A 57,671-nucleotide genomic window follows, 5' to 3' on the forward strand; every position below is an offset into this window, starting at 1 on the left:
GCAGCTCACGGCCGTCCAGACGGGTGTCGGCTCGGCGCTGTTCGTCGTGCCCGCCGCGAGCGCCCTGCCGACGCTGACTCGGGTCGATGCCGCGGTCTGGGGCCAGCTCGTGTATCTCGCCCTGTTCTGCAGCGTGTTCGCCTTCCTCGCCCAGACCTGGGCGGTGCAGAAGAGCTCGGCCAGCCGGGCCAGTCTGCTGCTGGGCACCGAACCGGTCTGGGCGGTCGTGGTGGGCGTCTGCCTCGGCGGCGAAGGGTTCACCGTCCTCGCCGCCCTCGGCGCCGCGCTCATGGTCATCGGAACGTACTGGGGACAGCACATCGAACGTACCCACCGCACCACCCACATCGAGGAGTCCCCATGTCGGACAACGGCACCTACGAGCGTCTGATCAGCCTGCTCGACAGCACCGCGACCTCGTACGAACTCATCGACCACGAACCGGAAGGCACCACCGAGACGGTCAGCGCACTGCGCGGGCACCCGGTGTCCGAAGCCGCCAAGTGCCTCGTCCTGATGGTCAAGATCGACCGGCGGGTCACTCGCCACGTGCTCGCGGTCGTCCCCGGGGACCGGCGTGTGGACCTTGACGCCATCCGTACGCTGTTCGCGGCCCGCTACGTCGGATTCTGCGACGCCGCCACGGCGGAGCGCCTGGCCCATGCCGTCCCGGGCACCGTTCTGCCCTTCAGCTTCGACCCCGGACTCGAACTCGTCGCGGATCCGGACGTCGTCGCGCGGCCGTGTCTCTACTTCAACGCCGCCCGCCTTGATCGTTCGCTGGCCATGTCCGGGGCGGACTACGCCAGGCTCGCCGAGCCGCGTGTCGAACGCATCGCCGGTCCGGGCTCGGACTGAACGAGAAGGCCCCGCCTCCGCAATGTCGGAGGCGGGATGGTGTGGAGCGGCGGCCGACGCGCCGCCGGATTGCAGCGCTGCTGAACGGGGGTTCGGCTGACGTACGGTTACGGCGAGTGGTCTGCGGTCGAAGTCGTAGGGGTGGGAAATGGCCGAGTTCCAGGGCGAGTTGATGCGTGCGTTGGCCGGCACTCTGAGGGAGCACTCGGCTCGGCGGGGAGGCAGGACCGCCTACGAGGACGACCGCCGCGCCGTCACCTACCGGGAGTTGGAGGAGCGCACCGGTCGGCTGGCGGGGCATCTGGCGCGGCTCGGGGTGCGGCACGGGGAGCGGGTCGCGATCCATCTGGACAATCGGGTGGAGCTCGTGGAGAGCTGTCTCGGGGTGCTGCGGGCCGGGGCCATCGGCGTGCTGCTGAACCCCGGCGCGCCGGACGAGGAATTGGGGTATTTCCTCGACGACAGCGGCGCGGTCCTGGTGATCACCGAGGAGTCGCTCGCCCCCCGGGTCGCGCGACTGGCGTCCGGGCGGCCCGAGTTACGGGTGGCCGTCGTCGGCACGGGCGACCTGCCCGCCGACGCGCTCGCCTTCGAGGACCTGGCCGGGACGGATCCTGGTGTGGCGCCCCGGGACGACCTCGGTCTCGACGATCCGGCGTGGATTCTCTACACCTCGGGCACGACCGGGGAGAGCAAGGGCGTGGTCTCCACCCAGCGTGCCGCCCTGTGGTCGGTCACGGCGGCCTACGTACCGGCGCACGGGCTGCGGGAGGAGGACCGACTGCTGTGGCCCCTGCCGATGTTCCACGCCTTCGCGCACTCGCTGTGCCTGACGGGAGTGATCGCGGTCGGTGCGAGCGCACGCCTCCTCGCCCCGGGTGCGAGCGTCGCCCAGGCACTGGCCGCCGAGCCGTTCACCCTTCTGGCCGGGGTGCCCGCCACCTATCGCCTGCTGCTGGAGTCGCTGCGGGAGACGGCGGCCCCGGTGTCCTCGTCGCTGCGCCTGTGCGTCACCGGGGGCGCACCCTGTCCCTCTGAGCTGAAGGCGGAGGTCGGCCGTGTCCTGGCCGTTCCCCTGCTCGACGGCTACGGCTCCACGGAGACCTGCGGGAAGATCGCGGTCCAGCGGCTCGACGGACCCCGTGACGACGCCTCCAGCGGGCCTCCGCTGGCGGGGCTCTCGGTGCGGCTGACCGATCCGTCCACCGGTGCCGAGGCCACCGAGGGGGCCGACGGGGAGATCTGGGTCCGGGGTCCCGGACTGATGACGGGCTATCACAACCGTCCGGACGCCACCGCGAAGGCGTTCTCCGACGGCTGGTACCGCACCGGGGACCTGGGCCGGCTCGACGCCAACGGCCATCTCCAGGTCACCGGCCGGGTCAAGGAACTCATCATCCGGGGCGGGGAGAACATCAACCCGTCCGAGGTCGAACACGTACTGCTGGCCCGTCCCGACATCGCCGACGCCGCTGTCGTCGGCCGACGGCACGACGTGCTGGGCGAGGTACCCGTCGCCTTCGTCGTCCCGGGACCGGACGGGTTCGACACGGCGCGGGCGCTCGCCGCCTGCCGGGAGCGGCTGTCCGGGTTCAAGGTGCCGGACGAGATCTACCCGACCCCCGTCATCCCCCGTACGCCCTCCGGCAAGATCCTCCGGACGGCGCTCGCCGAGCAGTTGACGGAGCGGCTCGCCACCGAACGCGCGGCCGCGTCCTCGGCGCTGCGTGAGCGGTTGACGGCCGCGTCCGACGCCGTACTGGACCTGGTACTCGACGAGACCGCCCGCACGCTCGACGTCCCCGCGCAGTCGCTCGATCCCGCACTGCCCTTCACGGCACAGGGACTCACCTCGCTCGGCGGTGTGCTGTTGCGCGACCGGCTGGGCACGGCGACCGGTCTCGAGCTGCCGGCGACGCTGGTGTTCGACCATCCCACACCGGCTGCCGCGGCGGCCTTGGTGCGCGACACGCTGCACGGCGACCGCAGGCCCGCCGCCGCGCGCACGTCCGGCGGCGGACCCCGCGTCGAGCCCAGGGAGCCCATCGCCGTCGTGGCCATGGCGTGCCGCTATCCGGGGGGCGTGGAGTCCCCGGAGGATCTGTGGCGGCTCGTCGCGGACGGCACCGACGCGACCTCGGACTTCCCCACCGACCGTGGCTGGAACACGGCCGACCTGTACGACCCGGACCCCGACCGGCCCGGCACCTCCCTCACCCGCAGGGGTGGCTTCCTGCACCGGGCGGCCGACTTCGACGCGGCCTTCTTCAACATGTCGCCGCGCGAGGCACTGGCCACCGACCCTCAGCAACGGCTGCTGCTGGAGACCGGCTGGGAGCTGCTGGAACGGGCGGGCCTCGACCCGTCCGGGCTGCGCGACAGCGACACCGGTGTCTTCGTCGGCGTGATGCACGCCGACTACGGCCGCCGCCTCCTGCAGCGCGGCGGACACGAACTGGAGGCCCATCTCGCCCTCGGTTCGGCGGGCAGCGTCGCCTCCGGCCGGATCGCCTACACGCTGGGGCTGCGCGGGCCCGCCGTGACGGTGGACACCGCGTGTTCGTCGTCGCTGGTGGCGATGCACACGGCCGTACGGTCCCTGCGCGACGGCGAGTGCTCACTGGCCGTCGCGGGCGGGGTCACGGTCATGGCTTCGCCCGGCCCGTTCATCGCGTTCAGCAGGCTGCGCGGGCTGGCACCGGACGGGCGCTGCAAACCCTTCTCCGCGGCGGCCGACGGCACCGCCTGGGGCGAGGGCGTGGGGCTGGTTCTGCTGGAGCGGCTGTCCGACGCGCGACGCAACGGTCATCCGGTCCTGGCCGTCCTGCGCGGCTCGGCCGTCAACTCCGACGGCGCGTCCAACGGGCTGACCGCCCCCAACGGACCCGCGCAGCAAAGGGTGATCCACGCGGCCCTCGCCGACGCGGGACTGTCCCCGGCGGACGTGGACACGGTGGAGGCGCACGGCACGGGCACCGCGCTCGGCGATCCGATCGAGGCGCAGGCGCTGCTGGCCACGTACGGGCAGGACCGGGCCGCCCAACGGCCGCTGTGGCTGGGCTCGTTGAAGTCGAACGTCGGGCACACCCAGGCGGCGGCCGGGGTGGGCGGTGTCATCAAGACCGTACTGGCGATGCACCACGGACGGCTCCCGCGCACGCTGCACGCCGACGAACCGTCGCCACGGGTGGACTGGTCGTCGGGCGCCGTACGGCTGCTGACCCGGGACGAAGAGTGGCGGCCCGTGCCCGGCCGGCCTCGACGGGCGGCGGTGTCGGCGTTCGGCATCGGCGGGACCAACGCGCACGTGATCCTGGAGGAGGCCGAGGCGGGCACGGTCGCCGCAGTACCCTCCCGGGGCGGCGCGGCGACACCGCCGCTGCTCCTGACCGGCGCGAATGCGGCCGCGCTGCGGGCGCAGGCCGCACGGACCGCGGCCGTACTGCGGGAGCGCCCCGAACTCGCTCTGGTCGATGTGGCGTTCACCCATGCCACCGCCCGGGCCGCGCTCCCCCACCGAGCCGCCGTCGCCGCCGACGACCGCGCGGGGACGCTGAGTGCCCTGGACGCCCTGGCGGCGACGGCCGCGCCGCGCACGGCGGACTCCGCCGTCCGGTCGGCCCTGCTGTTCACCGGTCAGGGAGCCCAACATCCAGGCATGGGACGTGAGTTGTGCGAGGCCTTCCCGGTCTTCGCCGACAGCTTCAACGCCTTGTGCGAGCTCTTCGACGCGTACTTGGAACGGCCGTTGCGCTCGGTGCTCTGGGACACTGCCGAGAGCGCGCTGCTGGATCGTACGGACTTCGCCCAGGCGGCCCTGTTCACCTTCGAGGTGTCCGCCTTCCGGCTGCTGGAGTCCTGGGGCGTACGGCCGGACTTCCTGGCCGGACACTCGATCGGCGAGGCGGCGGCGGCGCACGCGGCGGGCATCCTGTCGAAGCGGGACGCCGTCGAACTGGTCGCGGCCCGGGGTCGGTTGATGCGAGAGCTGCCTGAGGGCGGAGCCATGGTGGCGCTCGACGCCACCGAGGTGGAGGTGACCCGCGAGCTGACCGACGGGACGGCGATCGCTGCCGTGAACGGCCCGCGGGCGGTCGTGGTCTCCGGCATGGAGGAACCCGTCCTCGCGCTCGCCCGGCGCTTCGCCGCGCTCGGACGCCGTACGGTCCGGCTGCGGGTCAGCCATGCCTTCCACTCCCCGCTGATGGACCCGATGCTCGCCGAATTCGGCCGTGTCGTGGGCGGACTGACGTACGGTCGGGCCCGCATCCCGGTGCTGTCGGGGCTGACGGGACGCCTGGCCGCCGGAGACGATGTGCGGTCGGCCGAGTACTGGGTACGGCACGCCCGCGAAGCCGTGCGGTTCGGGGACGCCCTGCACTGGCTGGCGTACGACGGGCGGGTGACCGCGTTCGCCGAGATCGGGCCGGACGCGCACCTCACGACCCAGGCCACGACGGCTCTGGCCGAGAGCGGCAAGGACCCGCTGCTCACGGCCGCCGCCCGACGGGGCGCCCCGGAGCCGCGGACGCTGTTCGACGCGCTCGGTCGACTCCATGTCCACGGCGTGCCGGTGGACTGGCGACGGGTGTACGCGGACAGCGGCGCCCGGCGGGCCGACCTGCCGACCTATCCCTTCCAGCGGCAGCGCTACTGGCTGTCCGAGCCCACCGCCGACGCGGCAGCCGGTGCGGGCCATCCGCTGCTCACCCAGACGGTGACCGTGCCGGGCACGGAGCGTGTGCTGTGCGGTGGCCGGCTGTCCGGCGCGGCCCAGCCGTGGCTGCGCGACCATGTCGTGGGCGGCCACGCCCTGGTGCCCGGGGCCGCGTTCGCCGACCTGGCGCTCCATGCCGGTGACGCGTGCGGTGTCGCTGTACTGGAGGATCTCGCCCTTCTCACCCCGCTGTTCCTCCCCGCCGCCGACGACGAGGGGATCCAGGTCCAGGTGGCCCTGGGAGAGCCGGACGGTGCCGGGCGGCGCACGGCGGACGTGTACGCGCGGCCGGAGGAGTCCGGTGCGCTCGGCGCCTGGACGCACCATGCGACCGGTCGGCTCGGACCCGCGGTTCCGGGTGCGCTGGAGCGCCCGGCCCCGCTCGGCGCGTGGCCGCCGCCCGATGCCACGCCCGTGGATCTCACCGGCGCCTACGAACGGCTGGCCGCCACCGGTCTCGCGTACGGGCCTGCGTTCCAGGGCGTCACGGCCCTGTGGCGGCGAGGCGAGGAGCTGTTCGCCGAAGTCGGCCCGGTGTCGCTCCCGGAGGCCAGGCGTCACGCCCTCCACCCGGCGCTGCTGGACGCCGCCCTGCATGCGGGACTGCTTGCCGAGCCGCCCCACGGACCGGCCCGGCTTCCGTTCGCCTGGCAGGGCCTGACGCTGCACGCGGCCGGGGCCACGGCACTGCGCGTACGCATCAGGAACACCGGCCCGGACACGGTCGGCCTCGACCTCGCCACGCCCTCGGGTGCGCCCGTGGCCCGGCTGGAGTCGATGACGACCCGACCTGTGCCGAAGACGGGTGTCGCCCCGGTCGGAGAGCTGTACAGGCTGCGGTGGACCGGCGTTCCGGCTGTCGGCGAGGGACCTGCCGTCGCGGTGGGGGAACCCGACGACCTGGGGCTGGCCGCCTTCCTGCCGCAGCGGGACACGGCGTCCGGGTCCGCGGACGCTCCGGAGGTGGTCGCGGTGTCCTTGTCCGCCCGCGCCGGCGAGGGGACCGACCCCGCCGCCGCGGCCCACGCGCTGGCCGTACGGGCACTGGATCCGCTGCGTGCGCGGCTCGCCGGTTCCGGGCGGCTGGCCGTGGTCACACGTGGTGCCGCCGACGCGGCGCCGGACCTGCCCGCCGCGACGGTCTGGGGGTTGCTGCGGGCCGCGCAGGCCGAGTACCCCGGTCGGCTCACGCTCGTGGATGTGGACGGCCGGCCCGAGTCGCTACGGCTGCTGCCCGCCGCCCTCGGCACGGGCGAACCCCAACTGGCCATCCGGGACAGCTTGCTGAGTATCCCTCGGCTCGCGACCACGCCCGGGGCGGCGGCGGACGACTCCCTCGGCCGGGGCACCGTCCTGATCACCGGCGGCACCGGCTCCCTGGGCGCGCTGCTGGCCCGGCATCTGGTCGATCGGCACGGCGTACGGCATCTCGTGCTCGTCAGCCGGCGGGGAGAGCGGGCGCCGGGGGCGCAGGCGCTGCGCTCCGCGCTCGAAGGAGCGGGGGCGCGGGTGGACCTGGTGGCGTGTGACATCACCGAGCGGGATCAACTGACGTCCCTCATCAAGGAGTTCGGGCCCGACCTCAGCACCGTGGTGCACACGGCCGGGATCCTGGACGACGGCGTGCTGGAAGCGATGAACCCCGAGCGGCTGGCGGCCGTCCTGCGGCCGAAGGCCGACGCGGCCTGGCAGCTGCACGAGCTCACGAAGGATCTGCCGCTGTCGCAGTTCGTCCTGTTCTCCTCGGCCGCCGGGCTGCTGGGCAATCCCGGCCAGGCCAACTACGCGGCGGCGAACTCCTTCCTGGACGCACTCGCCCGTCACCGCACCGCCCTCGGCCTGCCCGCGCTGTCCCTGGCCTGGGGCCCTTGGGCCGACGACGACGGGATGGCGGCGCGCGCGGGCCGGGTGCACGGCGGGGCGGTGCGGGCGGTCTCCCCGGAACAGGCGCTGGCCCTGTTCGACGCCGCGCTCGGCGACGCGGAGCCGGTCCTCGCACCACTGCCGCTGGACCGCTCGCCGGCAGCGCTGCCCGCCGGGACACCGGTTCCGCCGCCGCTGCGGGGACTGCTGCGCCCTGCCCGGCCGACGGCCTCGTCCGCGGCGGCTGACGGAGTGGTGGGCGGGCGGGAAGAGGGGGTGGTGGAGTCGGAGGGTGTCGCCGGGGCCTGGCGGGAGCGCCTCGCGGCACTGCCGTCGTCCGAGCGGGCGCCCGCGCTGGTGGAACTGGTCCGCGCCGAGGTCGCCACGGTGCTCGGTCATGCCGAGGCCGAGGCCGTCGACCGTGACTTCCCGGAGCTGGGTCTCGACTCGCTGATGAGCGTCCTGCTGCGCAACCGGCTGAGCCTGCTCGCAGGGATCCCGCTGGCGGCCACCGTGGCGTACGACTGGCCGAGCGCGGAGCGGCTCGCGGATCACGTGTACGCCGAGCTGAGCGGCGCCCTGGCCGACGACGCCGCTGCCGCCGGGCCGCTGGAGGGCGCTCGGCGTCATGAGCCGACCCGCCCCGACGTCCCGCCGGTCGAGCGCCGGCGCGCAACCGGCAGGTCACTGCCGACCCTCTACCGGCGGGTCTGCGAGACGGGCGACGTCGTCTCCGCGATGCACCTCCTCGTGAGCGCGTCCCTCGCCGCACCCACCTTCGGCCACGACGAGCATGCCCGGCACGCGCTACCGCCGCTGCGACTGGCCTCGGGGGCGGACGGTCCGGCACTCGTCTGCGTTCCCGGCTTCGCCACCAACCTCGGTCGGCCCTGGTACGCGGGGCTCGCCGCCCCCTTCGACGGCGAGCGGGACGTCTTCGAACTGCGCCACCCCGGCGTCGACACCGGCATCGCCGTGGCACGGGACCTGGAGACGCTGGCCGCACTGCACGCCACGACCGTCCGGCGGCACCTCGGCGATCGCCCCTACGTCGTCGTGGGCCACTCCATGGGCGGTTCGGCCGCCCATGCGCTCACCGCCCGGCTGGCAGCCGACGGCGCGCCCCCGGCCGGACTCGTGCTGGTGGACTCGTACCACGTCACCCCTGAACTGGAAGCCGAGCCCTGGCTGCTGGCGTTGCCCGCCCGGATCCCCGCAGCCGTCGGCGAGCGGTTCGACAGCGCGGTGGACGATCTGACCTTGCTGGCGCTGGGCGCGTACACCCGTATGTTCCGCGGCTGGGACCCTCGACCCACGCGGGTTCCCACCCTGTTGGTGCGCGCCTGCGAGCCGCTGCCGGACATGCCGGAACGGTGGCGGTCGTCCTGGCCGCTCCCCCACGACACGGTGGACGCCCCCGGCAGCCATCTCGGTGTGCTGGAGGAGAACGCCCCGACGACGGCCCGGGCCGTGCGTGAGTGGATCGACGCGCTCGCTCCGGGCCGAGGAAGGGCCACGTGAGCGCCGCGACGGGCTTCGCCGCCCGTCGCGGTCTGCCCGAACGGGCACGTGACCTTGCCTCTGCTCCTCCTGAAGTCCGGCGGACGAAACGCTAGCGTCCCCTGGTGAGTATCAGGACCCCCGAGTCGCCACCCGAGCCCGGGGCCACGCGCACCCGGCGCAGACGCCGCCCCGGACCGTTCACGCTGCTCGTCCTGCCGGGGCTGACCGCCGTGCTAGGGGTCGCCGTGTTCATGACGGCGACGGGCCGGTTGACCACTCTTCTGTCGCCGGACCCGAACACGAACAGCGCGGTGGTCGCGGACGGCGCGGTCGCCGAGCACGTCGAGGATGCCTACGTCCCTTGGCTGCGTGCGGCGGCCAAGACGTGCACGGTTCTGAAGCCGTCCGTCCTCGCGGCCCAGATCGAACAACGCTCCAGCTGGGACACCGACTTCGCCACGCTCTCGGGTGAGACGGGGATCGCCGGGTTCACCGACGCGCAGTGGCGGACCTGGGGCAAGGACGAGGACGGCAACAAACGCTCCTCGCCCCGCGACCCGGTGGACGCCATCGTGGCGCTCGCCCGCGAGGACTGCGCTCTCGCCAAGAAGGTCACCCGTCTCACATCCCGTGGAACGGTCACCGGAGAGCCCCTCGATCTCACCCTCGCCGCCTACACGGTGGGCACGGACGAGGTGACCCGGGCGGGGCACGTCCCCACGAAGGCACGGACCTACGTCACCGAGGTCAAGGCGCTGTTCCCGCGCTACAAGACGTACGACCGGGTGGAGAGCGGGAGTTCCGGCAGCGGGGCGGCGAGTGCGGTGCTGGCACCGCCGCTCACCTCTCTCGTGGTCACCTCACCCTTCGGCACACGCCAGCACCCGCTCACCGGTGTGACCAAGCTGCACACGGGCGTCGACTTCGCGGCGGCCCAGGGGGCTCCGATATCCGCCGCACGGCAGGGGCAGGTCGTGTTCGCGGCGATGACCAAGGCCTACGGCAACCGCATCGTGATCGATCACGGCACCATCGGCGGGAGACGGCTGGAGACGACGTACAACCATCTGTCGGCCCTTCAGGTCACCTCGGGCCAGAGCGTCGACGCCGGAACGGTGATCGGTTTCGTCGGCTCGACCGGCCTGTCGACCGGCCCGCACCTCCACTTCGAGGTACTCGTCGACGGAACGTACACCGACCCGATGCCATGGCTCGCCGCCGGCTCCTGACGGCGCCTTGAGCCGGCCGCTTCCTGCGCGGGCGGTCCCGCGCGGGAAGCGGCCGACCCGTCACGAGGCGGCTTCGCGCTCGTACGGTGTCAGGGGCGGGCCTTCCAGGGGCGGCGTCTTCCGGCCGAGGTAGACCAGCGCGAGCATGTCGGGCATGAGCAGTCGGGCGGGTGGCTTTTCCATACTCATCACGTCCAGCAGGATGCGCAGGGCGTGGGGGTTGCGCGAGCCGGCGTCGACGGCCTTGTCGACGAAGGCGGCGAGGGTCCGTTCGAGCCGGGTGGGCGGCTGGTCGCTGGCGTCCGGGTAGAACACGTCCTGGCCCACGGCCAGACTCCAGGCGTTCTCGACCGGCCGTGCCGCGGCCTTCTGGACGCGCCGGGCGGTACCGGCTGCGCCGAGGCCCTGTTCCCGCAGGACGCCGCGCAGGGCGATCACGCTCTGCGCGGCGGCGCTCAGCCCGTGGCCGTAGACGGGGTTGTAGCCGGCGACGGCGTCGCCGAGCACGGCGAAGCCTTCGGGCCAGCGGGCGGCTTTCTCGTAGTACCTCCGCTTGTTGGCGGTACTACGAGTGGTGATGACGTCGGTCTCGGGTTTGGCGTTCGCGAGCAGTTCACCGATGACGGGGTGCGGCAGGCTCAGGGCGAAGGACATGAACGCGTCGTTGTCACTGCTGGGCTGCCCGCCGCGGGATCCGCAGAGCGTCACGAGCCATCGGCCGCCCTCTATGGGCACGATGACACCGCCCCGGCCGGGGATCCGGCGGGGATCGGCCTGGACGTTGACGATGGGAAAGCCGTCCGCGGCGCTGCCGGGTGCGCGGTAGATCCTGCTGGCGTAGCCGATACCGGCGTCGACCGTACGCTCCTGGACCGCGGGGAGTCCGAGTTCCCGCAGCCAGACCGGGGCACGGCTGGCGCGTCCGCTCGCGTCGATCACCAGGTCGGCCGGGAGGGATGTCTCGGACTGATCCGCGCGTACCCGGACGCCGGTCACCCGGTCCCCGTCGCCCAGCAGAGCGAGCAGTTCGGTCTCCTGGAGGAGGGTGATGCGGTGGTCGCGCAGAACCCTGGTGCGGATCACCGCGTCGAGGAGGTCACGGCTGCACAGGAGGTTGGTGTGGCGGGCGTGGGTGAATCTGCGGAACCACTGCCCCGAGGGGGCCTTGGACACCAGGTCGGCCATGATGCGCGGTGTGTGGGCGCCTTGGTCGACGAGTTGGTCGACGATGCCGGGCAGGAGGTCATCGAGGGCTTTCACGCCGCCGGACCAGAGCACGTGGGCATGACGGGCCTGCGGCAGTCCCTTACGGGGGTGTGGCCCGTCGGGCAGCACGTCGCGTTCGATGATCCGCACGTCTGCGAAGTCGGCGAGCACGGCCGCGGCGAGCATGCCCGTCATGCCCCCTCCGATGACCACCGCGGTACGGCGGGAGGCGGTTCTGGCGGACGACGACATAGGGTGCACTCTTTTCTGTTGCGGGGAGCGGGAGTCTCAGTCACGGCCGACGGCCGTACGGGCGGCGGCCTGCCGTCGTGCTCGGGCGACAATCGGGGACGAGGACAGCGCGCGCGACAGCAGTACCATCCGTTGCGGTCTGGAGATGGACTCCAGGGTTCCCGCTCTCGCCGGTACCTCCGCGCGACCGTCTTGGAGGACCTGTACACGGGCCGCGGCCAGCATGGCCGCCTCGGCCACCACCGTGGCCTGGTGCGGTGACCGGGCTCCGGAGGCGCCCTCGGCGGCGAGCGACGCCACGGCCTCGGTGTACGCGGTCGTGCGCACCTGGTCGTCGAGATAGGGCGCGCAGGCCAGAACGCCGTCCCAGATGGCGATCTCCTGGCGTGCCAGGCGCACGACCGGTGGGTCCCACCAGCGGATGATCCCCTCGGTCGGCGCGCGCAGCGTCTGCAGCTCCGCCCAGAGGGGCTTCAGGAGCCGGTAGCGCTTCCACGCGCGCAGATTGTCGACCGCCGGCGGCCCGATCCGGGGGACGGCGAAGCCGGCGGCGGTGGTGACGCCGGCGAGCATGACGAGCGGTGGGGACACGTCGGTGGAGAGGAAATCCCAGTCCACGCCGTTCCAGCGGGCGGCCATGGCCGTGTACTTGGCGATCTGGTAGCCCGAGTCGAACGTCAGGCCGACGATGAGCAGGATCAGACCGACTCGGGTCACGCCGCGCACCTCTCGCAGCCAGCTCATGCTCATGACGGCGAGAGCGACGGTGGCGGCCGTGTGCGCGACCATGTACAGCATGATCATTTCCCGCATGCAGGGCGTGTTGGCGTAGTACGTGTCCAGGTCCTGGGTCCGTTCCACGGGGACCTCGGCCAGGCCGAACAGGACCCAGATTCCCGCGATGACCAGTGTGTAGACGCCCAGTACGAGCCGGGCGGCGCGCTGTTGCGTCTCAGGGGGGCCGCCCTTCCACCGGATCATGAGGACGAGGTAGCTCGCACTGAGCGCCGTCATGCCGGCGTACACCAGCGGGGCGCTGAAGTTCGCGACGCCTGTCGCGTCATTGACGTACCGGATCGTGGGCGGAGCGGACAGCACACACACGGCGGAGCCGACCAGCAGGATCGCGTTGCTCGGCGCGACCAGGGAATCCCGCCACAGGCCCGTGCCCGCCGACAGCTTCAGTCCCGCGGCGACCAGGAGAAGAACGCCGGGTATGTAGAAGACGATGCCGCTGTCCACTAGGCCTGCCTGCCTTCCGGGGATGTACGTGGGACCGGTCGATCGGACGGCGGAAAGGGCGTCGTGGCCCGCCGTGACGTGTCCGGTGGCGGGACGGACCGGCGCGGAGGCACGCCGTGCGGGCTCATGACGGGGTTCTTTCGTCAGCGGGGGCAGCGGCGGCCGCGCGGGCCGCCGCGACGATGGGGGACGTACGCAGCGCCTGCGCCACACCCGTCAAGGTGGCGCGCGCCATGAGGCCCGCGGAGTGGTCGAGTACGGCGGTTTCGGCGGGCCTGCCGTCGGGGTGGACCCGAACGGCGGCGGCGATCATCGCGGCGAGGCCGATGCGGGAGGCGTCCTCGTCGCCGTGTCCCGCGGACCGAGCCGCTGACTGCGCCCGGGCCCGGATCCGCTCGTCGAGATGCGGGCGAAGAAGGTTCAGCCCGTCCTGAATGCCGGCCTCACGCCGGGTGAGCCGCACGGCGTACGACGAATGCCAGGGGATCGGAGCGGCGAGCGGACTCCCGGGAGAGGCGCCGCCGAGTTCGTGCCACAGCGGGCCGAGGCGCCGCCAGGTCACCACGGTGCGCCGGAGCAGGCCCAGCCGCGGCCCGAACAGCGGCACCGTGAAGCCGACGGTGGCGACGGTGGCGGCCAGGCTCGCCATGCCGGGCGCCAGGCTGGTGCTCAGCACGTCCCAGTCCCCGCCGGACCACCGCGCCGCCACCGCGGTCAGCTTCAGGGTGCTGAAGGACAGGTCCAGCAGCCATCCGGCCACGAGGAGCCACAGTCCGGCCCGCAGCCATCCGCGCACCTCCAGCGCCCAGCGCCGGCACAGCGCCGTGGTGGCCACCGCCGCGGTGATGTGACCGAGCAGGTACAGCGCGATCATCTGCCCGATCCAGGGCGTGGTGGCGTAGTAGGTGTCGAGGTCCGTACGGCGCTCGACGGGGGCGTGCCCGGCCACGAAGAGGACGACGATCAAGGTGATCAGCACGCTGTAGCCGATCTGCCAGCGTCGGGCGAGGCGGCGTACGTGGTCGGCCGGCCCGCCGCGCCAGTGAAGGATCAGCAGCAGGCAGGCGGCGCTGTAGGCGCTGACGATGACGTAGTCCAGCGGGGCGGCGAGGTTCGGGATGCCGCTCGCTCTGTTCACGGCGGCGACGGTGGGCGGGGCGGCGAAGAGGAATCCGGCACCGCCGAGGAAGATCACCCAACAGACCGAACGGACCAGGGGGTCGCGCCAGGTTCGGATCAGATCCGGCAGTTTCACTCCGAGGCCGGCCCACAGGGCCAGCGCGGGTATGTAGTAGCGCGAGGCGTTCACGGCTCAGACCTGGGACCGGCGGTGTCCCAGTGAGGCGCCGATCCGGCCGGCGATCTGGGACCGGTCCGTGGCGAGGCTGTCCGGTTCCCCATCCAGCCAGATCCGCAGCTGCGTCACCGCCCGCAGGGCGAAGGTCTCGGCTTCCTGCTCCGACCGTTCGTGGAACTCGGTCCGCGCGGCCACGGCCCTCACCGTCCGCTGCACATCGGCCCGGTCGCTCAGCACGCGTGCGGCGACGGGGATCCCGGCGGCGTGGTGGCCGCAGTCTCCCTTGATCATGTGCCAGATCTCGTGGCAGAGGATGGCCAGTTGGTGGACGGGCGCCGCCCGCTTGTCGACGAGGACGATGTCGTGGTCCGGCATGTCGAGCCACAGTCCCGTGGCGGTGCGGTGCGGGAACTCCTCTTTGAGGAGGACGACCTCACGCCCCCTGATGTCGGCGACCACGGCGATGAGCGCGTCGAACAGCGCGTCAGGAGCGGCGGGTACGGGCAGGCTCACTCCGTCGGCCAACTGGCCGATCAGGTTCCGCATCTCCTTGGCTCTGCCTGTGCGCACCGCTCTCCCCCGCGAACTACCTCAGCATGGGGCACCGTCGCACGACGCCCGCCGATCCCACCCTGCCTGCACCCCTCGGCCGAAGGTACGCCCAACTCGGCCTGTCAATATGCCAAACAAGGTGCCTTGTCGGCCACGCCAGGGTCTGCGGTGTGCAGCAAGCTGCGGGGGATCAAATACCGATCAAACGGGATACACGCGCATCCGGGACTGGCGCGTCCGATGCGTTCCGGACGCGCTCCGGCCCGCGCGCAGGACGCCTGCCGGTGGTCGCGCCCGGCGGACGGCGCGGCGTGGGCTTCCCGCCCCGGGCGGCGACGTGCCTGCGTACGACCGGGTGCCCCCACGATCAGTGCCCTTCGGTGTGCGCACTGTCCGATTCCGAACCGCGTACCCGCTGCGCGTTTCTGCGCTGCAGGATGGTGTCGATCCAGTCAGTGACCAACTGAAGCTCTTCTTCGGCCAATTGAGGGGCGCGCGCGGCCAACTGCCTCAGTCCGTGTGTACTGCGCAGCCGAGCCATCGGATCGGCCGCCTCTCCCTCCAGGCCGCGCAGGACGGACTGGAGAGCGTGGTCGAGCGAGGCCTGCGGTTCGGCGGAGAGCCAGCCGTTGGGCTGGCCGAAGAAGAACGTCTCGATGCCGGCCTGGGTGGACGCCAACGGGCCACCGGAGCGGGCCGGGCGCCGCTCCCCCGTCTGCTGCGAGGGCACCTGGCCCGAGGACACCTGCTGCGAGAGCACCTGCTGCGAAGTCACCTGCGGCGAAGGTGTCTTCCGGCGGCTGTTGACGAGGTTCGACAGGGATGCCCGGGAGGCCCCGTAGGAGGCGGCGATCTCGTCGTAGGAGTGACGGGTCCCGTCGGGGCGCAGGCGCGTCTCGCGCAGGTGGACGATGCGGCGGACGATCCGGTCGGTGATGTCCTCGGCGGGTGGTTCCTCGCCGTCCAGGAGCATCCGGACGACGTCTCGCGGGACGCCGCTTTCGCTCGAGAGCTGTTCCACGTCGAGCACGTCGTCGCGGCTTCGCCCGTCCCCGATGAGGGAGCCGATCCGGCTGAGGGTCTCGGCGAGCGCTCGGCGCGTTTCTCTCACCGGCGGGTCTCCTGGTGTCGGACGGGGGGAACTGCACGTTGACTTCCGGGACTTTATCCGTTGCCGGGCCCGGCCAGCCAGAGCGGAAGATACTCCAATAGCCGTACTCGGCTAGAGCAGTTGACATGAATGGCCGGGGATTGCAGGATCACGACACGACGTGCGGACCGGTCGTCACGCCGCGGGGATGGGGGAGCCCGCGTGTGCTCCGACGCGGGTCCCACGGAGTGTTCCGGGCTGCGGCGGTACACCATCACGGGGTGTGCGGTCGCAGCCCGGGCCGATTCCCGACGACGTCGGCCGCGTCGCGCGCAGGAGCCGCAGCTCACGGAAGAGCCGCGTCGCACGGAGGCGGCAGCGAACGGAGGCGGCAGCGCGTGGAGGCGGCATCGGCGGGCGTTGCCCGGACAGCAAGCGCTCTCTAGACTCCCGTGCGATGAACGCGGAAACCGCTCTCGATGACGCCTACTTCGACTTCTGCCCCTGGGACTTCGCAGGCCGTGCCTCCGCCGGGCAGCGGGACGCGCAGGACGCGCACCAGCGACGGCTGGCGGAATCAGGCGCGCGTCTCGGGCCGCGTTGTTACGTCTCTCCGGCCGCCGGGGTCTTCACCGACACACTCCGCCTGGGCAGCGACTCCTACATCGCCGGGCACGCCTACGTCACCGGTGAGGTGACCGCGGGCGACGACTGCACGGTCAACCCGTACGCCACGGTCCGGGGCCGGGTCACCCTCGGTGACGGGGTCCGGATCGGCGCGCACAGTTCGCTGCTCGGCTTCAACCACGGCTTCGCCCCAGACCTGCCGGTGCACCGGCAACCCCTCACCAGCAAGGGCATCACCGTCGGCGACGACGTGTGGATCGGCTCGCACGTGGTCGTACTGGACGGGGTGGCGATCGGCGACCACTGCGTCGTGGGCGCGGGCGCGGTCGTCACCAAGGATCTCGCGCCGTGGACGGTCGCGGCGGGCAACCCGGCCCGCCCCCTGCGCGATCGCCGCGCCCAAGGCGGACCACGACGGGGTCGAGCGGCCTCGGGCGAGCTGCCGGGGGGACTCTCGGACGACCTGTCGGTCGACCGCCCGGGGCACCTGTCGGGCGACCTGGGGGACGCCGTCGCCCGGTTCGCGGAACGGGCCCGGGCGCAGGCCGCAGATCTCGTCGCCCGGTGCTGGGACCCTGACACCGGTCGCTACGCCGACCGGCCGGGCGCTCCCGCGACCGTTCGAGCGCACTGCGACGCCGTCGAGATCGCCGACCTGCTGCTGGGCTCCCCTCCGGAGCAGTTGGCCGCCGACGAACACGCCGCGCGGCTGCGCGCTCTTCAGGATCCGGGCAGTGGGCTGGTGCCCGAGTTCGCTCCGGACGGCGGTGGGGGCGTGCTTCCCGCCCCGGCCGCCGACGGCTGGATCGATGACGGCACCGCCGAGTACCACGTGCTGGCCGTGGGCTACGCCCTGGACCTGCTGGGCTCCCGCCTCGCCCAACCAGTGCACGTGGTGCGGCGCATGACAGCTGGTCAGCTGCTCGCGCGACTGGAGTCACTGCCGTGGCGGACGCGGACCTGGTCCGCCGGTGCGTGGGTGGACTGCTGGGCGACCGGCGCCCATCGCAATCTGGAGCTCGGCGTCGAGGACGGGGAGCCGGGGACGCTGGAGGCGCTGTTCGGCTGGCTCACCACACGGGTGGACCCGTGGACGGGGATGTGGGGCACCGCCGGGTCGCCCGCCGCGGGCCGGTTGCAGCTGGTCAACGGCTACTACCGGCTCACCCGGGGCACCTACGCCCAGTTCGGGCTCGATGTGCCCTACGCGGAGCGGGTCGTGGACACCGTACTGGCCCATGGCCGCGATCAGCGCTGGTTCGCGGCCGGCCGCGAGAACGCCTGCAACGTGCTGGACGTGGCCCATCCCCTGTGGCTCGCGGGACGGCGCGGCGGGCATCGGGCGGCCGAGGTGCGGGCGTGGGCCGAGGAACAGCTGACGCGGGCGCTGGGGCGGTGGCGGGACGGCGCCGGATTCGGTTTCGGTCCGGCGGGCGAGGGCGGTGGGGGTCCGGGCCGCGAGCCGGGGCTCCAGGGCACCGAGATGTGGCTCGCGATCGTATGGCTGCTCGCGGATCTGGTGGGCGTGGCGGACCGGCTCGCGTACCGGCCGCGCGGCGTCCATCGCCCGGAGCCTGCCCGGTCGCCGGGGTTCGCGACGCCGGGGTAGCCCGCGTGGAACGCCGCGTCCCGCGGGAGCGTGCGCGTACGGTTGAGCCGCGCGGTGCGCCACCCCCTGGCATGCTGCACCCATGCCGACGCCCATACAGCCGTCCTCGTCCACCGAAGCCTCCGCCACCTCGGTCAACGGCCTGCGCCTACAGGCACGTTCGGTGGGACAGCGCATCCACGGCGCTGGGGACGTCCTGCACGACGTGTCCCTCGACGTCGCGCCCGGGCGGCTCACCGTGATCGCCGGGAGCAGCGGGGCGGGCAAGACGATCCTCTTGCAGACGCTCGCCGGGCTGCGCGCACCGACGGAGGGGACGGTCCTGCACGACGGGACGCGACCCGGCCCGCCGGGGCCCGAGTTCGGGTTCGTGCCGCAGGAGGACATCATCCACCGCGAGCTGCCGCTGCGCCGGACGCTGGTGTACGCGGCGGGTCTGCGCATGCCGCCGGGCACGACGCCCGAGTCCGTCGCGGCGGGCGTGGACCGGGTCCTGGAGGCGCTCGGCCTCTCCTCCCGGGCGGCGACGCCCGTGCGCGCGCTGAGCGGCGGGGAGCGCAAACGGGCCAGTATCGCCGCCGAGTTGCTCACCCGCCCCCGTGTGCTCTTCCTCGACGAGCCCACCTCCGGGCTCGACCCGGTGACCGGTGCCGCCCTGCTGCGGACCCTGCGCGCGCTGGCCGAGGACGGCACCACCGTCGTCCTCACCACTCACACGCTCGCCGATCTGCTCCGCGGCGACCAGGTGGTGTTCCTCTCCCCCGACGGCGAGGTCGCGTACGCCGGTGAACCGGGTTCGCTGCGCGGGGCGTTCGGGGTGGGCACGGTCGAGGAGGTGTACGAGGCGGTGGCCCAGGGCGTACGCGTCGAGCGCGCCGCGCCGCCGGACGACGTACCCCAAGCCGACACACCGTCGCCTCCGGTTCCCGTCCGGCGTGTCGGTGCCCTGCGTCAATGGGCGCTGCTCACCCGTCGCGGCACCGCGCTCCTCCTGCACAACCGGCTCTCCGTCGCCGTCCTCGCCGGTTCGCCGGTGATGATCGTGGCGATGTTCGCGGTGCTGTTCCGGGCGGGCGCTTTCGATCGCGTGGCGCCCGACCCCGGATCGACCGCGATGATCATGTTCTGGATCGCGTTCGGCGCGTTCTTCTTCGGCCTGACGTACGGGCTGCTGCAGATCTGCACGGAACTGCCCGTGCTGCGCCGGGAATGGCTGGCCGGGCTGCGGATCGGTCCCTACGTCGCGTCGAAGCTGACCACCATGCTGCCGGTGCTCGCGGTCGCCGACGTACTGCTGCTGGTGGTGCTGCGGGCGCTGGACCGGCTGCCCGCGGCGGGATGGGGCACGTACGGTTCGCTGTTCGTGTCGAGCGTGCTGGCCTCGGCGGCGGCCCTCGCGCTGGGCCTGCTGGCCTCGGCCGCGGTGACGGAGCCGGGCCAGGCGACGCTGATGCTGCCGCTGCTGTGCTTCCCGCAGGTGCTGTTCTCGGGGGCGTTCGTGCCGGTGCCGCGGATGACCGGTGCCGGGGAGGCGATCAGCTGGGCGATGACCAACCGGTGGGCGTTCGAGGCACTGGGCAGCGGCGTCGGCCTGGAGTCGCTGTGGCGCACGGGCGCGTCGCCCCTGGGACCGCCGCTGCTGGACTCGTACGGGGACTCGTTCGGTCATCCGGCGAGCCGCGGCTGGTTGATCCTCGCGGGGTTCGCGGTGCTGTTCCTCGCGGCGACGTGGGCGGTCCTGGTGCGCAAGTGCCGGGAGGGCGCGGTACGGAGCCGGGCGGGCCGCTGAGCGCCGGGCCCGGCGGCCACGGGCGGCTTCGGTGAACCGGCGGCGGCGTCCGCGGGGCGCGTCCGGATACCCGGACGCGCCGCCCCCGTACGCCGGGCTGCCCGTCGCCTCGACCGCCCCGCCCTCGGCGCAGCCCCTTCGCAGGCCCAGGACGACCGTCACCCCCGCCAGACCCTCAGCACCCCACCCGGGCCGCCAGCCCCGTCACCCCCGGTACCCGGTCGCGGTAGGTCTGGGTCACGAACGTCAGGAACGTCTCGATGTCCCTGGGCTGGGACGACACGCCCAGGGAGATGCGGACGGCACCCGCCGAAGGCAGCTCAAGCAGGTCCAAGTACTCCTCCATCGAACCGAGTTGCCTGCCCGCTGCCGAGCGCAGCCGGCGCAGCGGCAGTGCGAACGCCGCCTCGCCGGCACCCGGGTTGCAGAAGCAGCCGGTCCGCAGGGAGATGCCGCGTGCGGCGCTGTCCCGGGTGACGACGCGTTCGTCGACGATCCGGCCGTCCGCACCCAACAGGTTGAGCGCGACCGTGCCGCCACGGGCCGCCCCGGCGTCCAGGGGGCCGTACACGCGGGCCATCGGGGAACCGTCGCTGTGGCGCAACGCGCTCAGGCCGGTGAGCAGTTGGCCGGTGAGGGTAGAGACGTGGGCGTGCACCCGGTCCATGCCGAGGCGGTCGATCCACTCCAGCCCGGCGGTGACGTCCGGGACGGACAGGAAGTTCACCGTGCCGTCCTCGAAGGCCGCCTCGTCGTCCGCGAGGACGTGCCACTGGGCCTGCGCGCTGACCGCGTAGATCGTGCCACCCGAGAACCAGGGTCGGCGCAGCTTGGCGAGGGCCTCCCGGCGGGCGATCAGGCTGCCGATGCCGGTGGGGTGGCCGAAGACCTTGTACCAGCTGACCACGGTGAAGTCCGGGTGGAACCGGCCGAGGTCGAGCGGGTTCGTCGGCACGAAGGCGGCCGCGTCCAGCAGGACGTCGTAGCCCTGCTCCCTCGCCCGCGCGATCCACTCCAGCGGATGCTGGACGCCGGTGAAGTTGCTCTGGGCCGGGTAGGCCAGCAGCCCCCGCGGCCCCCCGCCACCACGCCGTCCCAGGCGGCTCAGGTGACGCCCGGGACCGCGTCCGCGCGCGGTGAGCGCGTCCCACAGCCGTTCCTCGTCGATCCGCAGTCCGGGCCCGCTCACGGGGACGTACGCCGTCGCGGCGCCCCTGGCCCGCGCGTACTCGCGCAGACCGTTGACCGAGTTGTGGTTGTCCAGCGACATCACCAGCCTGCTGCCGCGCGCGAACGGATACGCCTCGCCGACCAGGCGCAGCGCGCCCGTGGCGTTGGGCGTGAAGATCACGGCGTACTCGGCGGGGTCCGCGCCGAAGTGCCGGAGCACCGCACGGCGGGCCTCCGCGAGCAGCACTCCCGAAGCGCGGGAGGCCGGGCTCTCGGAGTGCGGGTTGCCGAATAACCCGCCGGTGATCCGTTCGGCACTCCCCGTGACGAGCGAGCGTGGCGGAAGCCCGGCGCCCGTGTGGTCGAGGTAGGTGTGGCCCCCCTCGTCGAGGTAGCCGAAGTCGCGCGCCCGCAGCCCGGCGAAGCCGTCCGCGTCCCCTTCGCCGGCGGCCGTGCCTCCGTAGGGCTTTTCGGTCGCGCGTATGTGGCCGTTACCCGGTGCTGTGTCCATGAGTTCCCTCCGCGCGGCCGGTCCTTCCCCATACCCCGGACCGACCCTCCATGAAGCTTCGCCAAAGGTATCCGTACGGACCGGCCCCTCCCCTGTGCCACGGCATCGAACAGTGATTGGGTGGGCGCGGCCAAACCGTTCGAACCGCAGGAGAACCCCGCAGTCATGAGCAACGCTTACACGTACGAGTACAAGGTCGTCACCTTCCGGGAGTCGCTCATCGGCGACGCGCTGGACAGCGACAAGCTGGAGAAGGTTCTGAACAAGCACGCCGGGGACGGCTGGGCGCTCAAGGCGATCACGTCCGCCGATGTCAAGGGCCGCATAGGCCCCGGCGCGGTGGAGGGGCTGCTCCTGACCTTCGAGCGACCCCTAGGATAGATCCGCTTATGCCCGTTTATGTCGTTGTATGGTGCGTAGGACGCCGAGGCGGGGGATGCTGGAGCTGATGAGACAGCGTATTCGCGGGTACTCCTGAGCCGTCGGAGGCCTTCCGGTGCGGAAGGCCTCCCTGGGCTGGGCGGGTGCCGGTCGCGTGCCGTACGCCACCGATATCCCGGAGTACTCGTCTCCAGCCGCTGTCTGCCAGTGAGGTCAGGACGGTACAGCGATGAAGAGCGACGGAACACTCGCCCGTGCGGTTGTCTCCAGCCACTCGGTGTTCGGAGCGCCCTGCTGGGTCAGCCTGGCCACACGCGATCTGCGGGCCGCGCAGGACTTTTACCACGCCGTGCTGGGCTGGGAGTGGCACACGGGCAGGCTGGGCAAGGACTACCGGTTCGCCCGGGCCAACGGGGTGCCGGTCGCCGGGGTCTCGGCGATGTCCGGCATCGGAGAGAGAATGGCCACGTGGACCCCGTATTTCGCGGTGGCGAGTGCGGACGAGACCGTGTCGCGCAGTCAGGAGCGCGGGGGTACGACCGCGGTGGGGCCGATCTCGTTCCCGCCGGGCCGGGCGGCTCTGCTGGCCGACCGGGACGGAGCGGTGTTCGGCATCTGGGAGGGCGAGCTGGTGGCCGGCTGGGAGGAGTGGCGCCGGGCGGCACCGGTCTTCGTACGGCTGCACACCCGTGACGCCTTCGACGCCGCCATCTTCTACGCGGAGGTCCTGGAGTGGGCGTCCTCGGCCCCCGGGTCCTGCGAGGTGCGCTACGAGGACAACGAGGTCGTGCTGCGCAGCCGGGGCGACGTCGTGGCCCGTATCCACTCCGGCGCGGTCGAGGCGGCGCCCGACCCGACGATCCGGCCGCACTGGCAGATCCACTTCACCGTCGACGACGTCGAGGCCGCCGCCCGCGCCGCCCGCGCCCACGGCGGCACGGCCCACCAGCAGGGCCTCGGCTCGACCGAGGCCATCCTGACCGACCCCGACGGAGCGCACTTCACCGTCACCTGCAAGAGCGCCGCGTAGCTCATCGGGCCCCGGCTGCCAGCGCGTCCCCCAGCGCCGTGCGCTCGTAGAGGACGTACTGCCCCTGTCGGTGCGACACCAGCAGCCCGGCCTCGCGCAGCACCGAGAGGTGGGACGAGACGGACGAGAGGGCCAGACCGTGGCGGTTCGCCAGGGTCGTGGTCGAGGCGGGACCGTCGAGGCCGACGAGGACGGCGGCGCGGTGGGGTCCGAGCAGCCGGGCCAGCGCGGCGGGCGCCTCGTCGGGAGCGGCACCGGTCGGCGGGCCGCCCGTGCCCCGGGCCGGATAGATCACCGTCGGCTGCCAGGGCCGGGCGAAGCCGCTCACCGCGTCCGGCCGCACGAAGACACTGGGCATCAGCAGCACACCCCGCCCGTCGGCCCCCTGCGCCTCCTTCAGGTCGGCGTACATGCGCAGGGTGAGGGTGTCGTCCGCCCACCCGATCTCCGGGTGCAGGTCGCCGAAGAGCGCCTCGAGGCCGCCGTCCGCCAACTGCCGTGAGCGGTAGGCGATATCGGACTCCAGGAGCGCCTGGTGGCGGGGCCAGTCCGGCGCGAGGAGCGCGTGCCAGGCCCGCTCGGTGAGGTCGGCGAGGCGCCGCACGGTGCCCGCCGGGTCCTCCAACGCCGCCCGCCCGTACGGCGATGCGGCGGCGCCGGGTGTGCAGGCGAGCGAACGCGCCAGTTCCGTACGGGCCATGGCGGGGTCGGTGGCGCGCATCAGGGCCAGCTCCTCCTCGAAGGAGGCGTTCGGCGTCCGTGGCGGCGGTCCGAGGAAGTCCGGGGTGTAACCGCCCTTGCGGGGGATGAACAGCCACAGCTCCGCCAGGTCCAGGCCCGCCACGATGCCGCGCACGCGCCGCAGCCAGTCCCGGTGGAAGGCGTGCCGGTCCGGGCGCCGCAGCATGCGCAGCGCCTCGTGCGTCTGGCAGAGCGGGGACACCGCGAACCGGCAGCGCGTCAGATCGCCGGTGCCGAGGTGCAGGGTCAGCGGCAAAACAGTCTCCGACGGGTCTTCGGCCGAGCTCACGGGGTCGGGAGGGGCGATTCGGCTCCAGCCGAAAGAGTAGTGGGCCGGGCGGCGGCACCGCAGGCTGGCCCGTGGCCGCCTCCGGCCGCCCGCCCCCCTTCAGCACCCCCTCAACACCCCTTCGCAGAAAGGCTCGTGGATGGCGAGCGTTCGTCTCAAGGCCTGGCGCAGGGCCGCCGTCGTCGCCGCGCTCATGCTGGCCGCGTTCACCTTCAACACCACGGAGAATCTGCCCGTCGGACTGCTCCCGCTCATCGCGGAGGACCTGCGTGTGTCGCTCTCCTCCGTCGGGCTGCTGGTCACCGGGTACGGCCTGACCGTGGCCGTCGTCTCGCTGCCCGTCGCCCACCTGACCCGGTCGATCCCTCGCCGCCAGCTGCTGTCGGGCCTGCTGGGACTGCTCGTGGCGGCCAGCTGGATGTCGGCGCTGAGCGGTGTCTCGTACGGCTTCCTGCTCGCGGCGCGGATCGCGACCGCGCTGGCCCAGGCACTGTTCTGGGCGGTCATGGGTCCGGTCGCCGTGGGGTTGTTCCCGCCCGAGCGGCGCGGGCGGGTGATCGGGCTGCTGTCCGTCGGGGGCTCGCTCGCCACGGTGCTCGGGGTTCCGGCGGGTACCTGGCTGGGCGGGCACAGCGGCTGGCGTGCACCCTTCGTGGTGCTCGGCGCGTTCGGCCTCGTCACGCTCGTCGCCGTCGCCGTCCTGCTGCCGACCTCGCGCCCGGACGCGGGGCACGCGGCGTACGGGGCGACTCCCGACGTCCGCCGGTTCGCCGTGGTGCTGGCGACCACCGCGCTGTCGGCCACCGGCGCCTTCGCTGGATTCACGTACGTCGTCGCCTTCCTCGACGAGGTGAGCGGTTTTCCCAGGGATTCCGTGAGCGCCGTGCTGCTGGCGTTCGGGGCGGCGGGCATCGCGGGCGTCACGGCGGCAGGACCGCTCCTCGACCGCTTCCCGCGCGCGACCCTGACGGTCCCGGTGGCGACCCAGGCGGTGGCGCTGCTCGGGCTGTACGTGGACGGCGGGCGCAGCGAGGTGGCGGCCGTCGCCCTGATGATGCTGCTGGGCGCGTCGGTGGGGCCCGTCGTCATGGCCACGCAGAGCCAGGTCCTCCACGTCGCACCCGGGCGCACGGAACTCGCCCTGGCGGCGAACTCGGCCGCCTTCAACGCGGGCGTCGCGGCGGGTGCGCTGAGCGGCGGCGCCCTGCTCCACGCCGCCGGGGTGCGTGGCACGTTCCTGTTCGGCGGAGTGCTCACACTCGGCGCCCTGGCCGTACTGACCTGGCCCGCGACCGGCTCGTCGCGGGCCAGGGCCTGTCCGGCGGATCAGGTCGGAGGAAAGTGACGGCGTCTTCCAACCCCGCGTCTACGGCGTAAGCTCGCGTCTCCGGCATGATCCGCCGGACAAGCCCTGGGCCGGGCGGTCAGGGCAGTGGTTCGGCGGTGGGCACCATCGGCGACTGGTAGCCGCCGCTGGCCAGCATCCGCACTTCCCCCGCTGTGCTGATCTCGGCGCGGAGTATGCCGGTGGGGTCGCAGTACACCGGGTTCCCGCCCGGTCCAAGGGTGTCGGTCCGTTCGACGACCACCTCGTCGGTGATGACGCCGACGCCTGATTCCTGATGGGTGAAGATCAACCGGTAGCGGTCCGGAGTGTGCATGACGACCTCCCGTACCCGAGACAAGCCAGAGTTACATAGGCGGGCAAATCGACCCCCCTCCATGATGCGGCCAGATCAGCCCGACAGCAGCACTCGCCGAGCGGCCCGTGCCACGGGCCCCGACCGGCCTCTGTCACACCGTGCGCCGCCTCTCGCCTCGGGGCGCCCGGCAGTGTAGACATAGGCACATGGTCCGGCTCTTGGGTCGATCCCGGGCTCGGTCGACCCCTCGCCCAGGCGGTCCGCGCGCGGGGCGCAGACCCGCGTGGGGACCGCGGTCGGCGCTGGGCGGGCGCAGCGTCGCGGGCCAGGTGTTCGTGCTGCAAGTGGTGATCGTGCTGCTGCTGATCGTCTCGGCGGTGGTGGCGCTGGTGCTGCAGGTACGGCACGACAGCACGCAGGAGGCCCGCAATCGTTCGCTGGCCGTCGCCGAGACGTTCGCCCACGCGCCCGGCATCCGTGAGGCGCTGAGCAGCTCCCACCCCACGCTCGTGCTGCAGCCGCAGGCCGAGGCCGCCCGCAAGCAGTCCCACGTGGACTTCATCGTCGTGATGAACACCGACGGGATCCGCTACACCCACCCCAAACCGGACCGGATCGGCAAGAAGTTCGTCGGGAACACCGCCCCCGTGCTGGCCGGCCACTCCATCACCGAGGAGATCAACGGGACCATCGGGCCGCTGGTGCAGGCCACGGTTCCCGTCAAGGCACCCGACGGCAAGGTCGTGGGCATGGTGTCGGCCGGTATCACGACCGCCAACGTGGGCGGTGTCGCGGACCGGCAGCTGCCCCTCCTGCTGGGCGCCGCGGCCGCCGCCCTCGCCCTCGCCCTCGGGGGTACGGCGCTGGTGAGCCGACGCCTGCTGCGCCAGACACACGGCCTGGGCCCGTACGAGATGACCCGCATGTACGAGCACCACGACGCGGTGCTGCACGCCGTCCGCGAGGGCGTGATCATCGCCGGCGGCGAGGGACGGCTGCTGCTCGCCAACGACGAGGCACAGCGCCTCCTCGACCTGCCCCCCGACGCCGAGGGGCGGCATGTCCTGGAACTGGGCCTCGAGGCGGACACCGCCGAGCTGCTGTCCTCGGGACGGATCGCCACGGACGAGGTGCACCTGGTCGGGGACCGGCTGCTGGCCATCAACCAGCGGCCCACGGACCTCCAGGGCGGCCCGCCCGGCAGTGTCGCCACCCTGCGCGACTCGACCGAGCTGCGCGCGCTGTCCGGCCGGGCCGAGGTGGCGCGCGAGCGCCTCAAGCTCCTGTACGACATCGGGGTGGGCGTCGGCACCAGTCTGGACGTGACCCGCACCGCCGAGACGCTGGCCGAGGTGGCCGTTCCGCGGTTCGCGGACTTCGCGACCGTGGACCTGGCGGACGCCGTACTGAACGGGGAGGAGCCCGACGGGGTCACCGAGTTGCGCCGCACCGCGTGCAGCGGTATTCGCGAGGACGCCCCGCTCTACCCGGTGGGCGAGAAGATCCGCTTCATCGCCTCCACCCCCCAGGCCCGGAGCCTGCGCACGGGCGAGGCCGTCGTCGAGCCCGACCTGGAAGAGGCCCCCGGCTGGCTCGCCCAGGACCTGGAACGCACGACGCAGGTGGTGGAGTACGGCATCCACTCGCTCATCACCGTGCCCCTGCGAGTGGGCCCACTGGTGATGGGCGTCGTCAACTTCTGGCGCTCCCGCAAGCCCGAGCCCTTCGACGAGGAGGAGCTGGCCCTCGCCGAGGAACTGGTCGCCCGTGCCGCCGTCTCCATCGACAACGCACGCCGCTACACGCGCGAGCACACCATGGCCGTGACGCTGCAGCGCAGTCTGCTGCCGCGCAATCTGCCCGAGCAGAGCGCCCTGGACATCGCCTACCGCTATCTTCCGGCGCAGGCGGGGGTGGGCGGCGACTGGTTCGACGTCCTGCCGCTGTCCGGCGCCCGGGTCGCCGTCGTCGTGGGGGATGTCGTCGGCCACGGACTGCACGCGGCGGCCACGATGGGACGCCTGCGGACCGCCGTCCACAACTTCTCCGCCCTTGACCTGCCGCCCGACGAGATCATCGGGCTCCTCGACGAGCTGGTCTGCCGCATCGACCAGGACGAGGCGTCGGCGGACCCCAGCGCCGCGATCACCGGCGCCACCTGCCTGTACGCCGTCTACGACCCGGCCTCCCAGCTCTGCACGGTCGCCCGGGCCGGCCATCCGCCCCCGGCGCTGATCCGTCCCGACGGCAGCGTGGAGTTCCCCGACGTGCCCGCCGGCCCCCCGCTGGGGCTCGGGGGACTGCCGTTCGAGACGGCCGAGCTCAAGCTGGCGGAGGGCAGCCGCCTGGTGCTCTACACGGACGGACTCGTCGAGGACAGGGAACGGGACATCGACGAGGGGCTCGAGCTGCTGCGCGCCGCCCTCACGGGGGCCGACCGGTCACCGGACGACACCTGCCAGGCGGTTCTGGACGCCCTGCTCCCTGACCGCCCGTGCGACGACATCGCCCTGATCGTCGCGGGCACCCGCGCGCTCGGCGCCGAGCACATCGCCGAATGGCAGGTGCCGTCCGAACCGGCGGCGGTGGGCGAGGTACGCGCCTCGGTCACCCGGCAGCTGGCGGAGTGGGGCCTCGACGACATGGCGTTCACCACCGAGCTGATCCTCAGCGAACTGGTCACGAACGCCATCCGCTACGGCAGTGGCACCATCCAGGTCCGCGTGCTGCGTGACCGCAGCCTGATCTGCGAGGTCTCGGACAACAGCAGCACCTCACCCCGCCTGCGGTACGCGGCCACCATGGACGAGGGCGGACGCGGCCTGTTCCTCGTCGCCCAGCTCGCCGAACGCTGGGGCACCCGCTACACCCCGGCGGGCAAGGTCATCTGGGCCGAACAACCACTGCCCTGAGCGGCTCACGGAAGGGCGCACGGTCTCGATCCGGTCCCCCGGCGCGACGAATTCCGCGGTTGCCGGTCCAATGGAGGTGACGGGATACACCGGTACGACATGTGCCGTCGCGTCCATGGGGCCCTGCGGCGGTGCGATGGAGGTCCGCGATGCCCACTGCTCTCCGGCTGCTGCCCGCCCTCTCCCCCGACCACAGGGAACGGCTGATGTCCCTGGCCCGGGAGGTCTCCTTCCCGGCGGACGGAAAGATCTTCGAGGCAGGGGGAATCGCGGACCGCTTCTGGGTGGTCCGCTCCGGAACGGTCTCCCTGTACCAGCGGGTCGTCGGCGAGCGCCGCATCTCCGTGGCGACGCTGGGGCCCGGCGATCTGCTCGGCTGGTCGTGGCTGTTCCCGCCGCACCACTGGGACTTCGGCGCCGAGGCGTTCAGTCCTGTACGCGCGTACGAGTTCGATGCCGCGGAGGTGCGCGCGCTGTGCGAGCGGGATCCGGTTCTGGAACTGTCGCTGACCCGGACCATCGCCGCGATCCTCGCGCACCGGCTGGAGACGACCCGGGCGGCCTTGATCGAGCACTACGCGCGCCACGGCGGTGGCGGCGTGCGCTGAGGTGAGCGGTGGGGGCCGGGCTGCGATAGGAATCTCACGTGAACCAGACTCCTGACCGCAACGAGACGTCCTTCGAGCTCCTGCCCGGTGCCACCCACTCCCCCGTCATCCTGCACGTCCCGCACTCCTCGCGGCACATTCCGGCGCCGGTGCGCGCCGGTATCGCGCTCGACGACGCCGCGCTGGAGCGGGAGTTGGACCACATCACGGACGCGCACACCGCGGATCTGGCCGCGACCGCGGCACGAGCGGCCGAGGTCACACCATGGCGGTTCGTGAACCGGCTGTCCCGGCTCGTGGTCGATCCCGAACGCTTTCCCGACGAACGGGAGGAGATGCTGTCCGTCGGAATGGGCGCGGTCTACACCCGGACGACCCGGCGCACACCGCTGCGGCCCGCCGACGCCGACCCGCGGCCACTGATCGAGCGCTACTTCCACCCGTACGCGGCGGCCATGACCGCGGCGGTGGCCGACCGGCTCGCCGTCACCGGGCGGGCGGTGATCGTCGACGTCCACTCCTATCCGACGGCCCGGCTGCCGTACGAGCTGCACGGCGACGGTCCGCGACCGCAGGTCTGTCTGGGAACCGACTCCTTCCACACACCGCCCGAGCTGGTCGCCCTCGCCGAGAAGGCGTTCGCGGGCCTGAGCGGCGTCGGGATCGACAGCCCGTTCTCCGGCGCGTACGTCCCGCTGCGCTTCTACGAGCGGGAGCCGCGGGTCACCGCCCTGATGGTGGAGATCCGGCGGGACACGTACATGACCGAGCCTGGAGGCCCCACGGGCCCGGGGTTCCCACGACTCGCCTCCGCGCTGACGGCTCTCGTCGATGCCATGGTCAGCGGGTGAAGCGATAACAGGTCTGGCTGAAACTCTTGCCCCTGCCGAAGCCGAAGACGGTGTGGGGCACCACCTCGAAGACCAGGGCGAGGCCCGCGTCCCCGGCTTCCTCCGTCGACGGCGGCGCCGCAGCCGCCGTGGCGGAGTCGAAGGCCCCGTTGCGCACCTCGAAGTGCCACTGCGGGCCGTACTTCGCCTCCCACGCCGCCGCCAGCTCGGCCAGCCGCTTCTCGTCGGTGATCCGGACCGCGTCGCCCTCGACCACCAGGTCGGGGCCCTCGCCGTAGGCGTTGGTGCCGGTGGTGAGCACGACGTGCGGGTTGGCGGCGAGGTTCAGCCCCTTGCGCTCCCGCGCGCCGGTGGCGAAGTGGAGCGCCCCGTTCAGCCACACCGACATCAGTGGGGTCACGTGGGGCCGGCCGTCCGGGCGCACCGTCGCCAGCCAGAAGATCTCGGCCTTCTCCAGGCGGGAGACGGCCTCGGCCCAGGGTGCGGCGGTGGCCCCGGGGGAGCTGTAGCGCGCGTCCAGATCGGTCTGCGGTTCCTGCGTCTGTGCCCGTGTCGGCATGGCGGAGTCCTCTCGGTCCTCGGTTCCTCCCCCATGGTTCCCGTGAAGCGCTGACTCCGCGCGCGGATCCCTCTAGGGTCGGATCCAGGGACGGGATAAGCAATCGCTTAGCCACAAGCCCCGAGGAGGGTACGGGATCATGCCGGTCGTCGACGCGTGGATGCAGCACCCCACACTGCGCCACTCCAACCACGAGATGTTCGAGTCGCTGCGCCGCTGGACCGGCATGAGGCTGCTGGACGAGCCGCTTCCGGTGAAGGTCACGGTGGCGGCGCTCGCGGCTGCCGACGTGGAGATCGGGCTGTCCGCGGCCTGGTACGGGCCGCAGGGGCCCCTGATCGGCAACGACGAGGTCGCCGCGTTCGTCGCCCGGTCCGAGGGGCGGCTGCGCGGGGTCGCGGGCGTGGACCTGACCCGGCCCGTCGCGGCCGTGCGGGAGCTGCGGCGGGCCGTCCGGGAGCTGGGCTTCGTGGCCCTCAGGATCGTGCCGTGGCTGTGGCAGCTGCCGCCCACCGACCGGCTCTACTACCCGCTGTACACCGCCTGCGTCGAGCTCGGCATCCCGTTCTGCACCCAGGTCGGGCACACCGGACCGCTGCGCCCCTCCGAGACGGGCCGGCCGATCCCGTACATCGACCAGGTCGCGCTGGACTTCCCCGAGCTGACCATCGTCTGCGGGCACATCGGCTACCCGTGGACCACGGAAATGATCTCGGTGGCCGACAAACACGCCAACGTCCACATCGACACCAGCGCCTACACCGCCCGCCGCTACCCGACCGAACTGGTCGACTATCTGCGCGGACGGGGACGGCGCAAGGTCCTCTTCGGCTCCAACTACCCCATGATCACGCCGAGTCAGGCGCTGGAACACCTTCCTGACCTGCGCCTCGACGAGGAGACCACCGAGCTGTTCCTGTCGGGCAACGCCCGCCGCGTCTTCCGCCTCGGGGATCATTCGTAGATGCTGGGGCCAGGTACACGTTCGACCCCGAGGTGAGGGCAGCCCGTCGATGGCTTTGCAGATCAGCGCCACCAACCCGGAGCACCCCGCGCTCCTGCTCGAACTGCCCTGGCAACTGCCACTGGAAGAGTGGCCGGAGCACTACCTGGTCCCGCTCCCCCGCGGCATCTCGCGGCACGTGGTGCGCTACGCGCGCGCCGGGACCGAAGTCGTGGCGGTCAAGGAGCTGGCCGAGCGGCCCGCCCTGCGCGAGTACGAAATGCTGCGCAGCCTGGACCGGCTCTCCATCCCCGCCGTGGACCCGCTCGCCGTGGTCACCGGGCGCACCGACGGCGAGGGCGGCCCCCTGGAGCCCGTCCTCATCACTCGGCACCTGGGTGGCTCGATGCCGTACCGGTCGATGTTCGAGACGACCATGCGGCCCGCCACCATGCACCGCCTGATGGACGCGCTGGCGGTGCTGCTGGTGCGGCTGCATCTGGCGGGGTTCGCGTGGGGCGACTGCTCGCTGTCGAACACGCTGTTCCGGCGCGATGCCGGAGCGTACGCGGCGTATCTCGTGGACGCCGAGACCGGGGAGCTGCACCCGCAACTGAGCAGTGGGCAACGGGAGTACGACCTCGATCTCGCCCGCGTCAACATCAGTGGGGAGCTGCTGGACCTGGAGGCGGCGGGGGCCCTGCACCCCTCCGTCGACCCGATCGAGTTCGGCCTGGAGATCTGCGCGCGCTACCAGAGCCTGTGGGACGAGCTGACCCGCACGTCCGTCTACCCTGCGGGCAAGCACCACTACATCGACCGGCGGATCCGCCGCCTGAACGACCTCGGTTTCGACGTCGCCGAGATGCAGATCGCGCACTCCTCGAACGGGGACACGGTGACCTTCGTGCCGAAGGTCGTCGACGCGGGCCACCACCAGCGCCAGCTGCTGCGGCTGACCGGCCTCGACGCCGAGGAGAACCAGGCGCGCCGGCTCCTGAACGACCTGGAGAGCTGGATGGCCACCCAGGACGACTACGCGCCCGGCGATCCCCTGGCTGCCCGCCCGGAGGTCCTCGCCCACCGCTGGGTGCGGGACGTGTTCCGGCCGACCGTCCGGGCGGTGCCGCTGGACCTGCGCGGCACCATGGACCCGGCCGAGATCTACCACGAGCTCCTCGAACACCGCTGGTATCTGTCCGAGCAGGCCCAGCACGACATCGGCCTGGACACCGCCGTGGAGGACTACGTCACCAACATCCTCCCCAAGATGCGGGAGTCCCTGCTGCCACCGGCCGAGGCCCCCACAGAGCCCGCGTGAAGCGGTTCCAGAGCGAAGGCGAGCGTTCGTACATACGATTGAGTCCGACACTGTCCTGCTCGGGGTGGGAGACGTATGGCACAGGCCGCCGCTACAGCGCGGACCGTCATTCTGACCGTGGATGACGATCCCGGGGTGTCGCGCGCCGTGGCGCGCGACCTCAGGCGCCGCTACGGCGAGTCGCACCGGATCGTGCGCGCGGAGTCCGGGGAGACCGCGCTGGACGCGCTCAAGGAGCTGAAGCTGCGGGGCGACCAGGTGGCGGTGATCCTCGCCGACTACCGGATGCCGCAGATGAACGGCATCGAGTTCCTGGAACAGGCGCTCGACGTGTACCCCGGCGCACGCAGGGTGCTGCTGACCGCGTACGCGGACACGAACGCGGCGATCGACGCGATCAACGTGATCGATCTGGACCACTATCTGCTCAAGCCGTGGGATCCGCCGGAGGAGAAGCTCTATCCGGTCCTGGACGATCTGCTGGACGCCTGGCGGGCCAGCGACTACCGGCCCGTGGCGACCTGCAAGGTGGTCGGGCACCGGTGGTCGGCGCGCTCCTCGGACGTACGGGAGTTCCTGGCCCGCAACCAGGTGCCCTACCGCTGGTACTCGTCCGACACGCCGGAGGGACAGCGACTGCTGTCCGCGGCCGGTCAGGACGGGGAGCGGCTGCCACTGGTGATCACGCCGGACGGTACGCCGCTGGTCGAGCCCGATGACCCGGATCTCGCGGCGCGGGTCGGCCTGGCCACGACGCCGACATCGGAGTTCTACGACCTCGTCGTCATCGGCGGCGGTCCGGCCGGCCTCGGAGCCGCCGTGTACGGCGCGTCCGAGGGGCTGCGGACCGTGCTCGTGGAGCGCTCGGCTACCGGCGGGCAGGCCGGGCAGAGCTCGCGCATCGAGAACTACCTCGGCTTCCCGGACGGGGTGTCCGGTGGCCAGCTCACGGACCGGGCGCGGCGGCAGGCGGCGAAGTTCGGCGCCGAGATCCTCACCGCGCGCGAGGTGACCGGCCTCGAGGTCACCGGAGCGTCCCGCACCATCCGCTTCTCGGACGGCTCGGCGATCTCCGCTCACGCGGTGATCCTGGCGACCGGTGTCTCGTACCGGGAGTTGCAGGCTCCCGGCCTGGCCGATCTCACCGGGTGCGGCGTCTTCTACGGTTCGGCGCTGACCGAGGCGGCCGCCTGCCAGGGCCACGACGTGTACATCGTGGGCGGGGCGAACTCGGCCGGGCAGGCCGCCATGTACCTGTCGCGCGGCGCGAAGTCGGTCACCCTCCTCGTACGGGGAACCTCGTTGTCGGCCTCGATGTCGCACTATCTGATCCAGCAGATCGAGGAGGCACCCAACATCACGGTGCGCACCTGCACGGTCGTCGACGCGGCGCACGGCACGGACCATCTGGAGCAGCTCACCCTGCGGGACGTGACGAGCGGGCACACCGAACTCGTCGACGCGCAGTGGATGTTCGTGTTCATCGGCGCGGCCCCGCTCACCGACTGGCTGGAGGGTACGGTGCTGCGGGACGGGCGCGGATTCATCCCGGCGGGTCCCGACATGACCATCGACGGGCAGCCGCCCAAGGGCTGGGAACTGGACCGGCCGCCGTACCACCTGGAGACCAACATTCCCGGCGTGTTCGTGGCCGGGGACGCGCGTGCCGAGTCCGCGAAGCGGGTCGCTTCCGCGGTCGGAGAGGGAGCCATGGCCGTCATGCTCGTCCACCGTTACCTGGAGCAGTCATGAGCGGGCGGCCGATGCCGTGCGACATGGGGGAACTGAGCACGCTGTTCCTGTTCGAGAAGCTGGACGCGGACCAGCTGGGGCGGCTGTGCCGGGAAGGCCGGGTGGAGGAGTTCGATCCCGGTCCCGTCTACATCGAGGGCGATCCGGCCACCTGCTTCTTCGTGCTCCTCGAAGGCACCCTGGTGATGTCGCGCCGGGTCGGGGGCGACGACGTGGAGACCACCCGCAGCTCCCAGCGCGGGGTGTACGCGGGAGCCACCCAGGCCTATGTGAGCAAGCCGGATCAGGCGCTCTACAAGGGCTCCCTCCGCGTCACCGTGCCCTCCCGGTTCTTCGTCCTGCCCGCCGAGACCTTCTCCTCGATCATGCAGGACTGGTTCCCCATGGCCGTGCACCTGCTGGAAGGGCTGTTCTACGGCAGCCAGAACATCCAGCGGGCCGTCGGGCAGCGCGAGCGACTGCTGGCGCTCGGTTCGCTGTCGGCCGGGCTGACGCACGAGCTCAACAATCCGGCCGCGGCGGCGGTCCGGGCCACCTCCGCGCTGCGGGAGCGGGTCGCGAAGATGCGGCAGAAGCTCGGCGTGATCGCCGCGGGCCCCTACAAGCGCCACACTCTGGAAATCCTGGTCGAGATCCAGGAGCGCACCGCCGAGCGGGTCGCCAAGGCCACGCCGCTGAGCCCGTTGGAGGCCTCCGACCGGGAGGACGCGCTCGCCGACTGGCTGGACGACCATGACATCGCGGGCGGCTGGCAGCTCGCGCCGACGTTCGTGCAGGCGGGGCTGGACACGGACTGGCTGGACCAGGTCGCGGCGGCCGTGGACGAGGAGACGCTCCAGGGCGCGGTCCACTGGCTGAACTACACCGTGGAGACCGAGCTCCTCATGAACGAGATCGAGGACTCCACGACCCGTATCACGCACCTCGTGGACGCGGCCAAGCAGTACTCGCAGCTCGACCGCGCGCCGTATCAGGTCGTCGACGTCCACGAACTGCTGGACAGCACGCTGATGATGCTCTCCGGGAAGATCGGCTCCGGCGTCAAGGTCGTCAAGGAGTTCGACCGTACGCTGCCGAAGATCCCCGCGTATCCGGGCGAGTTGAACCAGGTGTGGACGAACCTCATCGACAACGCCGTCTCGGCGATGGACGGCGAGGGGACCCTGACCGTGCGCACCGCACTCGACCACGACGACCTGCTCGTCGAATTCCGCGACACCGGTCCCGGGGTACCGCCCGAGATCCGCGACCGCATCTTCGACCCGTTCTTCACCACCAAGCCGGTCGGTGAGGGGACGGGGCTCGGTCTGGACATCTCGTTTCGGATCGTTGTCAACAAGCACCACGGGAGCATTCACGTGCAGTCCGTCCCGGGCGACACCTGTTTCCAGGTGCGCCTTCCCCTGACCGCCGCGGACACCGAAACACCCGAGGAGTCTTCATGAGCCTGCCCGCCGGAATCGATCCGAGTGTCCCGCCGAGCGGTCCGGGGTGCGGGGACTGCGACGCCGCCGGCGGCTGGTGGTTCCACCTGCGCCGTTGTGCGCAGTGCGGCCACATCGGCTGCTGCGACGACTCGCCGGCCAAGCACGCCACGGCGCACGCGAAGAGCACCGGCCATCCCATCATCCGCAGTTTCGAACCCGGCGAGGCCTGGTTCTGGAACTTCGACACGTCCGAGCTGTACGAGTCCGGCCCCGACCTCGCTCCCCCGCTGAGCCACCCCGAGGACCAGCCGACACCGGGTCCCGCGGGACGGGTGCCGGCGAACTGGGCGAGCTCGCTGGGCTGACCTGCCGGCGCGTTCCGTCAGCCGCGTGCCTTCAGCGGACGTCAGCGCACTGAGTGGCCGTACATCTCGCCCAAGGGTTCGGCGAGGAGTTCGACGCGGGCGCCGTCGGGGTCGCGGAAGTAGAGCGAAGTGCCGCTCTCCTCCTCGTAGTCGACCCCGGCGGCGTCGAGTCGTTCGCGCAGCCGCTGCCAAGTGGTGGGGTCGACGGAGATGGCCAGGTGGTGCAGTCCACCGAGCACCTCGGCGTAGGGGCCGAGGTCGAGGCCGGGGAAGTCGAAAAAGGCCAGCAGGTTGCCGTTGCCGACATCGAAGAAGAAGTGGGTGGAGCCCTTGTAGTCGCGGTTCTCGATCACCTCGGTGAGCGGGAACTCCAGGATGCCCTGGTAGAAGCGGACGGTCCGCTCGACGTCGGCGGAGAGCAGCGCCACGTGGTGCACTCCGCGTGCGGAACTCGCCGGCCGGTCCGAGGCCAGATGCGTGTCGCGGATGCGCGTACGCTCCGCCTCGATCGCCGCGAGGTCCAGGGGCTCCAGCGCAGTCATGGGAAGCTCCGTCCGCCATTCAACCACTTTGTCCTCACTCTAGACCTCACGCCCGCACGTGTGCCACCGGTCGTGGCCGCCACGGTGCCCTCGATCGGTCGCCCCCGGGGCGCCGAAGCCCCGCTGGCCATCACCGCCACCGCGGCGGAGAGCACGTGGGCGCACACGCGGCATCAAGGCGACCATCCCGGTCCGGGCCGACCGAGTCCGCAACCGGCTCAAGCGGCACCGCGCGCTCGCCACGAGGCACGACAGACTCGCCGTCCGTTACGAGGCGACCGCGCTGGCCACTGCCTTCAACGACTGGCTGTGACCAGCACTTTCGCAACAGACCCTGACGATCTCGCGCTAGGAACCGCGGCGAAGCACAGGCTCGTCTTCGTCGACCGGCTGCCGACCACGCGGGTGAGTCCGCGCCATGGCACCACTCACGACGTGCCGACCTGCTGGTTCGGTGTGGACCGCTCCACCTTCACGCGCACAATCGGCGAGGTGCGGCCCCTGCCGGCGCAACGGGGCTGCAGCGTCTCGCCGAAATTCCGCGTGGCAGTCGTTGGTGTTCCCGCCCGTGAGCACGAAGGCGAGCGCCGGCGGCGCCGACAACACCGGCACCACCTGTTCCGTCACGGGGACCGGTGGCACGGGAACCCGGGTCGTCACCACTCTCCCGCACACCGCCACACCGACGACCTTCACCGTCAACGTCGGCGGTACCGGCGGCAAAGGCTGCAACGGCACCGGGACGCCGGGGGCCGGCGGGTTCAACGGCGGCGCCCCAGGTGGGAGTTTTCCGCTCAGTGGCTTTCATTTTGAAGGTCCGGGTGGGGGCGGTGCCTCCAGCATCAGCACGGGCGGCTCCTTGCTGGTGGTCGCCGGTGGCAGCGGTGCCGCGGGAAGTGCCACCGGCTCTGGAGCTTCGCCGGGGCAGGGCGGGGGCGGTGGCAGCACCACCACCAGCACCGGCGGGGCCGCCGGCACCTGACGGCGGCCCTCTTCGGGGGCGGGAGACACGGAGATCGACTGCAACTGGCAAAACCCCGTGGTCAACCGCCGGGCGCCCTCCAGCGGCACGCGCGTCGACGTCGTCAACTCCCCATGAGGCTGCGCTGAACTGCAGAGCCTGAGCCGTTCCCGGCAAGATCCCGAAGACTGTCGTACGGGGCTCTGGCGCCAGGCGACTCGTGGGCGCCTGCTGACGGACCCTCTCAGTCCACGCGGTGGCCGGCAGAACGGATTCCGACCGGCAACGGGCCACTGTGCGCGGCCGGCCGCAGTGAGGTGAGGCGCGCCATCTCCTCCTCCGAGAGCCGCAGCGTGCCGGCCGCCATGTTCTGCGCGAGGTGGTCCGGATCACCGGTGCCCGGGATCGCCAGCACATGCGGCCCCTGCTGCAAGGTCCAGGCCAGCCGGACCTGCGCGACGGACACACCATGCGCGCGGGCGACGGCACGCACCGCCTCGCTGTCACGGGCGGCCGGACCCGCCTCCCGCCCGGAACCGGCGATCGCGAAGAACGCGACGAAAGCGAGGCCGAGTTCACCGCAGAGCCGCAGGAGAGCCCGATCTTCGCTCAACTCACCGATGCCATAAGGATTCTGCACGCAGACGACAGGGGCGATGGCCCGGGCCTCGGCCAGTTGCTCGGACGTGACGTTGGAGATACCCAGGTGGCGGATCAGCCCGGCATCGCGCAGTTCGGCCAACGCGCCGAAGTGTTCGCCGATCGAGCCCGCCCGCCGACTCGGCGGCACGCGTAGGTTCACCACGTCCAGGTGATCGCGGCCGAGTTGGCGCAGGTTCTCCTCGACCTGGCCGCGCAACTGCGCCGGTGTGGCCCACCACCACGCGCCCGAGGCATCACGGCCCGGCCAGACCTTGGTGGTGATGACCAGATCCTCCGGGTACGGCGCCAGCGCCCGGTTGATCAGTTCGTTCGCGGAGCGCGTCGCCGAGAAGTAGAACGCGGCGGTGTCGATGTGGTTCACGCCGAGCTCGATCGCCCGCCGGAGCACGCCGATCGACCGTTCGCGGTCGCGCGGCTCGCCTCCATCGAAGGGCGCGGTACCGGTCAGGCGCATCGCCCCGAACCCGACGCGGTTGACGGTCAGGTCACCGAGTTGCCAAGTACCTGTGGCTGTCGCGGTGTTCGTCCGTGGGCCCATGACATGGATCTCCTCTTGCGGGATGGGAACTGGCAGCCGTAGGGCGGCGCGGCGCTTTCAGGTCGCTCGGTGGGTGAGTACCTTCGAAGCGGGCCCGCCGGTGCCGGGGCAGGCTGAACCCGGGCATGAAAAAAGCCTCCCCGGCGGATCGAAGTCCGCGCCGAGAAGGCTCACGTGATGACCGACATTCTAGCAGCGCGGACAGGGCATCCACCAACAGGGCGTCGGCGCCCTCCAAACTCCCCCAGGAGGGCGGCGCCGCTCGCCGGCGACCAGTCAGGACGCCGCGTTCATCACGTCGAATGCGCTCTGCCGGCAGACTGCGTCCGTGGAGTCGATCGGCCCGGCCCAGTGCGGTCCGTACACGTCGAGGGCATTGCGGTCGTCGGCGTAGCCGGAGTCGGCCTGCCGCGCGAGGTACGCGGTGCAGGAACGGTCGGACAACTGGGCGTTGAAGGCACTCAGACCGCGGACGTAGGCACCCTTGAAGATCAGCCCGTCGGCCCCGCAGCCGTTCGTCTCACACGGCTCGCGCAGGATTCCACCGGAGTTCAGCGATGCGGAGGTGGTCGAGACGTCACCGAACCTGCGGCCGATGGTCAGCAGGGCCGAATCCCCGGTCGCGCGCTAACTCGGCCAGTCCGCCGAGGAGTACGGAGAAGCGAAGCAACCACAACCTTTCGGTCGACTCGCGCACTCTTCCCCATCGGGCGGGAGAGCGCGACGAGTTGACCAGCGGATCGAGCTTGCCGTCTCAGTGGTGGATCAGGAGCTCCCGCAGCATGCGGAAGATGTTCGCGGTAGCCGAAGCTGCGGCCAGAACCACACCCCACCTCGGCTTGGAGTCATGTTGCTCCCTCTGCCGCGAGATACTGTCAGGGGACACCATGCATCACCTCTCTTGTGGTGATCTTCGGTGCCCGTCGGGGCCGATTAGGAGCTGTCCAGGCTGCTCGCTCCGACGGGCTTCTTTGTGTGGTTCAGAGAAGCACGAGATCGGCGGTTCGCAAATTCGATCGGGGCTTTCCAGGCACCGATGTACCTATCAAAAGCGCGACTCGTGACAGGAGTTAATCCCTACGCGCGGTACGCGCGTGCAGTGAGCCCGTGAGCACGGAAGGATCCCATGAGGCGTGCACCTTCACCCGTGTTCGGTCAGCTCTCCGCATGGACTCGCGCGAAGACGTCCAGCAGCTGCTCCTCCGGGTGCGGCATGACCCGGCGCAGGTGATTCTTGTCCGGCGACTCGCATCAGTACGCGGTATCCACGCCCGTGAGCTGCACGTTAGGGATTCCCTTGGCGCTCGCACGCTCCAGCGAGGCGGCAGCCTCCGGCGTGGCGCTCTCTGCGTCCAGGACCCAGAACTCCAAGCTGCTGTGTACAAGTGACTCGAACGCGCCTCAGGGCTCGAGTAGTTCCTGCAGCCGCGGAGCACCGGCTCCGGAAGGGGCGCAGTTCACGCGCGCCGACCGCTGATCTGAGCGTCCTTGGTATCCGTCCAGGGTCGCGTCTTGGCCATCGAGGGTGTCTTTCGATTGCGGCCCGTCTCGTACGGCGCTACGACAGTCAGCTCACCATGGCGGCGGACGAGGGAGTGTACGGGGTCAGGGAACCGTTGAATCGATTCCAGCCAGTTTCGGGGGTGAGGGAAGTTCGCCGCATTAGACAGTCCGGTAGGGGCTCCGGAACGAAGCCTTCTCACTAAGAACTCCTGGCAAAATGAACTGCTTGTGCCTTGTAGTGACGAGCTGTCAGTTCATGTGGAGAAACGTGCCGACACCTTCCATGGCGCCGCGTCGACAGCTTCGATCCGCATCCGGTTACGGGCGTGATCAGCTGCCATCCATCGGACTGACCGCGGTGTCACCCCCGTCTGCCCGATGGGCACTCAGCAACGCGACCACGCTTCTCGGGGTAGGAAGTGAGGGAGGTCGTCCAGTGCCTCACGGGGCACGAACACCGGTCGCGTGAGCAGGTGATCGCCTGCGCGCTGCACATCCAGAATGACGCCCAGCGATTCCGACCCAGGAACTCCAGCGTCCAGATACGAGAGCTCCGAATGCGGCTCGCGGGCCTCGGCACGGCCGATCATCCATTGCTCCAGAACGGAGGGGACCCGGCCGACCAGGGCTTCCCCCTCCACGAAGACTTGGGGTCCTCGCAGCGCATCGACCACGACGCCGGCCAGACGTTCCTCCCGGTAGTAGAGCTTCAAACCGAATTCTCGGTACTCGCCCTCCTCGACGGCGTCGACGGTCTCGCCCGCACGACGGCGAAACTTGTGACGCTGAGCTTCCCTGGTGGCACCACTCAGTACCTGCGACGTCTCGTCGGGACCCATACCGAACGCCAGCAGCCCCACACTCACGAACGGATCCAGAGTCCATTGCTGCCGTTCGTCATCCGCCAGCACATGCCACCACTCGAACATGACCACGGAGACTACGGCAGCGTCACGGACCCAGGGCCACCGGCCGCAGGGCCCGCCGGACAGGTCCTAGTCAACGGCGGTCTTCAGGCGACGTCAGCAGATGATGGCGCAGCCGAGAGTGAGGAAGGCTTCGTGGAGGTCTTCGCGGATCTCCCAGCGGGTGCGCAGGCGGCGGAACCAGTGCAGGAGCGCGAAGGCGGCTTCGACGACCCAGCGGCGCACGCCCAGGCCGGAGCCGTGCTCGGTCCCACGGCGAGCGATGACCGGGCGGATGCCCACCTCTCGCAGCTCGCGGCGGTAGACGTCGTAGTCGTAGCCGCGGTCGGCGTACAGCACCTTGGGGCGCCGCCGGGGACGCCCGCGCTTGCCCCGGACCGGAGGCACGGCATGGACCAGGGGCATGAGCTGGGTGACATCGTGGCGGTTGCCGCCGGTCAGCGAGGCGGCGAGCGGGATGCCGTGCGCCTCCACGATCACGTGGTGCTTGCTGCTCGTCCGTCCCCGGTCCACCGGTGACGGCCCCGTCTTCGCGCCGCCCTTCATCGCCCGCAGGTGCGAACCGTCGACCGCAGCCCGGGAGAAATCCAGCAGGCCGGCCGCCCGTAACTCGGCCAGCAGGAGTTCGTGCAACGCCTGCCACACCCCGGCCTCCTGCCAGTCCCGCAGCCTGCGCCAGCACGTACTCCCCGAGCCGTACCCCAGCTCCTGCGGCAGGAACTCCCACGGGATGCCCGTGTACAGCACAAACAGGATCCCGTTGAGCACCCGCCGGTCATGCAGCCGCTTACGCCCCGGATACCGCTGCCTGCGTTCGACCACCGGCAACAGCGGAGCGATCCGCTCCCACAGCCCGTCCTCGACCTCCCACGGCCGACACTGCCCCACACCCCACCCCGATCCATCGGATGCAGGCACAACTCCGACTGACAGTCTGTCATTCCAAGGCAACAGCCGGTCATTTTGCTAGGACTCCTAATAGGGCCATCTCTGAAGCTCCTGCCCGGAGGGCGTGCGATAGGTTGCCCGCCATGACTGAGCTTGGACCCGTCTCCTGGCCACCTGCTCCGATAAAGACCGAGCGGCTCGTGCTCCGTGAACCCGAGGCCCGGGACCGAGCGGCGGTCATCGAGCTGCTGGCCTCGCCAGAGGTGGGCACCTACCTCGGTGGTCCCCGCCCGCGTGACGAGCTCGAGCGGGCGGTGCCCGGGACGCCCAGCCGACGGCCCGGCCGTTTCACAGTCGATCTTGACGGAGCGATGATCGGCCAGATCACGCTCTACAGAGAAACGGGGCACCTTCGTCAGGCTGCTGGGAAGGCCGAGCTCGGCTATCTGTTCCTGCCGGAGGCGTGGGGTTGCGGGTACGCCGCCGAGGCGTGCGCAGCAGCACTCCAATGGTTCGCCGACGTGCTACCCGGCGAATCAGTGGTGCTCGCCACCCAGACCGCCAACGTCCGCTCGATGCGCCTCGCGGCAAAGCTGGGGTTCACCGAGGTGGAACGGTTTGAGGCCTACGGCGCCGAGCAGTGGTTCGGCATGTGGTCCCCGGTGGCGCCGTCCGATTGAGCTCGTGCTCGACAGCGCGGATCCATGAGGCCACCGATCGGTCGCAGGCCTCGGCGCGCCTGCTGCGCCCGGCGCCACTGCCCCGCGGTCCACGCCAGGACCACCGTCAGCAGATAGACCGCCAGCCCCGCGACGCCGCCCGCCCCGAACGCCAGCGGCGCCGGCAGGCACATCGCCACGAGCGCCCGCACCGAGACCCGCCGCGGTCTGGTGGCCGACAGCACGCAGAGGGCGAACTGCGCCGCGAGCAGCGCCCCCGTCAAGGTCACTGCGGGCAGCAGCGCCCACACCGCGAGCCCCGTCACCGCGTTCACAGCCAGTACGGCGACCGGGGCGCGCGCCTGCCACCTCAGGGCGCAGGTCTGCGTGAGGACCAGAGCCAGGGCCAGGGGCAGTAGTCGGCCGTGTTCCGCGCCGGCGACGAGCACCGAGGTGCCGAGGACGGAGAGCACCAGGCCGGCCGTCCCCCACCACAGCGCTCGGGCCGCCCGGGGCGACAGTTCGCCCCGTGCTTCCTGGGCGAACGAGTCGTCCTGCTGTCTGCTGCTGCGGGCCACGTTCCGACCCTACTCAGGAGGAACGCATGGGCGGTGGTGACCACGGCGACGTGGCGGTGCCGGCACACCCACTGCGCTCATCAGGTTCGTACGTCTCACTTCTGGAACTACTTGAGTAATCACCGTCGTCGTCGGGCAACTGTGGGTCTGTGCCGTACGCGAGCAGGGTCTCTGTCGCCGCTGTGTTCCGGCGATACCTCCGTCTGCAGGTGACCATCTCCCCCTGGATCGAGTGCGTGGGAGAGCACAGTCCGCCCGAAGCACCTTTCATTGGGGTCCGTCCGCTCCAGACGCGAGAAGATTGGTGAGCGCCTCGTAGTCGCTGCCCTCCATGGCGCGATGTGCAGGTGTTCAGGACGCGTACGAAGCCGGGTGCCGTCGCAGCGATGAGTCTGCCGGTGCCCGCAGGTCTACCTGCCGACCGAGACAACCAACTCATCGGGAGCAAGGCATGGGCCTCATCCACATCGAGCTGTTCGCAACCCTCGACCTCGTCGGGCAGGCGCCCGGCGGCCCCGATGAGGACCCGGTGGGGTTCCCGTTCGGCGGCTGGCAGGCGCCCCTGATGGACGAGGTCACCGCAGCGCAGATCGGTGCCGCGTACGAGGGCACGGACGCCCTCCTGCTCGGCCGGCGGACGTATGACATCTTCGCCGCCTACTGGCCGTACCAGGAGGGCGGCGAGGACAACGAGATCGCCACGCTCTTCAACAGCGTCCCGAAGTACGTGGCCTCCCGCGGCAAGCCCAATCTCTCGTGGGCCGGGTCCACTCAGCTCGGCCCGGATCTGGCCGGCGCGGTGCGCGAGATCCGTGACCGGCACGAGCACGTGAAGGTGGTCGGGAGCCTGAACCTGGTGCAGACCCTCCTGCGCGAGCAGCTCTTCGACCGGCTCGACCTCTGGGTGCACCCGATCGTGCTCGGCGTCGGGAAGAAGGTGTTCGACGGTGGCGCGGTGCCCACGAACATCACACTCCTCGAACCGCCGGTAGCCGGCCCGACGGGCACCGTGTACCTGCGCTACGGACTCGCCGGCGGCACCCCCGCGACAGGGGACATGAGCGCACCCGATCGCGGTACCGGGCGCGACGACTGAAGCCGCCCCGCGCCAGGTGGGTCCGTGTCGTCGGCGGTGTATCCGTCAGGTCGCCGCCGTCACGCAATGGTCTGGCGGGCCCCGAGGCCCTCAAGGAAGTCCCGTTATCGGGTCGCGGGCGGGCCGCTCGGGAAGTCGCGCCGGGGCACCGTCCCCGCCCATCCGTGCGCCTTCCAGTTGGTCCACGGCGTGATACTCCGGCTCGGCCGGTCCGGCGCGAATGACCCGAACCGCTGCCATCGCTGCGACTCCCACGGCTACGCCAACCCCGCTCATCTGCGGCAGGGCACCACCGCCGAGAACCGCGCAGAATGGGCAAGCCGGCACCGCACCCCACGGGGCCCGCTCGCAGACCTCCGCGGGCCGGCGGGACGCACCCGCGCAATCGCCGCAACCATCCGAGCCGGGCTCGCCGTCGGGGAGGGCCTCAGCGCGATCGCGGACCGGATTCGCACAGCAGAAGCCGCGGGACTTCCCCTCGCCCTATGGTGACAGCGCGGGCAACAGCCAACGCCAGGTGCACCGTTCGGCCTCTGGGCCGGCTGTCAGGCACCGCTTCCTCCACCCGATAAGGAACCACGCCATGACCACCCCGCACGCCTTCCCCTTGGAGCCCACCCCGATCCATGTGCCGGACGAGGTCCTCGATGACCTGCGCGCCCGTCTCACACTGACCCGTCCGCCGCTGGACGAGGGGAATGGGGACTGGTCCTACGGCGTCCCGGACAGTTATCTCCGTGAGCTGGTCGCCTACTGGCGGGACGCCTACGACTGGCGCAAGGCCGAGGCCGCCATCAACGCCTACGCGCACTACCAGGTGAGCGTCGCCGGTGTCCCCGTGCACTTCATGCGCAAGCCTGGCCACGGCCCCCGCCCGATCCCGTTGATCCTCACCCACGGCTGGCCGTGGACGTTCTGGCACTGGGCGAAGGTGATCGACCCGCTCGCCGACCCGGCCGCGTTCGGCGGTGACCCCGCCGACGCCTTCGACGTCATCGTGCCGTCCCTGCCCGGCTTCGGTTTCCCCGGCCCGCTCACCGGCTTTCCGGACGTCAACTTCTGGAAGGTCTCCGACCTCTGGCACACCCTGATGACCGAGACCCTGGGGTACGAGAAGTACGCCGCCGGGGGCTGCGACATCGGCGGGATCGTCACCAGCCAGCTCGGCCACAAGTACGCCGACGAGCTGTACGGCATCCACATCGGCTCCGGGCTGCCACTCGACTTCTTCACCGGCCCCCGCGCCTGGGACTTCGCCCGGAACCGGCCCCTCACTGACGACCAGCCCGCCGACGTCCGCGCCCGCATCATCGAGCTGGACCACCGCTCGGCGTCCCACCTCGCCGTGCACATGCTCGACGGCGCCACCCTGGCCCACGGGCTGAGCGACTCACCCACCGGACTGCTGGCCTGGCTGCTGGAACGCTGGAACGCCTGGAGCGACAACGGCGGTGACCTCGAATCCGTCTTCACCAAGGACGACCTGCTCACCCACGCCACGATCTACTGGGTGAACAACTCCATCGCCACGTCGATGCGTTACTACGCCAACGCCAACCGCTACCCCTGGGCCCCCGCCCACGACCGCACCCCGGTCGTGCAGGCCCCGGTCGGGCTCACCTTCGTCACCTACGAGAACCCGCCCGGGATCCACACCGCCACCGAGCGCGTCGAGGCGTTCAAGACCAGCCCGCAGGGCGACTGGTTCAACCACGTCAACGTCAACGCCCACGACCACGGCGGCCACTTCATCCCCTGGGAGAACCCCGCCGCCTGGGTGAACGACCTGCGCCGCACCTTCCACGGCCGCAGGCCCTGAACGACCTGCGGGATCGTCCTGGCCCGGACGTCAAGAGGGGGTTTCGCAGACCCCTGGGGCAGCTCCGCGCGGCCCTGCTTCGAGCAGGGCATCACGGTGACAAGAAAAGCAACTACGGCTGCCATGAGATGTGTTGGGGCTCGCGATCACCATTTGTTCAGTCGGTCAGCAGATCCAAGCTACAACGCAGGACATGGAGGACCCGCCCACCATCGCTGCCGCTGCCGCTGCCGCTGCCGCTCCAAGAATGTCCTGACCCGTCCGAGAGCGTCCGTACCGGCTGGCCAGTCGCCGGCTGATGTGGATGGTAGATGTCGAGACCAGTCCGCCTGGCCCGGACGATTTCGCAGGTTCCTGTTCACAGCACGAACCTGGCATGTGAGCGCGGACATTCATGACGGGGCGCAGCCGATTGCCGGACGGGCGGGATCCTGCTTCTGGGTGGCTGATCATCGCCCTCCCGTCACTGTGACTCCCGCGGCAGGGTCAGGGAACCGAAAGCGGCACGTGAGAGGGTTCCGCGGGCGCACGGATGTGGGACGCACTGATCGTCGCTGACGGTGCCCTGCTGACAGCTCTGGGCTGGACCGCCCTGGCCTGAGGCTCCCCCGCGACGTTTCTCCGCCTCGACATCATCTGCGCCTGGGCCTAGAACTCCTATCGGAACGAATTCAAGCGCCGCCGGCAGGTGGAGCGCCTCCAAGGATGAGGAACGCTTCGTAGGTGTCGTCGAGCATCTCCCAGCGGATCCGCACACGGCGGAACCAGCACAAGTGGGCGAACGCCCGCTCCACACCCCGAGGTTGAACAGCCAGGGCAGGGGACCCATACTCGGTACGACGGCGGGCGATGAGCGGCTTCCGGGTCTCAGACGAGGCAACGGTACTGGTCCCAGTGGTAACCGTGGTCGCCCAGCACCGTGTCCGGACTAGAAGCATGGCCGTGCCAAAACGGAGTGCCGGAGCGCCGTCGCGCTGTGATACTGCTCCGATGATCAACGTGCCTACCGCCGCAATGAACTCGCTGAACGGGCTTGCCTTCGGTGACGCCTTTGGTGACCTTTGGTTCGGCATCCTGCGCCGGGACGGTCCGGCAGTCCTTGAGGCGCGCACGCTACCCCGGGAGCCGCTGTGGCGATGGAGTGACGACACCGCCCAGGCGCTGGTTCTCGTCCGCGAACTCGCCGAGGGCGGCGGCACCGTCGACCAGGACCGCCTCGCCCTGCGCTTCGCGGCCGCCTACACCGACGACACGCACCGCGGCTACGGAGCCTCGATGCACGACGTGCTCCGTCGGATCGGCGCGGGCGAGCCCTGGCGGGAGGTGGTCGCCGGACAGTTCGGCGGCCAGGGTTCCTGGGGCAACGGGGCAGCCATGCGCGCCGCCCCGCTCGGCGCCTGGCACGCCGCCGACCTCGACGTGGTCGCCGAGGAGGCCGCCCGCCAGGGCGAGGTCTCGCACCACCACCCGGAGGCGGTCGCCGCGGCGGTGGCGGTCGCCCTCGCCGCGGCGCTGGCAACGCGCAGCCGGGGCGGGAACACTCCGGCACGGCCGGACTTCCTTCAGGCAGTCGCCGAGCGACTCCCCGACAGCGACGTCCGGTCAGGAGTGCGGGGCGCGGCCCGGATGCCGGAGCGCACCTCGGTTCGGCACGCCGCGGAGGTCCTGGGCTCCGGCTACAGAATGTCCGGGCCCGACACCGTCCCCTACGCTCTGTGGTGCGCGGCGGGGCACCTCGACGACCTGCACGAGGGCCTGTGGTTCACGGTCGCCGGGCGCGGTGATATCGACACCACCTGCGCTATCGCGGGCGGGGTGATCGCCGCTCGCACGGGAGTTGCCGCTCTCCCCGCTGCCTGGCACGCAGCCCGGGAACCGCTGCCTCCAGTCGTGTCGGAGTAGTCAATTCCCATACGCCGCATTCGCCTTTTGATCGTACGCAACTCTGCCGTCCGCCACTGGTGAGGGAGCCGCCGAGCGCCTGCCGGCCGGGCCCGCTCCGCGCGGTCTGCGCGCTGTCACAGGACATCCGAACCGCAGCGCCGATCAGGTGTAACGCGCATGGGATCGTGCCGAGGCCTGCCCGCGCAACGGTGCCATCGCGAGCTGCGCGGCGGCATCGCGCGCCACTGGGTGCCCCGCACGGCTTCGTCGGTCGATCTTCAGGTGCGGTGGCGATCGAGCTCAGACAATTTCGAGAACTCGCGCGTCTCGGATGTCGAGAACGTCCGGCCGACTCCGTCCCAGGGATACGAGCGGCCACGGACATGTCGCTCGACGACGCCGCCGAAGGAGCGATCACCATGCAACCGGCCGAGATCACCGAGATCCTGAACCGACCGATCAGCCAGGAGCTGCTGGCCCGCGACCTGACCCGCCTGGCCTACGTCGCCAAGGACGGCACACCGCGCAGTATCCCGATCGCGTTCACCTGGAACGGCTCGGATATCGTCCTGTGCACCACGAAGAACGCCCCGAAACTGCCCGCGCTGCGACAGAACCCGGTGGTCGCCCTGACCATCGACACCGAGGTCCACCCGCCGAAGATCCTGCTCATCCGCGGGCGGGCCGAGCTTGACGTCGTCGACGGCATCCCGGACGAGTACCTCCAGATGAACGGCAGTTACGAGATGACACCCGAGCAGCGCATCGAGTGGGAGGCCGAGGTCCACTCGCTCTACGACGGCATGGTCCGGATCGTCGTCACCCCGACCTGGGCGAAACTCATCGACTTCGAAACCACCCTGCCCACCGCGGTCGAAGAGCTGATCCGGCAACGGGCCGAACGTCAGCACGCTTGAGATCAATGCGACCAGAATCGGCCTTACCACTCCAAGGAAAGCCGTACCGGGCGGAGATATCACGCCTGGGGCACGAGCAGCGTACGCGCGGGCGAGAGCGGACCGCACCACGCTTCTGAGGCTCCCGCCGGGCCGGCCTCTCCGCCCCGCAACGGCCGTGTCCGTGCCGACGTCCGGACTGCCGCCAACCTTCACCTCCAGCGCAACGCGAGCTCGTTGACGCCTCGCCGCGCCAGGGCGGCGGGACTCCCATCACCAGCCAGCCCCGTTCCTGACGCCTTGGCCGTCTCAGTCCGTTGGTGACAGGCCCCTCTGCTTCATCCAGCGGGCGAGTTCCTCGTCCACGCTCGGACAGCCCCTCTCCTTCGCGTCGGCGATCCGCTGTTCGGCCTGCTTGCGTGCCCTCGGCACGCCGTACGACGCGCAGGGGTAGCCGTACAGCCGATACCGGGTCTCGAACCACTCCCGGCGCGTCGGATCGGCGATTTCCGTGGCCACCGTGTCCAGGTCGTCGAGCAGACCCAAGACCTCTTCGTGGACCGAGAGGTACATCTCTCGGAGGCTCATGCTGCTGTCGTCGCGCCCACTCCGCCCTTGAGGGGTGCCGTTGCCGGACCAGCGGATCGTCAAGTCCATCCCGATGAACCAGGCCGGCGGGGTCTTGTCCCTCTTTCTCCGATCGCAGTCGTGACAGACCGGCACGAGGTTCGTCAGTTCATCCGCTCCTCCGTCGGCGAACGGAATCACGTGGTCCATGGTCTGTGAGCGGTCGCCGCAGTACATGCACTCGCCATTGTTGGCCGCGAGTACGGCGAGCCATTCCCAGATCATGAACCGCCGACGGCGCCTCACCCTGACGTCGTGGGGACCGCCACGTCCACGTCCGTGCATCCGGCGACCCAGGAGGCCACGAGGTCCTGGCCGTACTTCAAGTCGCTGATCGCGGAAAGTACAAGGGCGCCCTCGCTGTCCACAAGGCGCCATGCTCCTCGTCGAGACCCGGTGGCAGTGCGCCTCTTCCGAGGCCGACCGGCACCGATTCCGGGCACTCGGATCCTCTCCGGCACCGGCTTGAACCGGGAGCAGTCCGCACGTCCGGCCGTTGCCCCGACATGACGAACAGAGAGAGCGAGCGTCAGGGCCCCCTTTGAGACGGGATGCCGGCGGCGGAACGAAAGCGCGCGCCGACGACAGCCTGTGGCGTTCGTAGACGGCCCTTAAGAATCCCGCCCTCCAGGCCCTCGCCGAGCCGTCTGTGTCCGACCGACGACTCCGGCGCATCGACCACCACCGGTACGCCGACCATCGGCCCAGCCGGAGCCCGACTGCCGATCGACCCAGCGGCCGGCCAACCGCTACCCGTGAAGGTCCGCACGGGGACGTTGTGGAGCTCGACGACAACGGACACATGGACGTCCTCGACACGTCAGCCCAACTCGCCCAACTTCGTGCCCTCGTCGACCACATCCTCACGGCCACGAGCTGAAGGTCCTGGGTGCGAGAGAGAGCAGCACCACACAATTAGTTTCAAGTGAAACAGTATCGAATGTACATATGACTGTAATGTGACCTCGTGACCATCCACGCTCCTCACAGGACCACCCACTCCGCCACCTCGCGTGCGACCGACCGCCCCGGGGACACCTCACCTTTCGCTCTCGCCCTGCTGCTGCGGCGGGCGCACTGGCGTGCGGCCACGGCGATGACGGAGGCGCTCCGCCCGCTCGGTATCGAGTTGCGGCATTTCGCGGTGCTGATCGTGCTGGTCGACCGCGGGCCCACGATGCAGCGCGACCTGACGGCGGCAACAGGGTCGGACAAGGCGGGAATCATGCGGGTCGTGGACGATCTGGAACGCATGGGGCTGGCCGTACGCAAGAACGTTCCGGGAGACCGGCGGGTGCGGGCGGTGGAGATCACACCTCAGGGCGTCGAGCTTTTCGACGCGGCTCATGTGGCGGCGGAGCCGCTGGCCGAGCGCCTGGTTGCCGAGCTGGGACCCGGTGAGCCCGAGCAGTTGACGGGGCTGCTGACCCGGTTCGCCCATCCCGCGGAGGGCGAGGCGTAAGCGCGCACCCGCGCGGCGGTCGCCCGAGGCGTGGACGGTTTCCGCGCCGCATCACCTTCACAGCGAACCCGACCTGAGGGCTGCGACCGCCGTCGCCACACACCGGCCCGGCTGCGCGCATCACGGTCGGGAGCTTCATCGCCCCGACACTGCCGAACGGGCCGCATGCACCCAGGCCGACACATCGACCCGCAGCAAGCCTGCGCCAGGACGCCCACCCCACGGATCGGCGCGAAGACCACTCCCGCAGGGGACCAGCAGACGACGGCGACGCTCGCGACCCGCCCCGCACAAGTCCCCCTCTCCATGTGCACCGCCCCACCCTCGCCTAGATAATATTAAATGATACTGTCGCGACCGTGACAGTGACAGATGCGTCGGACAGAGAGGGGATGCAGGCGATCATGAACGTCTATGAAGCGGTCGCGAGTCGACGAGCTGTGCGGGGATTCACCGACCAGCAGGTCCCGCGGGAGGTGCTGGAGCGCGTGCTGTCCGCCGCGGCCTGGGCGCCGTCCGCATCGAACCTCCAACCGTGGCACGCCTACGTGCTGACCGGCCGGCCACTGGCTGAGCTCAAAAAGCGCGCCGGCGAGCGCATAGCCGCAGGCGACCCCTGGGACGAGCCGGAGTACGAGCAGTACCCGCCGGAGTTAAAAAGCCCCTACCAGGAGCGCCGATCCGCCTTCGGTGAACAGCGCTACGGCGCACTCGGTATTCCGCGTGAGGACCTGGAAGCGCGCCAGAGGGCCGCTGCCGCGAACTGGGACTGCTTCGGGGCACCCGCCGCCCTGTTCTGCTACATCGACCGCTGCATGGGCCGACCCCAGTGGTCCGACGTCGGTATGTACCTGCAGTCCGTCATGCTGCTGCTCCGCGCCGAAGGGCTGCACAGCTGCACGCAGATGGCATGGGCGAAGTATCACAAGACCGTCGCGGAGGTCCTGTCGCCCTCGGATGAACTCCTCCTCTTCTGCGGCATGTCGATCGGGCACGAGGACGGGACGTTAGGCGAACCCCGTATCGGCCGGGCGCCGCTCGACAACACGGTCACGTTCGTCGACGGTCGCTGACACCTTCGGCGTCTGGGGTCGGCGAGCAAGTACTCTCGCCCGTCTGGGCCATCAGGCTTACGGCGCTTGATCAGCCACGCGCCGATGCAAGCACGAAGAGCCCGAGCAGAGGCGACTTCGGAACGACATCGGCGATCGCGAGGGTGCGGAGCGCTGATCGCCAGGCTGTGTCCGCCACTGCTTCAATATCCGGTTCGGCTTCATCAAGCCCCCGGCCGGTATGGACGTGTGCTTGGTCGTCGCCAAGAGCCGGGCCACATGGTGCGCCCGTACGAGGAAGGCTGCGGCGTCCCGTGTCTCGTGGCGGTGGAGCAGGCGCTTTTCTGTGCGAAGGGCATCGGCGACACGCAGGCAGGCGTCATCAAGCTGAAGCTGATCGTGGAACTCACGTACGAGTGTGGCCCCGAAGAGATGCGCTGGTACACCTCCGAGTGGGGCGACTGCGTCACCGACGCCACCAAGGCCGAGATGAAGAAGGTCCTCACCCAAATCCCTGACGGTTCGTTCGCGAAGAACTGGGTGGAGAAGTACCGCGGCGGCCTGAAAGAGCACAACACCTACCGAGCAGCAGAACTCCGAGCACCTGCTGGAGACCATCCGCAGGCAGCTCCGCAGGCCGACGAGCTGCTCAGATCATCACTCCCCAACTTCGTGAAGAGCTGTTCCACGGCCTTCGCCCGGGCCATGCGCGGCCCTTCTGCCCCAGTCATGTCACAGGAACGAGCCGATCCCGGTCTATGGAACAGATGCGATTCGAGCAGTCGTGACTTTCAGTGACCACAGTTCCGGTACCACCCGAACGAGCCATTCAGCGCCTTACGCCCAGCAACACCTCGGTCTTCAAAAGAGCGCCTGACATCGCAGGCCGGAGCCATCCGCAACTGCGCGGTAGCCGCGTGGTCCCGCCGCTAGCCAGCCGTAACCGGAGCAACGGAGTACGCATCATCATGGATCTCGAACTGTCCACCCCGCGAGGGGACCTTGAAGAGGCTGTCTCTGTCTTTGTGCAGCACCGGGCACGTCTGTTCGGCATCGCCTACCGTGTGCTGGGCAGCGTGGCCGAGGCCGAGGACGTGGTCCAGGAGGTGTGGCTGCGCTGGCAGAAGACAGACCGCTCCGTGGTGGTCAGCCCGGTCGCCTTCCTCTCGAGCGCCACGACCCGTTTGGCGATCAACGTCACGCAATCGGCGCGTGTGCGCCGGGAGACCTACATCGGGCCCTGGCTGCCCGAGCCCATCGACACCAGCTCGGATCCGGAGGTGGGTGCACAGCGCGCAGAAGCCCTCGAACTGGCCCTGCTGCTGGTGCTGGAGAAGCTGAGTCCAACGGAACGCGCCGCGTACGTGCTGCGTGAAGCGTTCGATTACACCTACCCCGAAATCGCTGAAATCCTTCAGCTCAGCGTCGTCAACGTACGGAAGATCGTCAGCCGTGCTCGCAAGCATCTGTCGGACGAACAGCGGGAGAGCGTGGACACGGCGGAGCACCGGCGCCTTTTGAACGCCTTCCTCTCAGCGGCTCAAACGGGGGATGTGGCTTCACTGGAGACCCTTCTCACCGCCGATGCCGTCAGTCTGTCCGACGGAAACGGTCTCCAGGGCTGCGCTCGTATACCTGTGCTGGGCCGTGCACGTATCGCCAAAATGGCGACCTATCCGCAGCTGTGGCGGGAGGCGAAGCTCAGGTTGGTCGACGCCAACGGCTTTACGGGCGTGACGGTCTACCGGGATGGCCGACCCATGGCGTTCATGACGATAGCCGCCTCGAAGGAGGGCATCCACAAGGTGATGTGGGTGTTCAACCCGAGCAAGATCGCCGCGTTCCTCGGCTCGCGTTCCCGCGTCGCGGCGCCGGCAGGCCGGTGAACAAGTACATCCGGGTCACGCAGAGGTGCTGATACAGGCGGCCTTCCCGACGGATCCGTTACGAGATACGCGCCGACCTTCATCCCGGCCTGCTCCAACTCGCCTGCAGCATCATCTGCTTGAGGCGACTCCGAACCTCATTCTGAAATGATCAGTTAGTGTGATGCGCCAGAAATCCTGAGGGTTGCTCGGTTCCGATTGGGCTGTTGGGTGGGGCGATCCTGGTGAGGTAGCCGGCAAGGGATGTGAGGATCTCGCCGAGCAGCAGCCGATCCGTGTGAAGTGGACGTGGCAGCGGGGGTGCCGGGCGAGCCACTGCTGGATCTCAGAGGTCTTGTGGGTGACACAGTTGTCGCACACCAAGTGCACGTCGAGGTCGGCGGGCACGGCTTTGTCTGTGGCGGTCAGGAACTTCTTGAACTCGACCGCTCGATGGCAGCGGTGGAGTTCACCGATGAGTGTCTTTGCCCGATGCGGATTCCAGGGTCGCGACGATGACGTCTTCGACCTGGTCGAGCAGGATCGAGGGTGGGCGACCTGACCGGTTCGCGGTTCGTCGTGCAGGCCGTCCAGGCGATCGGCCCCAAAACGGGCCCGCCAACGGTCCACCATCGACTGGTCTACACCCAGATCGGCTGCGACTTGCTCGTTCGTCATGCCCTCGGCGCACGGCAGCACCATCTTCGCCCGCAACGCGAGGCGCAAGGTGGTCTTCGCCCGCCTCGACCAGCGCGCCAACTCGGCCCGCTCGCCCTCCGTCAGGGCCAGCTTGGACTTCGGCCGCCCGGCCGATGGCGCCCTCGTCCTCAAGCCCGGCCAGCCGCTCAGCAGCGAACTTCCCGCGCCACTTGCGGGACCGTGTTCACGCCGGCACCAACAGCGTGCGCGGCACCCGCATTCGACATCCCGTCAGCGCACGCCAGGATGATCCGGGCCCGCTCAGCCGTGCGCCGGTCCGGCAGCCCTGCCTGGTCCACAAGTTCGACCCGCTCCTCGTCGGACAGAACGATCTCCACAGCAGCAGAGCCTCAATGCACCATGAAAGGGCCGCACAGCAGCGCCCAGAAGCGATCAGGCCCAGCCATCACCCTGCTGTGACGGGCTCCGGTGCGAGTCGGCGTCGCCGGGGGTGGGGGGCTGGTTCCAGGAGCGTAGCTTGTCGGGATTGAGGACAACCCAGACCTGCGCGACATGGTGGTCGGCGACATCGAGGCTGATGACGGCGGCGACCTGCTGGTCATAGCGGGTGATGAGGCCGGTGCGGCCGTTTATGGAGTGGGTGCTCAGGGTGGTGCGGGGGTGGCGGGCCAGGAGTTTCAGCAGACTGTGGGCGACCTGACGGCTGCCGCGTACGGGCCTGCTCAGTGCGCGGACCTTGCCGCCGCCGTCGAAGAACGCCGTGGCGTCCGGGCACAGCAGCGACTCGAGCAGTTCGGCATCCTCGTTCACGCAGGCCTGACGGACGGCGAGGGCGAGGAGATCGTGCTCGTCCGGTGGGGTGGCGCGTGAGCGTTGCCTCCGAAGACTGTGGAGGGCCCGGTCGGCGAGCTCGACGCGCTCAGATTCTGAGTGTCCCACGATGTCGACCACCGTATCGGAGGCTATGCCGAAGACGTCATTGAGCACGAACGCCGCCCGCTCGGCCGGCGACAGAGAGTCCAGCGCGCTCAGCAGGACCCGGCTGACCTCCTCCGCCAGGCTCGTCTGCGCGTCCTCGGCGTCTCCCGTCTTCGTACGGTGCTCCCCTCTCTGGTCCCTCTGGCCGGTCGCATCCTGGTGGGGGCGAGCGAGCAGGCCCAGACAGATCCCGCCCGCGGTCTTCGCGAGCCAGTATCGGGGAGCTGTGATCCGCTCGCGCTCCGCGTCGGACAGCCCGTACCACCGACGGTAGGTCTCGCCGACGACACTCTCCGCCTCACGGGAGCTGCCCAGCATCCAGCTGGTGACTTCCAGCAGGTGCCGACGCTCATCAAGCAACTCCGCGACCGGCACCGCGTCAGCATGGTCCATACAGCATCCTCCCTCTCACAGGGCGCAGCACAACACGGCCGCACACAATTATCCCTTCAACCTTCAGAGGGCGTCAGAGATTTCTGCGTGCCGATGGCAAAGTGCCACCATGCAGCCCATGCAGCCCATGCGCCCGGTAAAGGGACTCCAACAGCCGATGACGAAGTCCTCGCACACGACGCGCCTCCTCCATTCCTGGGCTCAATCATTTGACCGGGTATGCACGCGTCTTGTGACATCGACTTTCCCGCACGCTCCCACATACTGACCGACCCGCACGGCACCCCGCCAGTAGCCTGAAACCAGGCAACTCGACTCCGCCCGACTCGGGACAGTCCGCCGGACTCCACGAAACGTGGGCATCTCGGACCACGGCCCAGGCGTGATCGATCATCGTCAATGGCATACCGACACGGGCGGTCAGCTCCCTGCGTTCCAGCCCAGGTGAAGAACTGCTACGTCGTCCGCCAGGCCCCCGAAGGGCGCCGCCCTGGACACAGCACCGTGGACCAAGGCGTCGATGAACTCCTGCCCCGGCAGGTGTCCGTGCTGCATCGCCAGCCTCAGCAGGCCTTCCTCGCCAAGTCGTGTGGAGGGGCCAGTCCTTCCTTCGAACAGTCCATCTGTAAAGAGAACGACGCTGTCACGCGGGGAAAGCGAGACACCGGTCTGAGTCCAATCCTCGCATCCCGGAAGCAGGCCCAGGGCAATTCCGGCCCGAGGCTCGACCCAGCGGATTTCCCCGCCGCTGCGTAGCAGAAGCCCCGGATGCCCGGCGCTCACCACGTTCAAAGACAATCCTCCCGGAGGGAAAACGAGCGACACAACAGTGCTGTAGGCGTCGTCGTCCGCTCTCTCATCGATCAAAATCTTCTCCAGGATGCGCAGTTGCTCGAACTGGGTTTTGCCGCAGAGAACAGCAGTCCGCCAAGCCACGCGCAGGTGAACCGCCAGAGCAGCCTCAGCCGCTCCATGCCCGGAGACATCTCCCAAGATCACGTGTACGGTCGAGTCCTCGGTTTGCACAATGTCGTAGAAGTCACCACACAACAGTGCGTGAGCCCGCCCTGGAATGTAACGCGAAGCGGCCGAGAAGTTGTCTTCACTCAGCGCCGGCGCCGGAAGCAGACCTCGTTGCAGAGATGCATTTTCCTGGGCGATCAGCGCGTTGAAATCCATCGCAGATCTGAGTGTCTCCAGGTGTTCTCGCCACACGGTATGCCGGGACGCAGGGGCGAATCTAACAGTTGCAGCCGTATAAGGCATTAGCACGGTACCCCACCTTCGATTCATGTGTGTTGCCACCTATCAACATCAGACAGGAGAGGAACTGGATCTGTGACA

At 70.4% G+C, this 57,671-nt stretch carries 44 protein-coding genes and 4 pseudogenes (1 of these 48 cut by a window edge); 27 read left to right on the plus strand and 21 right to left on the minus strand.

Features of this window, described 5'->3' with window-relative positions; all coding sequences use genetic code 11:
* The 4 genes from ACZ69M_RS27080 to ACZ69M_RS27095 all read left to right on the plus strand — a co-directional run.
* Window positions 1-391, plus strand: the 3' portion of a protein-coding gene (locus ACZ69M_RS27080) for a DMT family transporter (RefSeq protein ID WP_470053719.1). It extends 536 nt beyond the left edge of the window; only the last 391 of its 927 coding nucleotides appear in the window; the start codon falls outside the window, past its left edge; the stop codon is at window positions 389-391.
* Entirely contained in the window at window positions 361-858 is a 498-nt protein-coding gene (locus tag ACZ69M_RS27085; protein ID WP_470053721.1) for a YbaK/EbsC family protein, read from the plus strand. Before ACZ69M_RS27080 ends, ACZ69M_RS27085 begins: the two co-directional genes overlap by 31 nt.
* A 148-nt stretch (window positions 859-1,006) precedes the next feature.
* Window positions 1,007-8,959 (plus strand): SDR family NAD(P)-dependent oxidoreductase, encoded by a 7,953-nt coding sequence (locus ACZ69M_RS27090; protein ID WP_470053722.1) that lies wholly within the window; start codon window positions 1,007-1,009, stop codon window positions 8,957-8,959.
* Between the two features lie 104 nt (window positions 8,960-9,063).
* Window positions 9,064-10,170 (plus strand): M23 family metallopeptidase, encoded by a 1,107-nt coding sequence (locus ACZ69M_RS27095; protein WP_470053724.1) that lies wholly within the window; start codon window positions 9,064-9,066, stop codon window positions 10,168-10,170.
* A gap of 60 nt (window positions 10,171-10,230) precedes the next feature.
* On the opposite strand, the gene ACZ69M_RS27100 is transcribed toward ACZ69M_RS27095, so the two are convergent.
* The 5 genes from ACZ69M_RS27100 to ACZ69M_RS27120 all read right to left on the minus strand — a co-directional run bounded on the left by ACZ69M_RS27100 (window position 10,231) and on the right by ACZ69M_RS27120 (window position 15,830).
* The gene (locus ACZ69M_RS27100) at window positions 10,231-11,628 is read right to left on the minus strand and encodes an FAD-dependent oxidoreductase (protein ID WP_470053726.1); all 1,398 of its coding nucleotides are present in this window, start codon (window positions 11,626-11,628) and stop codon (window positions 10,231-10,233) included.
* A 36-nt stretch (window positions 11,629-11,664) separates the two neighbouring features.
* A complete protein-coding gene (locus ACZ69M_RS27105; protein ID WP_470053728.1) occupies window positions 11,665-12,870 on the minus strand; it encodes a DUF6545 domain-containing protein in 1,206 nt (401 codons plus the stop codon).
* Between the two features lie 124 nt (window positions 12,871-12,994).
* Entirely contained in the window at window positions 12,995-14,179 is a 1,185-nt protein-coding gene (locus ACZ69M_RS27110) for an MAB_1171c family putative transporter (RefSeq protein ID WP_470053730.1), read from the minus strand.
* A 3-nt stretch (window positions 14,180-14,182) separates the two neighbouring features.
* On the minus strand, window positions 14,183-14,737 hold the full coding sequence (locus tag ACZ69M_RS27115) for a toxin-antitoxin system, toxin component (protein WP_470053732.1): 555 nt from the start codon (window positions 14,735-14,737) through the stop codon (window positions 14,183-14,185).
* A 349-nt stretch (window positions 14,738-15,086) separates the two neighbouring features.
* The gene (locus tag ACZ69M_RS27120; RefSeq protein ID WP_470053734.1) at window positions 15,087-15,830 is read right to left on the minus strand and encodes a hypothetical protein; all 744 of its coding nucleotides are present in this window, start codon (window positions 15,828-15,830) and stop codon (window positions 15,087-15,089) included.
* Window positions 15,831-16,266: 436 nt separating this feature from the next.
* Here ACZ69M_RS27120 and ACZ69M_RS27125 point away from each other — a divergent pair, with 436 nt between their 5' ends.
* Window positions 16,267-18,045 carry an acyltransferase gene (locus ACZ69M_RS27125; protein ID WP_470053736.1) on the plus strand — a complete coding sequence of 593 codons (1,779 nt, stop codon included), beginning with the start codon at window positions 16,267-16,269 and terminating at the stop codon, window positions 18,043-18,045.
* Window positions 18,046-18,127: 82 nt separating this feature from the next.
* A complete protein-coding gene (locus ACZ69M_RS27130) occupies window positions 18,128-19,834 on the plus strand; it encodes an ATP-binding cassette domain-containing protein (RefSeq protein ID WP_470053738.1) in 1,707 nt (568 codons plus the stop codon).
* Between the two features lie 175 nt (window positions 19,835-20,009).
* On the opposite strand, the gene ACZ69M_RS27135 is transcribed toward ACZ69M_RS27130, so the two are convergent.
* Window positions 20,010-21,515 (minus strand): aminotransferase class V-fold PLP-dependent enzyme, encoded by a 1,506-nt coding sequence (locus ACZ69M_RS27135; protein WP_470053740.1) that lies wholly within the window; start codon window positions 21,513-21,515, stop codon window positions 20,010-20,012.
* Window positions 21,516-21,680: 165 nt separating this feature from the next.
* Here ACZ69M_RS27135 and ACZ69M_RS27140 point away from each other — a divergent pair, with 165 nt between their 5' ends.
* Both ACZ69M_RS27140 and ACZ69M_RS27145 read left to right on the plus strand, forming a co-directional pair.
* Entirely contained in the window at window positions 21,681-21,896 is a 216-nt protein-coding gene (locus ACZ69M_RS27140) for a DUF4177 domain-containing protein (RefSeq protein WP_060898994.1), read from the plus strand.
* A gap of 229 nt (window positions 21,897-22,125) precedes the next feature.
* Window positions 22,126-22,926 (plus strand): VOC family protein, encoded by an 801-nt coding sequence (locus tag ACZ69M_RS27145; RefSeq protein ID WP_470053742.1) that lies wholly within the window; start codon window positions 22,126-22,128, stop codon window positions 22,924-22,926.
* A gap of 1 nt (window position 22,927) precedes the next feature.
* Here the strand turns inward: ACZ69M_RS27145 and ACZ69M_RS27150 are convergent, their stop codons facing one another.
* A complete protein-coding gene (locus ACZ69M_RS27150) occupies window positions 22,928-23,923 on the minus strand; it encodes a DUF5937 family protein (protein ID WP_470053744.1) in 996 nt (331 codons plus the stop codon).
* Between the two features lie 172 nt (window positions 23,924-24,095).
* Here ACZ69M_RS27150 and ACZ69M_RS27155 point away from each other — a divergent pair, with 172 nt between their 5' ends.
* On the plus strand, window positions 24,096-25,301 hold the full coding sequence (locus ACZ69M_RS27155) for an MFS transporter (protein ID WP_470053745.1): 1,206 nt from the start codon (window positions 24,096-24,098) through the stop codon (window positions 25,299-25,301).
* Window positions 25,302-25,380: 79 nt separating this feature from the next.
* Here the strand turns inward: ACZ69M_RS27155 and ACZ69M_RS27160 are convergent, their stop codons facing one another.
* Complete coding sequence (locus ACZ69M_RS27160) at window positions 25,381-25,617, minus strand: DUF6296 family protein (RefSeq protein ID WP_352052947.1); 237 nt, start codon at window positions 25,615-25,617, stop codon at window positions 25,381-25,383.
* A 188-nt stretch (window positions 25,618-25,805) separates the two neighbouring features.
* On the opposite strand from ACZ69M_RS27160, the gene ACZ69M_RS27165 reads away from it, so the two are divergent.
* The 3 genes from ACZ69M_RS27165 (at window position 25,806) to ACZ69M_RS27175 (ending at window position 29,970) form a co-directional block, all read left to right on the plus strand.
* A complete protein-coding gene (locus tag ACZ69M_RS27165; protein ID WP_470053747.1) occupies window positions 25,806-28,511 on the plus strand; it encodes a SpoIIE family protein phosphatase in 2,706 nt (901 codons plus the stop codon).
* Between the two features lie 149 nt (window positions 28,512-28,660).
* Window positions 28,661-29,119, plus strand: coding sequence for a cyclic nucleotide-binding domain-containing protein (locus tag ACZ69M_RS27170; protein ID WP_470053749.1), 459 nt, complete (start codon window positions 28,661-28,663; stop codon window positions 29,117-29,119).
* 38 nt (window positions 29,120-29,157) lie between these two features.
* Window positions 29,158-29,970, plus strand: a complete 813-nt coding sequence (locus tag ACZ69M_RS27175) for an N-formylglutamate amidohydrolase (RefSeq protein WP_470053751.1) — start codon at window positions 29,158-29,160, stop codon at window positions 29,968-29,970.
* Here ACZ69M_RS27175 and ACZ69M_RS27180 read toward each other — a convergent pair.
* Window positions 29,960-30,529 carry a pyridoxamine 5'-phosphate oxidase family protein gene (locus ACZ69M_RS27180; RefSeq protein WP_470053753.1) on the minus strand — a complete coding sequence of 190 codons (570 nt, stop codon included), beginning with the start codon at window positions 30,527-30,529 and terminating at the stop codon, window positions 29,960-29,962. The genes ACZ69M_RS27175 and ACZ69M_RS27180 overlap by 11 nt on opposite strands.
* A gap of 139 nt (window positions 30,530-30,668) precedes the next feature.
* On the opposite strand from ACZ69M_RS27180, the gene ACZ69M_RS27185 reads away from it, so the two are divergent.
* From ACZ69M_RS27185 to ACZ69M_RS27205, 5 genes are all read left to right on the plus strand, one after another.
* Window positions 30,669-31,493 carry an amidohydrolase family protein gene (locus ACZ69M_RS27185; protein WP_470053755.1) on the plus strand — a complete coding sequence of 275 codons (825 nt, stop codon included), beginning with the start codon at window positions 30,669-30,671 and terminating at the stop codon, window positions 31,491-31,493.
* A gap of 49 nt (window positions 31,494-31,542) precedes the next feature.
* Window positions 31,543-32,793 carry a DUF4032 domain-containing protein gene (locus ACZ69M_RS27190; protein WP_470053757.1) on the plus strand — a complete coding sequence of 417 codons (1,251 nt, stop codon included), beginning with the start codon at window positions 31,543-31,545 and terminating at the stop codon, window positions 32,791-32,793.
* A 75-nt stretch (window positions 32,794-32,868) separates the two neighbouring features.
* Window positions 32,869-34,545 carry an NAD(P)/FAD-dependent oxidoreductase gene (locus ACZ69M_RS27195; protein WP_470053759.1) on the plus strand — a complete coding sequence of 559 codons (1,677 nt, stop codon included), beginning with the start codon at window positions 32,869-32,871 and terminating at the stop codon, window positions 34,543-34,545.
* Window positions 34,542-35,990, plus strand: coding sequence for an ATP-binding protein (locus tag ACZ69M_RS27200; protein WP_470053761.1), 1,449 nt, complete (start codon window positions 34,542-34,544; stop codon window positions 35,988-35,990). Before ACZ69M_RS27195 ends, ACZ69M_RS27200 begins: the two co-directional genes overlap by 4 nt.
* Window positions 35,987-36,337 carry a UBP-type zinc finger domain-containing protein gene (locus ACZ69M_RS27205; RefSeq protein ID WP_470053763.1) on the plus strand — a complete coding sequence of 117 codons (351 nt, stop codon included), beginning with the start codon at window positions 35,987-35,989 and terminating at the stop codon, window positions 36,335-36,337. The genes ACZ69M_RS27200 and ACZ69M_RS27205 overlap by 4 nt, the downstream gene beginning before the upstream one ends.
* A 41-nt stretch (window positions 36,338-36,378) precedes the next feature.
* On the opposite strand, the gene ACZ69M_RS27210 is transcribed toward ACZ69M_RS27205, so the two are convergent.
* Window positions 36,379-36,879, minus strand: a complete 501-nt coding sequence (locus ACZ69M_RS27210; protein WP_470053765.1) for a VOC family protein — start codon at window positions 36,877-36,879, stop codon at window positions 36,379-36,381.
* 568 nt (window positions 36,880-37,447) lie between these two features.
* On the opposite strand from ACZ69M_RS27210, the gene ACZ69M_RS27215 reads away from it, so the two are divergent.
* A complete protein-coding gene (locus tag ACZ69M_RS27215; protein ID WP_470053767.1) occupies window positions 37,448-37,861 on the plus strand; it encodes a hypothetical protein in 414 nt (137 codons plus the stop codon).
* 223 nt (window positions 37,862-38,084) lie between these two features.
* On the opposite strand, the gene ACZ69M_RS27220 is transcribed toward ACZ69M_RS27215, so the two are convergent.
* From ACZ69M_RS27220 to ACZ69M_RS27240, 5 genes and pseudogenes are all read right to left on the minus strand, one after another.
* On the minus strand, window positions 38,085-39,041 hold the full coding sequence (locus tag ACZ69M_RS27220; RefSeq protein ID WP_470053769.1) for an aldo/keto reductase: 957 nt from the start codon (window positions 39,039-39,041) through the stop codon (window positions 38,085-38,087).
* A 276-nt stretch (window positions 39,042-39,317) separates the two neighbouring features.
* A complete protein-coding gene (locus ACZ69M_RS27225) occupies window positions 39,318-39,485 on the minus strand; it encodes a hypothetical protein (protein ID WP_470053770.1) in 168 nt (55 codons plus the stop codon).
* A 714-nt stretch (window positions 39,486-40,199) separates the two neighbouring features.
* A pseudogene (locus ACZ69M_RS27230) lies at window positions 40,200-40,481 on the minus strand (DUF5926 family protein); the annotation flags it as partial.
* Between the two features lie 449 nt (window positions 40,482-40,930).
* Entirely contained in the window at window positions 40,931-41,479 is a 549-nt protein-coding gene (locus ACZ69M_RS27235) for a hypothetical protein (protein ID WP_470053772.1), read from the minus strand.
* A gap of 87 nt (window positions 41,480-41,566) precedes the next feature.
* Window positions 41,567-42,358, minus strand: a complete 792-nt coding sequence (locus ACZ69M_RS27240; RefSeq protein ID WP_470053774.1) for an IS5 family transposase — start codon at window positions 42,356-42,358, stop codon at window positions 41,567-41,569.
* A gap of 143 nt (window positions 42,359-42,501) precedes the next feature.
* Between ACZ69M_RS27240 and ACZ69M_RS27245 the strand changes: the two genes are divergently transcribed.
* A complete protein-coding gene (locus ACZ69M_RS27245; RefSeq protein ID WP_470053776.1) occupies window positions 42,502-43,038 on the plus strand; it encodes a GNAT family N-acetyltransferase in 537 nt (178 codons plus the stop codon).
* Window positions 43,039-43,046: 8 nt separating this feature from the next.
* Here ACZ69M_RS27245 and ACZ69M_RS27250 read toward each other — a convergent pair.
* A pseudogene (locus tag ACZ69M_RS27250) lies at window positions 43,047-43,595 on the minus strand (sensor histidine kinase); the annotation flags it as partial.
* Between the two features lie 451 nt (window positions 43,596-44,046).
* Between ACZ69M_RS27250 and ACZ69M_RS27255 the strand changes: the two are divergent.
* From ACZ69M_RS27255 to ACZ69M_RS27270, 4 genes are all read left to right on the plus strand, one after another.
* Window positions 44,047-44,691 (plus strand): dihydrofolate reductase family protein, encoded by a 645-nt coding sequence (locus ACZ69M_RS27255; RefSeq protein WP_470053778.1) that lies wholly within the window; start codon window positions 44,047-44,049, stop codon window positions 44,689-44,691.
* A 583-nt stretch (window positions 44,692-45,274) separates the two neighbouring features.
* Entirely contained in the window at window positions 45,275-46,510 is a 1,236-nt protein-coding gene (locus tag ACZ69M_RS27260; protein ID WP_470053780.1) for an epoxide hydrolase family protein, read from the plus strand.
* A 990-nt stretch (window positions 46,511-47,500) separates the two neighbouring features.
* Window positions 47,501-48,412, plus strand: coding sequence for an ADP-ribosylglycohydrolase family protein (locus tag ACZ69M_RS27265; protein WP_470053782.1), 912 nt, complete (start codon window positions 47,501-47,503; stop codon window positions 48,410-48,412).
* Between the two features lie 401 nt (window positions 48,413-48,813).
* Window positions 48,814-49,311, plus strand: a complete 498-nt coding sequence (locus ACZ69M_RS27270; protein WP_470053894.1) for a pyridoxamine 5'-phosphate oxidase family protein — start codon at window positions 48,814-48,816, stop codon at window positions 49,309-49,311.
* A gap of 288 nt (window positions 49,312-49,599) precedes the next feature.
* Here ACZ69M_RS27270 and ACZ69M_RS27275 read toward each other — a convergent pair whose 3' ends face one another.
* Entirely contained in the window at window positions 49,600-50,721 is a 1,122-nt protein-coding gene (locus ACZ69M_RS27275) for an HNH endonuclease (protein ID WP_470053784.1), read from the minus strand.
* 163 nt (window positions 50,722-50,884) lie between these two features.
* Between ACZ69M_RS27275 and ACZ69M_RS27280 the strand changes: the two genes are divergently transcribed.
* From ACZ69M_RS27280 to ACZ69M_RS27295, 4 genes and pseudogenes are all read left to right on the plus strand, one after another.
* Window positions 50,885-51,379 carry a MarR family winged helix-turn-helix transcriptional regulator gene (locus tag ACZ69M_RS27280; protein ID WP_470053786.1) on the plus strand — a complete coding sequence of 165 codons (495 nt, stop codon included), beginning with the start codon at window positions 50,885-50,887 and terminating at the stop codon, window positions 51,377-51,379.
* A 404-nt stretch (window positions 51,380-51,783) separates the two neighbouring features.
* Complete coding sequence (locus tag ACZ69M_RS27285) at window positions 51,784-52,452, plus strand: nitroreductase (RefSeq protein ID WP_470053788.1); 669 nt, start codon at window positions 51,784-51,786, stop codon at window positions 52,450-52,452.
* Between the two features lie 175 nt (window positions 52,453-52,627).
* Window positions 52,628-53,107, plus strand: a pseudogene (locus tag ACZ69M_RS27290) (ketol-acid reductoisomerase); the annotation flags it as partial.
* Between the two features lie 292 nt (window positions 53,108-53,399).
* Window positions 53,400-54,317: an RNA polymerase sigma-70 factor gene (locus ACZ69M_RS27295; RefSeq protein WP_470053790.1), complete on the plus strand. Its 918-nt coding sequence runs from the start codon at window positions 53,400-53,402 to the stop codon at window positions 54,315-54,317.
* 111 nt (window positions 54,318-54,428) lie between these two features.
* Here the strand turns inward: ACZ69M_RS27295 and ACZ69M_RS27300 are convergent, their stop codons facing one another.
* The 4 genes and pseudogenes from ACZ69M_RS27300 to ACZ69M_RS27315 form a co-directional block, all read right to left on the minus strand.
* On the minus strand, window positions 54,429-54,998 hold the full coding sequence (locus ACZ69M_RS27300) for a helix-turn-helix domain-containing protein (protein ID WP_470053896.1): 570 nt from the start codon (window positions 54,996-54,998) through the stop codon (window positions 54,429-54,431).
* Window positions 54,999-55,141: 143 nt separating this feature from the next.
* The gene (locus ACZ69M_RS27305) at window positions 55,142-55,333 is read right to left on the minus strand and encodes a hypothetical protein (RefSeq protein WP_470053792.1); all 192 of its coding nucleotides are present in this window, start codon (window positions 55,331-55,333) and stop codon (window positions 55,142-55,144) included.
* Between the two features lie 55 nt (window positions 55,334-55,388).
* The gene (locus tag ACZ69M_RS27310) at window positions 55,389-56,327 is read right to left on the minus strand and encodes a sigma-70 family RNA polymerase sigma factor family protein (RefSeq protein WP_470053794.1); all 939 of its coding nucleotides are present in this window, start codon (window positions 56,325-56,327) and stop codon (window positions 55,389-55,391) included.
* Between the two features lie 420 nt (window positions 56,328-56,747).
* Window positions 56,748-57,557 (minus strand): annotated as a pseudogene (locus ACZ69M_RS27315) (PP2C family protein-serine/threonine phosphatase); the annotation flags it as partial.
* Between the last annotated feature and the right edge of the window lie 114 nt (window positions 57,558-57,671).

This window comes from Streptomyces sp. NPDC107454 (genome assembly GCF_055582885.1).

Coding starts and splice junctions, on each gene's coding strand:
- ACZ69M_RS27275 (WP_470053784.1), bottom strand. CDS start 50,721: ATGTGTCCGTTGTCGTCGAGCTCCACAACGTCCCCGTGCGGACCTTCA.
- ACZ69M_RS27160 (WP_352052947.1), bottom strand. CDS start 25,617: ATGCACACTCCGGACCGCTACCGGTTGATCTTCACCCATCAGGAATCA.
- ACZ69M_RS27200 (WP_470053761.1), top strand. CDS start 34,542: ATGAGCGGGCGGCCGATGCCGTGCGACATGGGGGAACTGAGCACGCTG.
- ACZ69M_RS27210 (WP_470053765.1), bottom strand. CDS start 36,879: ATGACTGCGCTGGAGCCCCTGGACCTCGCGGCGATCGAGGCGGAGCGT.
- ACZ69M_RS27265 (WP_470053782.1), top strand. CDS start 47,501: ATGATCAACGTGCCTACCGCCGCAATGAACTCGCTGAACGGGCTTGCC.
- ACZ69M_RS27270 (WP_470053894.1), top strand. CDS start 48,814: ATGCAACCGGCCGAGATCACCGAGATCCTGAACCGACCGATCAGCCAG.
- ACZ69M_RS27125 (WP_470053736.1), top strand. CDS start 16,267: ATGAACGCGGAAACCGCTCTCGATGACGCCTACTTCGACTTCTGCCCC.
- ACZ69M_RS27295 (WP_470053790.1), top strand. CDS start 53,400: ATGGATCTCGAACTGTCCACCCCGCGAGGGGACCTTGAAGAGGCTGTC.
- ACZ69M_RS27255 (WP_470053778.1), top strand. CDS start 44,047: ATGGGCCTCATCCACATCGAGCTGTTCGCAACCCTCGACCTCGTCGGG.
- ACZ69M_RS27190 (WP_470053757.1), top strand. CDS start 31,543: ATGGCTTTGCAGATCAGCGCCACCAACCCGGAGCACCCCGCGCTCCTG.
- ACZ69M_RS27245 (WP_470053776.1), top strand. CDS start 42,502: ATGACTGAGCTTGGACCCGTCTCCTGGCCACCTGCTCCGATAAAGACC.
- ACZ69M_RS27155 (WP_470053745.1), top strand. CDS start 24,096: ATGGCGAGCGTTCGTCTCAAGGCCTGGCGCAGGGCCGCCGTCGTCGCC.
- ACZ69M_RS27185 (WP_470053755.1), top strand. CDS start 30,669: ATGCCGGTCGTCGACGCGTGGATGCAGCACCCCACACTGCGCCACTCC.
- ACZ69M_RS27310 (WP_470053794.1), bottom strand. CDS start 56,327: ATGGACCATGCTGACGCGGTGCCGGTCGCGGAGTTGCTTGATGAGCGT.
- ACZ69M_RS27180 (WP_470053753.1), bottom strand. CDS start 30,529: ATGCCGACACGGGCACAGACGCAGGAACCGCAGACCGATCTGGACGCG.
- ACZ69M_RS27285 (WP_470053788.1), top strand. CDS start 51,784: ATGAACGTCTATGAAGCGGTCGCGAGTCGACGAGCTGTGCGGGGATTC.
- ACZ69M_RS27195 (WP_470053759.1), top strand. CDS start 32,869: ATGGCACAGGCCGCCGCTACAGCGCGGACCGTCATTCTGACCGTGGAT.
- ACZ69M_RS27170 (WP_470053749.1), top strand. CDS start 28,661: ATGCCCACTGCTCTCCGGCTGCTGCCCGCCCTCTCCCCCGACCACAGG.
- ACZ69M_RS27165 (WP_470053747.1), top strand. CDS start 25,806: ATGGTCCGGCTCTTGGGTCGATCCCGGGCTCGGTCGACCCCTCGCCCA.
- ACZ69M_RS27220 (WP_470053769.1), bottom strand. CDS start 39,041: ATGGGCCCACGGACGAACACCGCGACAGCCACAGGTACTTGGCAACTC.
- ACZ69M_RS27140 (WP_060898994.1), top strand. CDS start 21,681: ATGAGCAACGCTTACACGTACGAGTACAAGGTCGTCACCTTCCGGGAG.
- ACZ69M_RS27135 (WP_470053740.1), bottom strand. CDS start 21,515: ATGGACACAGCACCGGGTAACGGCCACATACGCGCGACCGAAAAGCCC.
- ACZ69M_RS27100 (WP_470053726.1), bottom strand. CDS start 11,628: ATGTCGTCGTCCGCCAGAACCGCCTCCCGCCGTACCGCGGTGGTCATC.
- ACZ69M_RS27300 (WP_470053896.1), bottom strand. CDS start 54,998: ATGGTGCTGCCGTGCGCCGAGGGCATGACGAACGAGCAAGTCGCAGCC.
- ACZ69M_RS27090 (WP_470053722.1), top strand. CDS start 1,007: ATGGCCGAGTTCCAGGGCGAGTTGATGCGTGCGTTGGCCGGCACTCTG.
- ACZ69M_RS27130 (WP_470053738.1), top strand. CDS start 18,128: ATGCCGACGCCCATACAGCCGTCCTCGTCCACCGAAGCCTCCGCCACC.
- ACZ69M_RS27085 (WP_470053721.1), top strand. CDS start 361: ATGTCGGACAACGGCACCTACGAGCGTCTGATCAGCCTGCTCGACAGC.
- ACZ69M_RS27260 (WP_470053780.1), top strand. CDS start 45,275: ATGACCACCCCGCACGCCTTCCCCTTGGAGCCCACCCCGATCCATGTG.
- ACZ69M_RS27205 (WP_470053763.1), top strand. CDS start 35,987: ATGAGCCTGCCCGCCGGAATCGATCCGAGTGTCCCGCCGAGCGGTCCG.
- ACZ69M_RS27145 (WP_470053742.1), top strand. CDS start 22,126: ATGAAGAGCGACGGAACACTCGCCCGTGCGGTTGTCTCCAGCCACTCG.